The 57,671-nt window shown below is 68.5% G+C and carries 47 protein-coding genes and 1 riboswitch (2 of these 48 cut by a window edge); of the genes, 23 read left to right on the top strand and 24 right to left on the bottom strand.

The window, feature by feature from the left end:
- On the top strand, positions 1-132 hold the 3' portion of the coding sequence (locus HV701_RS02140; protein ID WP_175131488.1) for a Bug family tripartite tricarboxylate transporter substrate binding protein. 855 nt of this gene lie to the left of the window's left edge; the window shows 132 of its 987 coding nt (coding positions 856-987); its start codon lies off the left edge, out of view; the stop codon is at positions 130-132.
- 73 nt (positions 133-205) lie between these two features.
- On the opposite strand, the gene HV701_RS02145 is transcribed toward HV701_RS02140, so the two are convergent.
- The 3 genes from HV701_RS02145 to purL all read right to left on the bottom strand — a co-directional run bounded on the left by HV701_RS02145 (position 206) and on the right by purL (position 7,535).
- Complete coding sequence (locus HV701_RS02145; RefSeq protein ID WP_175131489.1) at positions 206-1,465, bottom strand: hypothetical protein; 1,260 nt, start codon at positions 1,463-1,465, stop codon at positions 206-208.
- A gap of 157 nt (positions 1,466-1,622) precedes the next feature.
- Positions 1,623-3,248: a methyl-accepting chemotaxis protein gene (locus HV701_RS02150; RefSeq protein WP_175131490.1), complete on the bottom strand. Its 1,626-nt coding sequence runs from the start codon at positions 3,246-3,248 to the stop codon at positions 1,623-1,625.
- Positions 3,249-3,485: 237 nt separating this feature from the next.
- Complete coding sequence (gene purL, locus HV701_RS02155) at positions 3,486-7,535, bottom strand: phosphoribosylformylglycinamidine synthase (RefSeq protein ID WP_175131491.1); 4,050 nt, start codon at positions 7,533-7,535, stop codon at positions 3,486-3,488.
- 364 nt (positions 7,536-7,899) lie between these two features.
- On the opposite strand from purL, the gene HV701_RS02160 reads away from it, so the two are divergent.
- From HV701_RS02160 to HV701_RS02170, 3 genes are all read left to right on the top strand, one after another.
- Positions 7,900-8,451, top strand: a complete 552-nt coding sequence (locus HV701_RS02160; RefSeq protein ID WP_175131492.1) for a TRAP transporter small permease — start codon at positions 7,900-7,902, stop codon at positions 8,449-8,451.
- Complete coding sequence (locus HV701_RS02165; protein ID WP_175131493.1) at positions 8,448-9,746, top strand: TRAP transporter large permease; 1,299 nt, start codon at positions 8,448-8,450, stop codon at positions 9,744-9,746. Before HV701_RS02160 ends, HV701_RS02165 begins: the two co-directional genes overlap by 4 nt.
- A 74-nt stretch (positions 9,747-9,820) precedes the next feature.
- Positions 9,821-10,852: a DctP family TRAP transporter solute-binding subunit gene (locus HV701_RS02170; RefSeq protein WP_175131494.1), complete on the top strand. Its 1,032-nt coding sequence runs from the start codon at positions 9,821-9,823 to the stop codon at positions 10,850-10,852.
- Between the two features lie 227 nt (positions 10,853-11,079).
- Here HV701_RS02170 and greB read toward each other — a convergent pair whose 3' ends face one another.
- The 3 genes from greB to HV701_RS02185 all read right to left on the bottom strand — a co-directional run bounded on the left by greB (position 11,080) and on the right by HV701_RS02185 (position 13,649).
- Positions 11,080-11,631, bottom strand: a complete 552-nt coding sequence (gene greB, locus HV701_RS02175; RefSeq protein ID WP_175131495.1) for a transcription elongation factor GreB — start codon at positions 11,629-11,631, stop codon at positions 11,080-11,082.
- Positions 11,632-11,720: 89 nt separating this feature from the next.
- Positions 11,721-12,566 carry a 3',5'-nucleoside bisphosphate phosphatase gene (locus tag HV701_RS02180; protein ID WP_175131496.1) on the bottom strand — a complete coding sequence of 282 codons (846 nt, stop codon included), beginning with the start codon at positions 12,564-12,566 and terminating at the stop codon, positions 11,721-11,723.
- Between the two features lie 147 nt (positions 12,567-12,713).
- Positions 12,714-13,649, bottom strand: coding sequence for an alpha/beta fold hydrolase (locus HV701_RS02185; RefSeq protein WP_175131497.1), 936 nt, complete (start codon positions 13,647-13,649; stop codon positions 12,714-12,716).
- A 373-nt stretch (positions 13,650-14,022) separates the two neighbouring features.
- Between HV701_RS02185 and cfa the strand changes: the two genes are divergently transcribed.
- Positions 14,023-15,201, top strand: a complete 1,179-nt coding sequence (gene cfa, locus HV701_RS02190; RefSeq protein ID WP_175131498.1) for a cyclopropane fatty acyl phospholipid synthase — start codon at positions 14,023-14,025, stop codon at positions 15,199-15,201.
- Positions 15,202-15,355: 154 nt separating this feature from the next.
- Here cfa and HV701_RS02195 read toward each other — a convergent pair whose 3' ends face one another.
- Positions 15,356-16,999 carry a GMC family oxidoreductase gene (locus HV701_RS02195; protein WP_175131499.1) on the bottom strand — a complete coding sequence of 548 codons (1,644 nt, stop codon included), beginning with the start codon at positions 16,997-16,999 and terminating at the stop codon, positions 15,356-15,358.
- Positions 17,000-17,132: 133 nt separating this feature from the next.
- On the opposite strand from HV701_RS02195, the gene HV701_RS02200 reads away from it, so the two are divergent.
- Positions 17,133-18,020 carry a LysR family transcriptional regulator gene (locus HV701_RS02200; protein WP_175131500.1) on the top strand — a complete coding sequence of 296 codons (888 nt, stop codon included), beginning with the start codon at positions 17,133-17,135 and terminating at the stop codon, positions 18,018-18,020.
- A 121-nt stretch (positions 18,021-18,141) separates the two neighbouring features.
- On the top strand, positions 18,142-19,053 hold the full coding sequence (locus HV701_RS02205; RefSeq protein WP_175131501.1) for an energy transducer TonB: 912 nt from the start codon (positions 18,142-18,144) through the stop codon (positions 19,051-19,053).
- A 24-nt stretch (positions 19,054-19,077) separates the two neighbouring features.
- Here the strand turns inward: HV701_RS02205 and HV701_RS02210 are convergent, their stop codons facing one another.
- Positions 19,078-20,055 (bottom strand): LysR family transcriptional regulator, encoded by a 978-nt coding sequence (locus tag HV701_RS02210; RefSeq protein WP_175131502.1) that lies wholly within the window; start codon positions 20,053-20,055, stop codon positions 19,078-19,080.
- A gap of 134 nt (positions 20,056-20,189) precedes the next feature.
- On the opposite strand from HV701_RS02210, the gene HV701_RS02215 reads away from it, so the two are divergent.
- On the top strand, positions 20,190-21,515 hold the full coding sequence (locus HV701_RS02215; protein WP_175131503.1) for an MFS transporter: 1,326 nt from the start codon (positions 20,190-20,192) through the stop codon (positions 21,513-21,515).
- 29 nt (positions 21,516-21,544) lie between these two features.
- Positions 21,545-22,858, top strand: coding sequence for an ArgE/DapE family deacylase (locus HV701_RS02220; protein WP_175131504.1), 1,314 nt, complete (start codon positions 21,545-21,547; stop codon positions 22,856-22,858).
- Between the two features lie 83 nt (positions 22,859-22,941).
- Here the strand turns inward: HV701_RS02220 and HV701_RS02225 are convergent, their stop codons facing one another.
- The 3 genes from HV701_RS02225 to trpB form a co-directional block, all read right to left on the bottom strand.
- Positions 22,942-25,359: a DNA internalization-related competence protein ComEC/Rec2 gene (locus HV701_RS02225; RefSeq protein WP_175131505.1), complete on the bottom strand. Its 2,418-nt coding sequence runs from the start codon at positions 25,357-25,359 to the stop codon at positions 22,942-22,944.
- A gap of 191 nt (positions 25,360-25,550) precedes the next feature.
- Positions 25,551-26,342 (bottom strand): tryptophan synthase subunit alpha, encoded by a 792-nt coding sequence (trpA, locus tag HV701_RS02230; RefSeq protein WP_175131506.1) that lies wholly within the window; start codon positions 26,340-26,342, stop codon positions 25,551-25,553.
- Positions 26,339-27,547 carry a tryptophan synthase subunit beta gene (gene trpB, locus HV701_RS02235; protein ID WP_175131507.1) on the bottom strand — a complete coding sequence of 403 codons (1,209 nt, stop codon included), beginning with the start codon at positions 27,545-27,547 and terminating at the stop codon, positions 26,339-26,341. The genes trpA and trpB overlap by 4 nt, the downstream gene beginning before the upstream one ends.
- Positions 27,548-27,652: 105 nt before the next feature.
- Here trpB and HV701_RS02240 point away from each other — a divergent pair, with 105 nt between their 5' ends.
- Together HV701_RS02240 and HV701_RS02245 are read left to right on the top strand one after the other, a co-directional pair.
- Entirely contained in the window at positions 27,653-28,528 is an 876-nt protein-coding gene (locus HV701_RS02240) for a LysR substrate-binding domain-containing protein (protein ID WP_236756359.1), read from the top strand.
- A gap of 169 nt (positions 28,529-28,697) precedes the next feature.
- Positions 28,698-30,242 carry a flagellin N-terminal helical domain-containing protein gene (locus HV701_RS02245; protein ID WP_175131508.1) on the top strand — a complete coding sequence of 515 codons (1,545 nt, stop codon included), beginning with the start codon at positions 28,698-28,700 and terminating at the stop codon, positions 30,240-30,242.
- Positions 30,243-30,545: 303 nt separating this feature from the next.
- Here the strand turns inward: HV701_RS02245 and HV701_RS02250 are convergent, their stop codons facing one another.
- Positions 30,546-31,730, bottom strand: coding sequence for a hypothetical protein (locus HV701_RS02250; RefSeq protein ID WP_254595092.1), 1,185 nt, complete (start codon positions 31,728-31,730; stop codon positions 30,546-30,548).
- 448 nt (positions 31,731-32,178) lie between these two features.
- Positions 32,179-32,313 carry a hypothetical protein gene (locus HV701_RS26940; RefSeq protein WP_276529795.1) on the bottom strand — a complete coding sequence of 45 codons (135 nt, stop codon included), beginning with the start codon at positions 32,311-32,313 and terminating at the stop codon, positions 32,179-32,181.
- Positions 32,314-32,393: 80 nt separating this feature from the next.
- On the opposite strand from HV701_RS26940, the gene HV701_RS02255 reads away from it, so the two are divergent.
- The 6 genes from HV701_RS02255 to HV701_RS02280 all read left to right on the top strand — a co-directional run bounded on the left by HV701_RS02255 (position 32,394) and on the right by HV701_RS02280 (position 38,401).
- Complete coding sequence (locus HV701_RS02255) at positions 32,394-33,014, top strand: diguanylate cyclase (protein WP_175131510.1); 621 nt, start codon at positions 32,394-32,396, stop codon at positions 33,012-33,014.
- Between the two features lie 158 nt (positions 33,015-33,172).
- Complete coding sequence (locus HV701_RS02260) at positions 33,173-33,490, top strand: co-chaperone GroES (protein WP_175131511.1); 318 nt, start codon at positions 33,173-33,175, stop codon at positions 33,488-33,490.
- A gap of 31 nt (positions 33,491-33,521) precedes the next feature.
- On the top strand, positions 33,522-35,144 hold the full coding sequence (groL, locus tag HV701_RS02265; protein WP_049073230.1) for a chaperonin GroEL: 1,623 nt from the start codon (positions 33,522-33,524) through the stop codon (positions 35,142-35,144).
- A 271-nt stretch (positions 35,145-35,415) separates the two neighbouring features.
- Entirely contained in the window at positions 35,416-35,859 is a 444-nt protein-coding gene (locus HV701_RS02270; protein ID WP_175131512.1) for an Hsp20/alpha crystallin family protein, read from the top strand.
- A gap of 34 nt (positions 35,860-35,893) precedes the next feature.
- Positions 35,894-36,280 (top strand): Hsp20/alpha crystallin family protein, encoded by a 387-nt coding sequence (locus HV701_RS02275; protein WP_063584965.1) that lies wholly within the window; start codon positions 35,894-35,896, stop codon positions 36,278-36,280.
- A 219-nt stretch (positions 36,281-36,499) separates the two neighbouring features.
- A complete protein-coding gene (locus HV701_RS02280) occupies positions 36,500-38,401 on the top strand; it encodes a tetratricopeptide repeat protein (protein WP_254595093.1) in 1,902 nt (633 codons plus the stop codon).
- A gap of 49 nt (positions 38,402-38,450) precedes the next feature.
- On the opposite strand, the gene HV701_RS02285 is transcribed toward HV701_RS02280, so the two are convergent.
- Positions 38,451-39,182: an SDR family NAD(P)-dependent oxidoreductase gene (locus HV701_RS02285; RefSeq protein ID WP_175131514.1), complete on the bottom strand. Its 732-nt coding sequence runs from the start codon at positions 39,180-39,182 to the stop codon at positions 38,451-38,453.
- Between the two features lie 257 nt (positions 39,183-39,439).
- Here HV701_RS02285 and HV701_RS02290 point away from each other — a divergent pair, with 257 nt between their 5' ends.
- The gene (locus tag HV701_RS02290) at positions 39,440-40,201 is read left to right on the top strand and encodes an SDR family oxidoreductase (RefSeq protein WP_175131515.1); all 762 of its coding nucleotides are present in this window, start codon (positions 39,440-39,442) and stop codon (positions 40,199-40,201) included.
- A 15-nt stretch (positions 40,202-40,216) separates the two neighbouring features.
- Here the strand turns inward: HV701_RS02290 and HV701_RS02295 are convergent, their stop codons facing one another.
- Positions 40,217-40,831, bottom strand: coding sequence for an ABC transporter ATP-binding protein (locus tag HV701_RS02295; RefSeq protein WP_175131516.1), 615 nt, complete (start codon positions 40,829-40,831; stop codon positions 40,217-40,219).
- A gap of 107 nt (positions 40,832-40,938) precedes the next feature.
- Positions 40,939-41,073: riboswitch (TPP riboswitch) on the top strand.
- Positions 41,074-41,146: 73 nt separating this feature from the next.
- Between HV701_RS02295 and thiM the strand changes: the two genes are divergently transcribed.
- The gene (thiM, locus tag HV701_RS02300; protein WP_175131517.1) at positions 41,147-41,971 is read left to right on the top strand and encodes a hydroxyethylthiazole kinase; all 825 of its coding nucleotides are present in this window, start codon (positions 41,147-41,149) and stop codon (positions 41,969-41,971) included.
- A gap of 46 nt (positions 41,972-42,017) precedes the next feature.
- Here thiM and HV701_RS02305 read toward each other — a convergent pair whose 3' ends face one another.
- From HV701_RS02305 to HV701_RS02330, 6 genes are all read right to left on the bottom strand, one after another.
- The gene (locus tag HV701_RS02305; protein ID WP_175131518.1) at positions 42,018-44,123 is read right to left on the bottom strand and encodes a TonB-dependent receptor; all 2,106 of its coding nucleotides are present in this window, start codon (positions 44,121-44,123) and stop codon (positions 42,018-42,020) included.
- 231 nt (positions 44,124-44,354) lie between these two features.
- A complete protein-coding gene (locus tag HV701_RS02310) occupies positions 44,355-45,113 on the bottom strand; it encodes an iron ABC transporter ATP-binding protein (protein ID WP_175131519.1) in 759 nt (252 codons plus the stop codon).
- Complete coding sequence (locus HV701_RS02315; protein ID WP_175131520.1) at positions 45,110-46,093, bottom strand: iron chelate uptake ABC transporter family permease subunit; 984 nt, start codon at positions 46,091-46,093, stop codon at positions 45,110-45,112. The genes HV701_RS02310 and HV701_RS02315 overlap by 4 nt, the downstream gene beginning before the upstream one ends.
- The gene (locus HV701_RS02320; protein ID WP_175131521.1) at positions 46,086-47,075 is read right to left on the bottom strand and encodes an ABC transporter permease; all 990 of its coding nucleotides are present in this window, start codon (positions 47,073-47,075) and stop codon (positions 46,086-46,088) included. The genes HV701_RS02315 and HV701_RS02320 overlap by 8 nt, the downstream gene beginning before the upstream one ends.
- Before the next feature lie 36 nt (positions 47,076-47,111).
- Positions 47,112-48,062: a siderophore ABC transporter substrate-binding protein gene (locus HV701_RS02325; protein WP_175131522.1), complete on the bottom strand. Its 951-nt coding sequence runs from the start codon at positions 48,060-48,062 to the stop codon at positions 47,112-47,114.
- A 65-nt stretch (positions 48,063-48,127) separates the two neighbouring features.
- Entirely contained in the window at positions 48,128-50,149 is a 2,022-nt protein-coding gene (locus HV701_RS02330) for a ligand-gated channel protein (RefSeq protein ID WP_175131523.1), read from the bottom strand.
- 204 nt (positions 50,150-50,353) lie between these two features.
- Here HV701_RS02330 and HV701_RS02335 point away from each other — a divergent pair, with 204 nt between their 5' ends.
- Together HV701_RS02335 and HV701_RS02340 are read left to right on the top strand one after the other, a co-directional pair.
- The gene (locus tag HV701_RS02335; RefSeq protein WP_175131524.1) at positions 50,354-51,067 is read left to right on the top strand and encodes a response regulator transcription factor; all 714 of its coding nucleotides are present in this window, start codon (positions 50,354-50,356) and stop codon (positions 51,065-51,067) included.
- A complete protein-coding gene (locus tag HV701_RS02340; protein ID WP_175131525.1) occupies positions 51,067-52,461 on the top strand; it encodes a sensor histidine kinase in 1,395 nt (464 codons plus the stop codon). The genes HV701_RS02335 and HV701_RS02340 overlap by 1 nt, the downstream gene beginning before the upstream one ends.
- 32 nt (positions 52,462-52,493) lie before the next feature.
- Here HV701_RS02340 and HV701_RS02345 read toward each other — a convergent pair whose 3' ends face one another.
- From HV701_RS02345 to HV701_RS02355, 3 genes are read right to left on the bottom strand one after another with little or no spacing between them, the layout of a single operon-like run.
- Complete coding sequence (locus HV701_RS02345) at positions 52,494-53,309, bottom strand: TatD family hydrolase (protein WP_175131526.1); 816 nt, start codon at positions 53,307-53,309, stop codon at positions 52,494-52,496.
- Positions 53,310-53,357: 48 nt separating this feature from the next.
- Positions 53,358-54,047 (bottom strand): ABC transporter ATP-binding protein, encoded by a 690-nt coding sequence (locus tag HV701_RS02350; RefSeq protein ID WP_175131527.1) that lies wholly within the window; start codon positions 54,045-54,047, stop codon positions 53,358-53,360.
- Complete coding sequence (locus HV701_RS02355; RefSeq protein ID WP_236757035.1) at positions 54,040-55,272, bottom strand: lipoprotein-releasing ABC transporter permease subunit; 1,233 nt, start codon at positions 55,270-55,272, stop codon at positions 54,040-54,042. Before HV701_RS02355 ends, HV701_RS02350 begins: the two co-directional genes overlap by 8 nt.
- 191 nt (positions 55,273-55,463) lie before the next feature.
- Between HV701_RS02355 and HV701_RS02360 the strand changes: the two genes are divergently transcribed.
- Together HV701_RS02360 and recJ are read left to right on the top strand one after the other, a co-directional pair.
- Positions 55,464-56,402: a hypothetical protein gene (locus HV701_RS02360; RefSeq protein ID WP_175131529.1), complete on the top strand. Its 939-nt coding sequence runs from the start codon at positions 55,464-55,466 to the stop codon at positions 56,400-56,402.
- Positions 56,384-57,671, top strand: partial view of a single-stranded-DNA-specific exonuclease RecJ gene (gene recJ, locus HV701_RS02365; RefSeq protein WP_175131530.1) — the 5' portion only. The gene runs 413 nt beyond the window's last position; only the first 1,288 of its 1,701 coding nucleotides appear in the window; the start codon lies at positions 56,384-56,386; the stop codon falls past the right edge of the window. Before HV701_RS02360 ends, recJ begins: the two co-directional genes overlap by 19 nt.

Raw genomic sequence — 57,671 nt, forward strand, 5'->3', positions numbered from 1 at the left:
AAGGCCAAGCTTGCCAGCCTCGGCGGCACGGTGGTGGCGGGCACCTCGGAGGCGTTCCAGAACGTGATCGCCAGCGACGTCAAGAAGTGGAAGAACGTGGCGGCCGACGCCAAGATCCAGCTGGACCAGTAAACGCGCTGTCCGTCCTTTGGCTCGCGCCCTCCCCGCCGCATCACGCGCGGCCGGAAGGGCGTGGTCCCTGCGCTTAATTGAACCGTGTCAGGTGAATCAGCATCGTGCGATCCGGATTGGCGCGCAGCAAGTCGGTCAGGCCCTGGCCATAGTCAGGCATGATCAGGTTCTGGAATACCGTCCTGCCGCCGCCGACGCACATTTCGAAATTGGCTGTCGTGTCGCCCACCTGCAAGGTCGGAATGCCCACATGGCCGCCCATGCGTTGCGGCACGATCGCGGCAATGATAGCGCCCTGGCCGACCGAGGCCACCGAGCATTCCGTGTTCACCGTCGGCTCGAACAGCAGACCGCCGAAGCCTTCCTGATCCTGTTGGCTGAGCTTCTTCGGATCGATGACGAGGATCGCGGTGTTGAACATGCGACCCGACAATACCTGGGCTGAGGGCGCGGTCAACTCCCCCTGCCGTTCCGCGGCGACGGAAAAACAGCCCCGGGCGGGATTGTGGGTGAGCAAGCGAACAATCCGCTCAAGGCGGACGGGATCCTCAAGATCCTGCGCCGAAACACGCACCAGGTTATTGCAGACGACGTGGCTGCTCGACTCGTCGGCACTGACGATGGCGCGCGGGCCCAACGCGCTGCCTGGCAGCAATCCCTCCGCGATGCGGCTGCTCAACGCCGATGCCGTGGGCACGGTGAACGTCGACGTCGACGCCGCCACGCCATCACTCCGGGGAACCTGGATATCCCCTTCCGCCCGCATGTTATCCAGGGCCTGCCGGGGATCCCGCACTGGCGGCGGCACGTTCGGCGCCTCGGCCTTCAACTGGCCGATCATGTCCATCAACGCGGCGTTGGCCTGGAGCACTATCTGGTGGCGGTCGGCCATGGCGGAAACGTCGTCGCTCACTTCCTGCAGATGGCTGCGCAGCCGGGTCGCATCCTCGACGGATGGCGTATGACCATGCCGGACCAGCGCCAAGGCGTCGCGCAGGCGATCGTTGACGCGATCGAGCCGTTCGCCGTGGGCTTGTTCGTCTTCGCTCAACGCGCCCACCAGGGACAGGCATTCATAGACCAAGCGCTGCTGCCGCAGGATCTCGTCGGCTCCCTTGGCGACTGCCTCGTCATTCCTGGCACCGGACTGGAACGCCGTAGGGTACTGCGCCTCCAGGTTGGTCCGGTGTGCCTGCTTGGAGGCCGCGATGCCATCCAGCAGCTGCGCCAGCCGAACGTAATTGGTGGCGGTCTTGGCATGGTCTTCCTGCAAATCAGTCACTTCGTGCTGCAAGTAATTCGCGCCTGACCGCAAGGCTGCAATGTCGTTCATGGAACCCCTCCGCGCATCGTTGACCACGGGCAGGAAGCTGCCCGCACCCCAGTAAGTAACGACGCAGCCGGCGCGGTTCCCTCGCCTGGCGCATTGCGCGCGGCGCCCGGCGCATGGACGCGGATGCCGGCGCCCACGCGTGTCAGGCGTCCCTATTTCAGCCGCCCAGCAGCGCCGGCTCGCCCGCGTGCCCCAGCGCCGGGGCTTGCGCCTCGATCACGCGGCCGCTCTGCAGCTTGAAGATCGCCACCGCTTCGCGCAGGCGCTGCGCCTGGGCTTCCAGCGAAGCCGCCGATGCCGCCGCCTGTTCGACCAGCGCGGCATTCTGCTGCGTCACGCTGTCCATCTGCGACACCGCCTGGTTGACCTGCTGGATGCCCTGCGACTGTTCTTCGGAGGCGCTGGAGATTTCGTTGATGATGTCGGTGACGCGGCGCACCGACGCCACGATTTCCTGCATGGTGGCGCCAGCCGCTTCGACCTGGTCGGAACCGATCGAAACCTTCTGCACCGAGTCGTCGATCAGGCCCTTGATCTCCTTGGCGGCCTGGCCGCTGCGCTGCGCCAGCGCGCGCACTTCGCTGGCCACCACCGCGAAGCCTTTGCCCTGCTCGCCGGCGCGGGCCGCTTCCACGGCGGCATTGAGCGCCAGGATATTGGTCTGGAAGGCAATGCCGTCGATCACGCCGACGATGTCGGCGATACGGTTGGAGCTGTCGGCGATGGCGCGCATGGTGCCGACCACATCGCCCACCGCCTGGCCGCCACGGGTGGCCACATCGGAGGCCGCCGTCGCCAATTGCGAGGCGCTGCGCGAACTGTCGGCATTGTTTTTCACGGTGGACGACAGCTCGTCCATGCTGGCGGCGGTTTCCTCCAGCGAAGCGGCCTGCTGCTCCGTGCGCGAAGACAGATCGATGTTGCCGGCCGCGATCTCGCGCGAGCCGGTGTGGATCTCTTCGACGCCCTGGCGCACGGCGGCCACGGTGCGCGCCAGGCTGTCCTGCATGCGCTTGACCGCCGCGTACAGTACGCCGATCTCATTGTTGCCGCGCTGCTCGATGCGGTTGGTCAGGTCGCCGCCGGCGATGCGGTCGAACAGGCGGCCGGCCTCGTGCAACGGCCGGAACACCGAGCGGGCAAACACCACGTACAGGCCCACCACCAGCACCGCGACCACGCCCATCAGGCCGACCAGGAAGGCAATGGCGCCGTTGATTCGGGTATTGGCGTCGTGCGCGACGCGCTGGCCGACCTGATCGGCGTAATCGACGTACTTCTGGATCGCCTGGGTGAAGGCAATCCCCAGCGGCGTGACCTTCTCCAGGTTCAGGCGGCTGGCATCCTGGGCCTTGCCGGCCCGGATCGCGGCGATCATCGGCACGATGGCATCGCGCTGGTAGACCTCATAGGCCGCCAACGCCTCATCGAACAAAGGCTTGCCGACCGCCGACTGCTCGGGATTCTGGCGCGCGGTCTGGATCAGGTCGGCGGCCTTCTTGGTGTATCCGTCCAGCCGCTGCATGCTGGCCAGGTTGGCGATGCTCTTGCCTTCCAGCAAGGTGGTCTGGGCGGCCAGCAGCACCAGACGCGCGCGCAGCAATTCGGCGCCGGCCGCGTCCACGGCGTTGGCGCGCACCAGGTTGGTGTCCAGCATCACCTCGATGGAACTGCGGTTGGAAGTCAATTGTTGGTACACGGCAATACCAGTGACCAGGAAAAGGACGAAGAAAATACAGAGCGCGGTCGTCAGGACGGCGCGGATACTCAGATTCTTGAACATGGGGAGGGGGAGCGACTCGGGGTTTGCGGAGGGCAGCCGTGGGCGACTGTCGAGGTGTTTACGGCTTCTTGCAATGAAAAGTTAAATATGTCATTGGGTTACACCCCGCTTCCCGCGCGCGATACGCACACGCTTGCGAACCCAGGAGACGAAAAAAAACCCCGTTGGTGCCCAACGGGGTTTTTCGCATCTTGCAGCAGGCGCCAGGCGCGCCGCCGCATGGCCTGCGCATCGTCTTTATTTCAGCCAGACACGCGCATTGCGGAAGATGCGCATCCACGGGCTGAACTGGCCGCCGCTGTCGGCGTTGCCCCACTTCTCGGGCGCCCACGACATCATGACGTTGCGGGTCACCCGTTCCGGGTGCGGCATCATCACGGTGAAGCGGCCGTCGGCGGTGGTGACGGAGGTCAGGCCGCCCGGGCTGCCGTTCGGGTTGAACGGATAGGCCTCGGTGGCGTTGCCACGGTTGTCGATATAGCGCGCCGCCGCCAGCACGCGGCCGGCATCGCCCTGCTGCGAGAAGTCGGCATAGCCTTCGCCGTGCGCCACCGCGACCGGAATGCGCGCGCCTTCCATGCCGGCAAAGAAGATCGACGGCGACTTGGCCAGCTCGACCATCGACAGGCGCGCCTCGTACTTCTCCGACAGGTTGCGGGTGAAGCGCGGCCAGTGCTCGGCGCCCGGGATCATCGGGGCCAGCGCGGCCATCATCTGGCAGCCGTTGCACACGCCCAGCGCGAAGGTGTCGGGACGGGCGAAGTACGCCGCGAACTGATCCGACAGCTTGCTGTTGAAGCGGATGGTGCGGGCCCAGCCCTCGCCGGCGCCCAGCACGTCGCCGTAGCTGAAGCCGCCCACGGCCACCAGGCCCTGCACCTGCGCCAGGTCCACACGGCCCGACAGCAGGTCGGTCATGTGCACGTCGACCGCGTCGAAGCCGGCGGTGTCGAAGGCCCAGCCCATTTCCACCTGGCTGTTGCAGCCCTGCTCGCGCAGGATCGCCACGCGCGGGCGCTTGCCGCTATTGATGAACGGCGCGGCCACGTCTTCCTGCGGATCGAAGGCCACGTTCGGGCTCATGCCCGGGTCCTGCGTGTCGTTCCAGACGTCCAGCTCGGCCTGGGCGCAGGCGGGGTTGTCGCGGCGCGCCATGATGCGGTAGGACACCTCGCTCCAGGCGCGGCCAAGCTCGGCGCGCGGCTGGCCCCAGACCTTCTTGCCGTCGCGGTAGAACTCGACCTCGTCGGCGCCGTTCAGGCCGCCGATGACGTGCGAGTGGGCCGACAGGCCGGCGCCGCGCAGCACCTGCATGACGGCGTCGCGCTGGGCGGCCGGCACCTGGATGACGGCGCCGGCTTCCTCGGCGAACAGCGCCTTGAGCGTCAGTTCGTCGCGCTGCACCGCCACCTGTTCGGGGCGGATCTTGTAGTCGCCCCAATCGGCCGATTGCGGGTCGAAGGTCAGCATGTCGAGGTTGACCGAAATGCCAGTGCGGCCGGCGAAGGCCATTTCGACCAGGGTGGCGAACAGGCCGCCGTCGGAGCGGTCATGGTAGGCCAGAATGGTGCCGGCCTCGGCCAGGGTGCGGATGGTGACGAAGAACGCGCGCAGCGCTTCCGGCGAATCGATGTCCGGCACGGTCTCGCCGACCTGGTTGTAGGTCTGCGCCAGGATCGAGCCGCCCATGCGGTGCAGACCACGGCCCAGGTCGATCAGGATCAGCACGCTGTCGCCGGCGTCGGTGCGCAACTGCGGCGTGAGGCTGGCGCGCACGTCGCCGACCGGCGCGAAGGCCGTGACGATCAGCGACACCGGCGCCACCACCTGGCGCTGCTCGCCGTCCTGTTCCCAGGAGGTCTTCATGGACAGCGAATCCTTGCCCACCGGGATCGACAGGCCGGCGGCCTGGCACAGCTCGCTGACGGCCGACACGGTGTCGTACAGCGCCGCGTCCTGGCCGTCCACGCCGCAGGCGGCCATCCAGTTGGCCGACAGCTTGATGTCTTCCAGGCGCGCCACGTCGGCGGCGGCCAGGTTGGTCAGGGCCTCGGCCACGGCCATGCGGCCGGAGGCCGGCGCGTTCAGCATGGCGATGGGGGTGCGCTCGCCCATGGCCATGGCTTCGCCGCGGAAGCCCTGGTAGTCGGCCAGGGTGACGGCGCAGTCGGCCACCGGCACCTGCCACGGGCCGACCATCTGGTCGCGGCTGGAGAGGCCGCCGACGGTGCGGTCGCCGATGGTGATGAGGAACGACTTGTTGGCCACGGTGGGGTGGCGCAGCACGCGGTAGGCGGCTTCCGTCAGGTCGATGCCGGCCAGGTCGAGCGGCTCGGACACGCCGGGCAGGCGGCGCACGTCGCGCGTCATGCGCGGCGGCTTGCCCAGGATGACGTCGATCGGCACGTCGACCGGACGCACTTCGGCCTCGCCTTGCGGACGGATCGTGTCCAGGCCGGGCAGCCCCTCGCCGTCGACCACGCGCAGTTGGCGTTCTTCGGTGGCCACGCCCACCACCGCGTAGGGGCAGCGTTCGCGGCGGGCGATGGCGTCGAAGCGTTCCAGGTCCTTGGGCAGGATCGACAGGACGTAACGTTCCTGCGATTCATTGCTCCAGATCTCGGCGGGCGACAGGCCGGATTCTTCCAGCGGCACGCGCTTCAGATCGAAGATAGCGCCGCGGCCGGCGTCGTTGACCAGTTCCGGGAAAGCATTGGACAGGCCGCCCGCGCCGACGTCGTGGATGGCGATGATGGGGTTGTTCTCGGCCTGCTGCCAGCAGCGATCGATCACTTCCTGGGCGCGGCGCTCCAGTTCGGGGTTGCCGCGCTGGACCGAATCGAAATCCAGTTCAGCCGAGTTGCTGCCCATGCTGATGCTGGAGGCCGCGCCGCCGCCCATGCCGATGCGGAAGCCCGGGCCGCCCAGCTGGATCAGCAGCGCGCCGGGGGGAATCACGTCCTTGTGGGTCAGGCCGGCGTCGATGCTGCCCAGGCCGCCCGCGATCATGATGGGCTTGTGGTAGCCCCAGCGCGTGCCGCCGGCGGTCTGCTCGAACGAGCGGAAATAGCCCAGCAGGTTGGGACGGCCGAATTCGTTGTTGAAGGCGGCGCCGCCGATGGGACCGTCGATCATGATGGACAGCGGCGAGGCGATGCGGTCGGGCAGGCCGTGGTGGTCGGCTTCCCAGGGCTGCGTGGCGTCGTCAAAGCGCAGGTGCGAGACGGTGAAGCCGGTCAGGCCGGCCTTGGGTTTGGAGCCGCGGCCGGTGGCGCCTTCGTCGCGGATTTCGCCGCCGGCGCCGGTCGAGGCGCCAGGGAACGGCGCGATCGCGGTCGGGTGGTTGTGCGTCTCGACCTTCATCAGAGTGTGCACGGTGGTGTCGCGGCGGATGTACTTGGCGCCCTCGACCCCTTCGCCCGTGACGCCCGGCACGCCGGCCTGGAAGCGCTGCGCCGGGCCGCCGGCCATGATGGCGGCGTTGTCCGAGTAGGCGACCACGGTGCCTTCGGGCTGGGCCTTGTGGGTGGCGCGGATCATGCCGAACAGCGTGTTGGGCTGCTCCTGGCCGTCGATCACCCACTGGGCGTTGAAGATCTTGTGGCGGCAGTGTTCGCTGTTGGCCTGCGCGAACATCATCAGTTCGACGTCGGTGGGATCGCGGCCCAGGTCGCTGAACGACTGGGCCAGGTATTCGATCTCGTCATCGGACAGGGCCAGGCCCAGGCTGGCGTTGGCCTCGACCAGCGCGGCGGCGCCGCGCGCCTGCACGTCGACGGTGCGCATCGGCTTGCCGGCCAGCGGCTGGAACAGCGCCTGGCCGTCGAAACTGGCGTCGACCACGGTTTCGGTCATGCGGTCGTGCAGGCAGTCGGCCGCGCGCGCCAGCATGTCGGCGTCGAACGACTTGGCGCCGAGCAGGCCGCGTTCGGGGGTGATGACGTAGCGCACGCCGCGTTCGATGCGGTGCACGGCCGACAGGCCACAGTTGTGGGCGATGTCGGTGGCCTTGCTGGCCCACGGCGAGATCGTGCCCAGGCGCGGGATCACCAGCAGCGCCAGGCTCTTGGCCGGCGCCTCGCCGCTGGCGGGGGTGCCGTAGTCCAGCAGTTGGCTCAGTTGCTGCTGCTGTTCGGCCGTCAGGGCGGCGTCGGTGCTGACGAAGTGCTCGTAGCGGGCGGAAATGTCGGCCACCGGCAGGCCGGCTTCCTTCAGTTGCGCCAGCAGGCGGTCACGACGAAAGGAGGACAGGACGGAGGAACCAGGCAGATGCTGAACAAGGGACACGATGCGGGCGCCGTATAAGGAGGGGAGCAAAAGCGGGATTTTACCTGTTTAAGGGGTTTTCCCGGAGCGTGGCGTGCCGTGGCCCCGCTGCGGCACGATTTCGTCCGGCTTCGGCTGTTGTTACAAAAGAATTCCGCGACGCAAGGCCCCGCCTGCTGCGAAGCAATATGACGTCCAACCCCAGCCAGCCTCTCGGTTTATCGCGCGTCGGCCGGCTGTTCGCGCACGCCCGCTATTGCGATGCACCATGTTGCGGCCATACCGCAGCGCGGGAAAACACGAACACCCCTGCCCTCGCCCCGACGGTAGGATGCAGCGACCCCATACCTGAAAAGCGCCCCCGCCGCGCTGGCCGTTGCCTCACATGTCACGCCCCGAAGCCCCCGCCGAGCCCGTCGAACCGATCATCCCCGCCGAAACAGACCCCGCCGTGAAAGTGCCGCTGGCCATCGAAGACTGGCTGGCCGTAATCCTGTTGGCGACGCTGGCCATCATCACCTTCCTGAACGTGCTGGTGCGCTACTTCACCGATCAGTCGTTCGCCTGGACCGAGGAAATTTCGGTGTTCCTGCTGATCGTGCTGACCATGGCCGGCGGCAGCGTGGCGTTTGTGCGCAACCATCACATCCGCATCGAGATCCTGGCCGACAATGGCTCGCCGCGGCGCCAGCGCATCCTGGCGCTGATCGCCAACGTCTTCGTGCTGGCGTTCTTCGTGCTGCTGACGGTGCTGTCGGTCAAGCTGGTTTCCGACGAATTCATCTACGAAGAGACCTCTCCCGCCATCGGCGTGCCGACCTGGTGGTATTCGATCTGGCTGCCGGTCATGGCCGCCGCCATCTCGCTGCGCACGCTGGGAACGCTGCGGCGCCTGTGGCGGGCGCCACAGGCCCGGACCGACCGGGGCCGGGCATGATCGCCGGTATCCTGTTCGCCGTGTTCGTCGCGCTGATGCTGATCGGCGTGCCGGTCGGCGTGGCGCTGGGCATCGGCGGCACCGTGGCCATCGTGCTGTCCAACCTGGACACGCCCTGGTATGGGCTGCTGGCCGTGCCGCAGAACTTCTACGCCGGCCTGGCCAAATACCCGCTGCTGGCGATTCCCATGTTCGTGCTGGTGGGTTCCATTTTCGACCGCTCCGGCGTGGCCAAGCGGCTGGTGGACTTCGCCATCGCCATCGTCGGCCGCGGCCCGGGCATGCTGCCGCTGGTGTCGATCGCGGTGGCCATGTTCCTGGGCGGCATCTCGGGCTCGGGACCGGCCTGCGCGGCGGCGGTCGGCGCGGTAATGATCACGGCAATGTCGCGCGCCGGCTACCCCGGCGCCTTCTCGGCCTCGGTGGTGGCCGCCGGCGCGGCCACCGACATCCTGATCCCGCCCTCGGTGGCCTTCATCATCTATTCGGTGCTGGTGCCCGAGGCCTCGGTGCCGGCCCTGTTCGCCGCCGGCATGGTGCCCGGCATCCTGGCCGGCCTGGCGCTGATCGTGCCGGCGGTGTGGCTGGCGCGCCGGCACAAGATGGGCATGCTGGAATCGCACCTGCCGCGCCCGCCCTTCTGGCAAAGCCTGCGCGAGGCCGCCTGGGGCCTGGCCGCGCCGGTGCTGATCCTGGGCGGCATGCGGCTGGGCTGGTTCACGCCCACCGAAGCGGCCGTGGTGGCCGTGTTCTACGGCCTGTTCGTGGGCATGTGCATCCACCGCACCATCAAGCTGCGCGACCTGTACGTGATCCTGCGCGAAGCCGCCGAACTGTCGGCCGTCATCATGCTGGTAGTGACGCTGGCCGGCATCTTCGCCTGGGCCTTGTCCACCCTCAGCGTGATCGACCCGATCACCCACGCCATCGTCAATTCCGGGCTGGGCGAATGGGGCGTGCTGGCGTTGCTGGTGCTGTTGCTGATGACGGTGGGCATGTTCCTGGACGGCATCTCGATCTTCCTGATCTTCGTGCCGCTGCTGACCCCCATCGCCAAAGCCTACGGCTGGGACCCGGTGTGGTTCGGCGTGATCCTGACGCTCAAGGTGGCGCTGGGCCAATTCACCCCGCCGCTGGCGGTCAACCTGATGGTGTCGTGCCGCATCGCGCGCGTGCCGATGGAGTCGACCGTGCGCTGGGTCGTGTGGCTGCTGGGCGCGATGTTCCTGGTGCTGGTGGCGGTGCTGGCGTTCCCGCAACTGGCGCTGTGGCTGCCGCACAAGCTCGGTTATTGAGGGAGCCGGACGACCCCGCCCGGCGTGACATTCACGACAACAACAGACAGACCCGCAAAGAGAGGAGACGCAACATGAATTTCCGCAAACTGATCGGCGCCACCCTGTGCGCCGCCGCCGTCGCCGCCATTCCCCTGGCCGCGCAGGCGCAGAACTACAAGTCCGAATACAAGCTCTCCATCGTCGTCGGCACCACCTTCCCATGGGGCCAGGGCGCCGAGATCTGGTCCAACCTGGTGCGCGAGCGCACCCAGGGCCGCATCAACATCAAGGTCTATCCGGGCACGTCGCTGGTGCAGGGCGACCAGACCCGCGAATTCACCGCCATCCGCCAGGGCGTGATCGACATGGCGGTGGGCTCGACCATCAACTGGTCGCCGCAGGTCAAGCAGCTCAACCTGTTCTCGCTGCCCTTCCTGATGCCCGACTACGCCGCCATCGACGCCCTGGTGCAGGGCGACGTGGGCAAGGAAATGTTCAAGCTGATCGAGAAGGCCGGCGTGGTGCCGCTGGCCTGGGGCGAGAACGGCTACCGCCAGCTCAGCAACTCCAAGCACGAGATCAAGCGGCCCGAGGACATGAAGGGCATGAAGCTGCGGGTGGTCGGCTCGCCGCTGTACATCGACACGTTCACCGCGCTGGGCGCCAACCCGACCCAGATGAGCTGGGCCGATGCCCAGCCGGCGCTGGCCAGCGGCGCGGTCGACGGCCAGGAGAACCCGCTGTCGATCTATACCGGCTCCAAGCTCTACACCGTGGGCCAGAAATACCTGACGCTGTGGAACTACGTGGCCGACCCGCTGATCTTCGTGGTCAACCGCGAGGTCTGGAATTCGTGGTCGGAAAAGGACCGCGAGATCGTGCGCCAGGCCGCGCTGGACGCCGGCAAGCAGCAGATCGTGATCGCGCGCAAGGGCGTCACGCCCGAAGACCCGTCGCTGCTCAAGGAAATCGAGGGCCATGGCGTCACCGTGACCACGCTGAGCCCGGCCGAACATGACGCCTTCGCCAAGATCACGCAGCCAGTCTACGACAAGTGGAAAAAGCAGATCGGCGTGGACCTGGTCAACCTGGCCGAGAAGTCCATCGCTGCGCGCAAGAAGTAACCCCACCGCGACCACGCACCGAACAAGCAGCAAGCCCCAGGGGAACGGCGGCGCAAGCCGCCAACCGAGGCAGGGACGTCAGATCCCGCCCACCAAAAGACGGGCGCCGGCCACAAGCCGGCGCCCGTCGCCTTTTGGTCCGCCTGTCGGGGTCCGGGAATCGCGCGCTGGCACGCAAGACAGGCCATCGCCCGGCAGCAGGCCCGCAAGCCGCCGCCTGGCGGCCCCTAGTCTGGATACCGCACTTCCAGGATGTCCAGTTCCTCGATCCCGCCCGGGGTGCGCAGCACCACCGTGTCCCCTTCCCGCGCCTTGATCAGCGCCCGCGCCACCGGCGAGATCCAGCTGATCTTGCCGGCCAGCGGCTCGGCCTCGTCGACCCCGACGATGGTGACGGTGTGCTCCTGGCCGGCCTTGTCGGAATACAGCACCGTGGCGCCGAAGAAAACCTGGTCGCGGTTGGGCTGGGCGGCGGGGTCGACCACCTCGGCGATATCCAGCCGTTTGGTCAGGAAACGCATGCGGCGATCGATCTCGCGCAGGCGCTTCTTGCCGTAGAGATAATCGCCGTTCTCGGAACGGTCGCCGTTGGACGCCGCCCACGACACCACCTGCACCACCGATGGCCGCTCCACGTTCATCAAGTGCGTCAGCTCGCCGCGCAGGCGTTCGTAGCCTTCCGGCGTCATGTAGTTCTTGGTGCCGGCCGGCAGGGCCTGGGCCAGCGGCAGATCGTCGTCGTCCTCGTTATCGGATTCTTTGACAAAGGCTTTGTTCATGGCGGCAGCGCCCTTGGCGCGCGATCAGTCAGTTCAAAGGATGGCACGGACACGCCATGCCGGGAGCCGGGCGGCCTCGCGCCGCCGCGCTAGAACCAGTCGTGCCAGACCGGCTTCAGGTCGGCCGGCAGCGGCGGCAGCCGGCCAAGGTCCATGCGGCTTTCCTTGGGGCTGTGGAAGTCGGAGCCGCGCGAGGCCAGGAAACCATAGCGGCGCGCCACTTCGGCATACTGGCGCGCCTCTTCGACGGTGTGGCTGCCCGTGGTGACCTCGATGCCCTCGCCGCCCAGTTGCAGGAATTCGTCGAACAGCGCGGCGAACTGCAGCGGCGTGTATTTGTAGCGCCCCGGATGCGCGATGACGGCGATGCCGCCGGCGCCGCGGATCCAGCCCACCGCCTCGGCCAGCGTGGCCCATTGCATGGGCACGTGGCCCGGGCGGTCGTCGCCCAGGTGCTTGGTGAAGACAGTCTGCACGTCGGGACAGTAGCCGGCCTCGACCAGATAGCGCGCGAAGTGCGTGCGGCTGATCAGCTCGGGATTGCCGGCGAACGGCAGCGCCCCTTCATAGGCGCCCGGCATGCCCATCTCGGCCAGGCGCTCGCCGATGCGGCGGGCGCGCTCGGCGCGGCCCGAGCGCGTCTTGCGCAGGCCTTCGACCAGCGCGGTGTTGGACGGATCGAACCGCAGGCCGACGATGTGCACCGTCAGGCCGGCCCAGGTCACCGAGATCTCGACACCCGTGGCAAAGCGCATGCCGAGTTCCCCCGCCATGGCCGCGGCCTCGGCCAGGCCGCTGACCTCGTCATGGTCCGTCAACGCCCAGACATCGACGCCGTTGGCGTGCGCGCGCTGCGCCACGTCGCGCGGCGCCAGGGCGCCATCGGACACGGTGGAATGGCAATGCAGATCGATATTGAGCGCGGGCGTAGTCATGCAACCTATTGTAGAGAAGCACCGCGCCCCTGGGTAGCGGCGCCGGCCGGCGGCGTCCCCAATATGGCGGAGGCGGTGGCGCGCCGGCCACCGCGAGCCGGCATCGAAGGGGGACGCGAGCGGCGCCGCGAACGCCGCGGGCGGCCGTCAGGCCAGCAGAAAGTCGGCCACCGCCGTGACCTGATCATCCGCCATCAACGTCGGCGCATGGCCGACGCCACGCACCTCGTAGACCTGTGCGCGCGGATTGCGCTGGCACATTTCCTCGACGGTGGCGCGGGTCAGCAGATCGGACTGCTCGCCCCGCACGATCAGGATCGGGCAATCGACCGCGTCATAGGAGCGCCACAGGATCTGCTCGCCGGCCGCCAGTTCGTCGCCGGTCTGCTGGGTCATCGGTTGGGCCAGCGCCAGGTCGTAGTGCTTGACCCATTGCCCGCCCTGCTCGGGATAGACGAAGCGCGCCAGCGCTTGCCATTGCGCGTCGCTATGCGGGCCGAAGGTCTCGGAATTGGCGCGCATGGCGGCCACCGCCTCGGGGAACGAGGCGAAGACGCCCGGCTCGCCCACATACTGCCCGATGCGCGCCAGGGCGACGGTCTCCAGCCTCGGGCCGACGTCATTGAGCACCAATCGCGACAGGCGGATGCCGTCTTGCGGCGGCAGCATCCCGGCATGCGGGCGCAATGGCAGCATGGCGCGCGCGAACGCGGCGGCGCCGGCCAGCCCCAGGCCGATCAGTCCCCCCATCGAGGTGCCGATCCAGGCCAGCGAGGCCGGTCGCAGCCGCGCGATCAGCGTCACCATGTCGGACACATACTGGGGCACGGTATAAAAAGCCGGATTGGCCAACCAGTCGGAGCGGCCGCGGCCGACCACATCCGGACAGACCACGCGGTACTGGCCGGCCAGGCGCCGCGCCAGGGTGTCGAAGTCGCGCCCGCTGCGGGTCAGGCCGTGGACACAGACCAGCACCCGATCGTTGGCCGGATCGCCCCATTCCCAATAAGCCATGCGGTGCAGGCCCGCCGGGCTGGCACAGGTGACGAATTCCAAACGGGGTTCCAGGCTCGCATCCAGCATCGTTATGCTCCAAAAGACCGGGGCGCGCCGCGATCGCGACGCCGCGCATGGGCGCTATCTTATCGGATGCGCCGCCCGCCCCATGTCCGGCTGTCCGATATCAACGACACCATTCCCGCCAGGGTCTTTGGCCACGCCGTGGCCCGGTTGGTGGCAGGATGCGCCTGGGCCTTGCGCAGCCGCATACGTTGGTTAAGATTGGCGGGTCCCGGTTCGGCGGCCGCGGTGTCACGGCGCTGACACCCCGCTGAAATTACGATTGCCTATCGAGTCGATTCAATCATTAAATTGGATTCCATCCGCCGGTCCGGGCGAGAGTTATGCGCTTCGAGCATTGCCAGATCAGTCAGTCCAGAATTGATATGGAGCCACTATGCACCAAAGCAGTCCGACTACTCAGCTGAGTCCCTCGCGTCCGGAGGCCGCCCCGCCTCCCGAACCGCCCAAGGTCCTGCAGGACGTGTTGAGCCGCGCCGACGTCCGGATCAACGGTTCGCGCCCCTGGGACATCCAGGTCCATGACAAGCACATGTACGAGCGCGTCTTCGCCAGCTGGTCGCTGGGGCTGGGCGAATCCTACATGGACGGCGAATGGGATTGCGAACAGCTCGACGAACTGTTCACCCGCCTGCTGCGCGCCGACATGGGCTCGGCAGCGCTGGGCCTGGCGCGCGTCAAGCTGATCGCCGAACACCTGCGCCACAAGCTGTTCAACCTGCAGTCCAAGAGCCGCGCGTTCGAGGTCGGCGAACAGCACTACGATGCCGGCAACGACGTGTTCGAAGCCATGCTCGACAGCCGCATGATCTATTCCTGCGCCTTCTGGGAACAGGCCGACACGCTCGAAGCCGCGCAGCAAGCCAAGCTCGACATGATCTGCCGCAAGCTGCAGCTCAAGCCCGGCGAGACGCTGCTGGACATCGGCTGCGGCTGGGGCGGGCTGGCCAAGTTCGCGGCCGAGCGCTATGGCGTCAAGGTCACCGGCGTCACCGTCTCCAAGGAGCAGCTGGCGCTGGCGCAGGAACGCGTGCGCGGCCTGCCGGTGGAGCTGCTGCTGCAGGACTACCGCGACCTGCAAGGCAGCTTCGACAAGGTGGTGTCGGTCGGCATGTTCGAGCACGTCGGCCCCAAGAACTACGACACCTACTTCACCAACGTGCAACGGCTGATGGCGCCTGGCGGCATCTTCCTGCTGCACACCATCGGCATCGCCTCGACCAGCCAGAGCACCGACCCCTGGATCGACCGCTACGTCTTCCCCAACGGCAAGCTGCCCTCGGCCCGCGAGATCAGCGCCGCGGTCGAAGGCCGCTTCATCATCGAGGACTGGCACAACTTCGGCGCCGACTACGACCGCACCCTGATGGCCTGGTGGGACAACTTCCAGCGCGCCTGGCCGCAGTTGCAGGAACGCTACGGCACGCGCTTTTACCGCATGTGGCAGTACTACCTGATGTGTTGCGCGGGCTTCTTCCGCTCGCGCGAAGGGCAACTGTGGCAGGTGATCCTGACGCATCCGCAGCGCCAGGAGATGTACCGCTCGCTGCGCTGAGACGGATTCCGGCAGCTGCGCCGTCCGGGGGGCCGCCTGCCGGACGGCGCCGGCTGGATATCGTCGCGCGGGCGCCGCGCCTGAAATGCCGAGCCTGCGTCCCTCCTCATCCAACGCGCCCCACCCGGATCACCATGGACGCGTCCCCTCCCGGTCACGTCACCCATTCGGCGGCCCGCAGCTCGACGCCGACGCCCACCGCGTCCTCCAGGATCATCTGCGCCGCCCGCTCCGCGATCATGATGGTCGGCGAATTGGTGTTGCCCGACGTGATCGTCGGCATGATCGACGCATCGGCCACGCGCAGGCCTTGCAAGCCGTGCACGCGCAGCCGCGCATCCACCACCGCGCCGTCATCGGCGCGCCGGCCCATGGCGCAGGTGCCGACCGGATGGAAGATGGTGGTGCCGATCTTGCCGGCCGCCTCGCGCAGCTCGGCCTCGCTCTGGTAGGCCGGGCCCGGCAGCCACTCCTCGGGCTGGTAACGCTGCAAGGCCGGCGCCGCGCTGATGCGCCGCACCAGGCGGATGGCGTCGGCCGCCACCTTCAGGTCCTGCGCTTCCTTCAGGTAGTTCGGCGTGATCACCGGCGGCAGCGCGCCGTCCGCGCCCTGCGCGTGCACGCTGCCGCGCGACACCGGCCGCAGGTTGCAGACGCTGGCGGTGAAGGCATCGAAACCGTGCAGCGGCTCGCCGAACGCGCCCAGCGACAAAGGTTGCACATGGAACTCCAGGTTGGCGCGCGCCTGGCCCGGATCGGACTTGGCGAACGCCCCCAATTGCGACGGCGCCATGCTCATCGGCCCGCTGCGGTTCAGCAGGTACTCCAGCCCGATGCCAGCCTTGCCCCACCAGGTCGAGGCAACACGGTTCAGCGTCTTGACGCCGCGCACCTTCAGGATGACGCGCAGTTGCAGGTGATCCTGCAGGTTCTCGCCCACGCCCGGCAAGGCATGATGCAGCGCAATGCCGCTTTCGCGCAGGCGCGCCGGCTCGCCGACCCCCGACAGCTCCAGTAACTGCGGCGTGTTGACGGCGCCCGCCGCCAGCACGACCTCACGCGCCGCGCGGACGCTGACGGACTGCCCCGCCCGCAACACCTGCACGCCAACACAGCGGGTGCCCTCGAACAGCAGGCGCTGTGCGTGCGCGCCCGTCATCACCTGCAGATTGGCCCGTTGGCGCACCGGCCGCAGGAACGCCTTGGCGGTGTTCCAGCGCCAGCCGCGGCGCTGGTTCACGTCGAAATAGCCGACGCCGAAATTGTCACCTCGGTTGAAGTCCTGTACCCGCGGAATGCCCTCCTGCCCCGCTGCCTCGGCGAAAGCATCCAGGATGTCCCAGCGCAGCCGCTGCGCCTCGACCCGCCATTCGCCGCCCGCGCCGTGAAATTCGTCGCCCCCGCGATAGTGGTCTTCGCTGCGCTTGAACACCGGCAGCACCTGGTCCCAGCGCCACGACGGATCGCCGGCGATCTCGGCCCATTCGTCATAATCCTGGCGCTGGCCCCGCATGTAGATCATGCCGTTGATCGACGAGCAGCCGCCCAGCACCCGGCCGCGCGGATAGATCAGCGAGCGCCCGCCCAACCCCGGCTCCGGACCCGTGCGGTACATCCAGTCGGTGCGCGGATTGCCAATGCAGTACAGGTAGCCCACCGGGATGTGGATCCAGTGGTAGTTGTCGCGGCCGCCCGCCTCCAGCAGCAGCACGCGCGTGGCCGGATCGCGGCTCAGGCGGTTGGCCAGCACGCAGCCAGCCGACCCCGCGCCCACGATGATGTAGTCGTATGTCTCCATTCGCGCTTCTTCTTTTTGAGTCTCAAGGGGCTGCGCCACTGTCGCGCAGCCGGCCGTCCCTGTCCAATGAATTGTTGAAAAGCGCTTTATAAGACTCTTTAATAATGGGTATCGCCCTGACAGGACCGGAGCCATGGACCTCAAGCACATCCGCACCTTCGCCGCCGTGGCGCGCGTCGGCAACCTGACGCGCGCGGCCGAACACCTGCACCTGACCCAGCCCGCGCTCAGCCTGCAACTCAAGAGCTTCCAGGAAGCCCTGGATCTGCCCCTGTTCACCCGCACCGCCCAGGGCCTGGCGCCCAATGCCGATGGCCGCGCCCTGCTGCCCTCGGCCCAGCGCGTGCTGGACGCGCTGGAGGATTTCGAGCGCGCCATCGGCGCGCTGCGCACCACGGTGCAGGGCGAACTGCGCCTGGGCACCATCCTCGACCCTGAATTCCTGCGGCTGGGCGCCACGCTGCAATACCTGGTGCAGCACTATCCCAAGATCCGCCCCACCCTGCGCCATGGCATGTCCGGCTCGGTCGGCCGCCAGGTGCGCGCAGGCGAGCTGGACGTCGGCTTCTTCCTCGGCCCGCGCGACATGGCCCGCGGCCAGCCGGCGCTGCACGCACTGCCGCTGGCGGGCTTTTCCTATTACGTGGTGGCGCCCAAGGGCTGGGGGCCACAACTGGCGGGGCGCGACTGGCGCGACATCGCCGCGCTGCCCTGGATCTGGACGCCGCCCGACTCGGTCCACCATCGCCTGCTCGCCGCGAAATTCGCCGAACTGGGCGTCACGCCCAACACCGTGGCCGAAGTCGACCAGGAGGCCTCGATGCTGGACCTGGTGCGCTCCGGCGTCGGCCTGACCCTGGCGCGCGACTCGATCGCGCTGCGCGAATCGCAGGCCCACGGCCTGGCGCTGGCGCCGGACCTGTCGATCCAGGCCGAGCTGGCCTTCATCACGCTGGCGGCGCGGCGCGAGGAGCCGTTGGTGATGGCGGCATTCGATGCGGTGCGGGCCGCGTTTGGCTAGGCTGGGCGGATGCGCGCCGGCCTCGCCCCCGCCGAGCGCGCCACGCGGGTATGCTCGCTTTCACATCCTGCCGGCCACGCCGGCGCCGCCCCTGACCGGAGACCTGCGTATGCGTTGGCGCATGCTTGCCTGTAGCCTAACCCTCACCTTGGCTTGCACCGGGTCGCCCGTGTTCGCGGCCGCGCCCGCCAACCAGGCCGAGTGGAGCCGGGCCGTGCAGCGGCACATGATCAGCAGCTTCATGTTCCCGCCCGAAGCCCGGCGGCTGGATGGCCCGATCAGCCTGTCGCTGAAGATCATCGTGCTGCGCGACGGCAGCATCGCCCATATCAGCGTCGATCGCTCGTCCGGCGACGACGCGGTCGACCTTGCCGCCACCCGGATGGTCAAGCGCGCCGGGCCGCTGCCCGCCTTTCCCGCCGACATGACCGGCGAAAAGACCACGCTGAGCCTGCCGCTGCGATTCCAGCAGGCGCAAGCCGAACCAGCGGGGGGCCGCGCGGAGGATCGGGGCCCGCCCGTCGACATCGTGCCGCGCCGCTACGCCGACGCCGCCAGCGGCCTGGCCGTCACCGTGCCGTCGCCCTTGCGGGCCGGCCCCGCGTCGGAACGCGGGCGCTTCGACGCCTTGATCGAAATCTCCGGCCCCAACGGCTTCCCACCGCGGGCGCAAGACGCCAAATACCTGTGCCGCGTCGGCTTCCTGGCCGCGCCCCCCTTGGCACGGGGCGCCAAGGCGCCCGCCGCGCCAACCTGGCAGGCACAGGTCAAGGCCGCCGAGCGCCGGCAGCGCCAGCGCCGCGCGAGCATCGAGCTGTACGACCACTACATGCTGGCCGGCCGCCAGGGCATCGACTACGTGGTCGCGCCCGGCGCCGGCCCCGGCCACGCCGACACACTGGAGTACTACGCCGAGCTGCCGTTGCCGCAGGGCCGCATCCGCATGGCCTGCGCCACCCAGCGCGACGCCATGCCGGCCGCCCTGGCGATGTTCAGGCAGGTACGCGACGGCATTGCGCTGGCGCCGCGCTGACACGCCGCCCGTCGGCCGCGCGCTTCAACGTGGCGGCACGTTGTCGGACGCCAGCCGCTCGGCCATGGTGAACCCATCGATGTAGTCGCGAAAGTGCGTCAGGAAGGCGGTTTCGGCGGGACTACGTGGCGCATCGCGATGCCACAGCAGGTGCAGGTCGACCGAGCAAACGCCTTCGCCGGGCGGCAGGCGCCACAGCCGGCCCTCGGCCAGATCGCGCCGCACGCTGTGCTCGGGCAGGCAACCGATGCCGAAGCCCGCGATGAGCAGGCGCTTGACTTCGTCATGCTGCGTCGACGTCGCCACCACCCGCCCTGAAAAGCCGCGCTGGTCACGAAAGATCGTCAACGGCGACAGGCTGTCGCCCAGCGCATCGCTGGCAAAGGACACGAAGTTCTCGCCCATCAGGTCTTCGATGCGCAGGTCCTGCCGTCCGAACAGCGCATGGTTGCGGCCGCAGAACAGCGCATAGCGCTGCTGCAGGAATACCTTGTTTTCCAGGCGCTTGGGCATCTGCCGGCACAGCGCGATGCCCGCCGTGGCCGCCCGCTGCTGCATCAGCGTGACGATCTCGCTGCTGGGCAGCACGTCCATCTGCACCTCGATGCGCGGATAGGCCTGGTGGAACCGCGCCCAGAAGTTGTCATAGACCTGCGAATGAATGCGGCTGGCCACCAGCAGGTGGATACGGCCGGTCGCCTCGACCTCCGTCTGCGACACATCGGTCAGCAACTGCGCCACGTTGCCGTAGATGGCCTCGGCCGCGCGGCACACTTCCTCGCCAGCGTTGGTGACGGTGAAGGCCTGGTTGTGCCGTTCCACCAGGCGCCGGCCCAGTTGTTCCTCCAGCCGCTTGAGCGCCTGGCTGACGGCCGACTGCGTCAGGTGCAGCTTGGCGGCCGCGCCGCTGATGCTGCGCTCCTGCACGATCACCAGGAAGGTGCGCAACAGATTCCAGTCCAGGCGGTCGCCGCCGCGGACGTCGGGGTGGGTGTTCTTCATCGGAGCCTTGCGCTGAAATTGCCAAAACATCAATTCTACTTAAGTGAAAAATTAAAAATCATAAATTGACGTTATATCTAGGCGGGAGCGATAAACACGCCTTCGAACAACGAAAACACCCCAAGAGGAAAACCATGACCGCTTCCGCCCCTGCATCGGCGGCGCGCCAGCCCGTGCGCGCCGCGACAGCCGCCTTCGTCGGCACCACCATCGAGTGGTATGACTTCTACATTTACGCCACCGCCGCCGCGCTGGTGTTCGGCAAGGTGTTCTTCCCCACCGCCGACCCGTTCGTCAGCACCATGGCTTCTTTCGGCACCTTCGCGGCCGGCTTCCTGGCGCGTCCGCTTGGCGGTGTCGTCTTCGGCCACCTGGGCGACCGGGTCGGCCGCAAGACGGCGCTGATGGCCACCCTGGTCATCATGGGCCTGGCCACGGTCGGCATCGGCCTGCTGCCCAGCTACGCCAGTGCCGGCTTGTGGGCGCCCGCCCTGTTGCTGTTGCTACGCCTGGCGCAAGGCCTGGCGGTCGGCGGCGAATGGGGCGGCGCGGTGCTGATGGCGGGCGAACACGCCTCGCAACGCCGCCGCACCTTCGCGGCCTCGTTCGCGCAACTGGGCAGCCCGGCCGGCCTGATCCTGTCGCTGCTGGCCTTCCGCCTGCTGACCGCGCTGGACGAGGCCGACTTCGTCAGCTGGGGCTGGCGCGTGCCGTTCCTGATCAGCGCGCTCCTGCTGCTGGTCGGCTACTTCATCCGCATCGGCGTCAACGAATCGCCCGACTTCGCCCAAGTGCTGGAACGCCAGGAACGCGCGGAGATCCCGGCCAAAGAAGTGCTGCGCACGGCCTGGCGCACCGTGTTGCTGTGTATGGGCGTGTGCACCGTGGCGATCGGCGGCATCTACTTCACCAACACCTTCATGCTGTCGTACACCACCCAGACGATGGGCCTGGACCGCAAGCTGATCCTGGACTGCCTGTTCGTGGTCGCCATCATCCAGTTCTTCGTGCAACCGCTGGCGGCCTGGCTGGCCGACATCCTGGGCCCAACCCGCGTGCTCATCACCGCGGCGGTCTGCTCGGTGCTGGCGCCCTACCCCATGTTCATGCTGGTCACGCAAGGCACGTCCTACAGCATCGTTGCCGGCATCGCCATCGTGCTGGTCTTCATGGCCGCGATCTACTCGGCCATGGCCGGCTACATCAGCGCGGCGTTCCCGGTGCACGTGCGCTATTCCGGCATTTCGCTGTCGTACCAGCTGTGCGGCGCGGTCGCCGGCGGCATGACGCCGCTGATCGGCACCTGGCTCACCTATCACTATCCCGGCCAGCGGCTGCCGCTGGCGATCTTCTATTCGACGCTGTCGGCCATCACGCTGGTCTCCATCTGGGCACTGGCGGGCCACAAGCGCCGCCTGGCACTGGACACGCCGCGCGCCGCGCACGCGCCGGCCGCTTGATTCCGCATTCGACCACTCAAGGAAACACGATGACGCAAGCCACCTCCACCACCCCGCCGGCGCTTTCCGAGGAGCAGACCTGCCGCATCCTGCAGGCGGTCGACGCGCAATTCGATGCGCAACTGGCCTTCACCCAGGAACTGGTGCGGTTTCCATCGCTGCGCGAACAGGAGCATACCGCGCAGGACTTTCTGTTCGAGGCGATGCGCGGGCGCGGCTTTGCCATGGACCGCTGGAAAATCGACGTCCGCGACATCGAATCGCATCCCGGCTTCGGTCCGGTGACCGTGTCGTACGAAAACGCCTTCAACGTCGTGGGCACATATCGTCCCGAGCGGCAGACCGGTCGCTCGCTCATCCTGAACGGACACATCGACGTGGTGCCGACCGGACCGGCCGACATGTGGAGCCGCTCGCCCTGGGACCCGGCCATCATCGACGGCTGGATGTACGGCCGCGGCGCGGCCGACATGAAGGCCGGGCTGGTCGCCAACCTGTATGCCTACGATGCCGTGCGCGCGGCCGGCTATGCGCCCGGCGCCCCGATCTATTTCCAGTCGGTGGTCGAAGAGGAATGCACCGGCAACGGCGCCCTGGCGGCGCTGCTGCGCGGCTACCGCGCCGATGCCGTGATCATTCCGGAACCCGAGGAGAACATGCTGGTGCGCGCCAACGTGGGCGTGCTGTGGTTCAAGGTCCGCGTGCAGGGCCATCCTACCCACACCCGCGAAATGGCCAACGGCTTCAATGCCATCGATGCCGCCTACGCGGCCATCGAAGCGCTGCGCCGCATCGAGGCCAAGTGGAACGCCGAACATCACTGCCACCGCCATTTCGAGCACCTGGATCATCCGATCAACTTCAACATCGGCAAGATCGAGGGCGGCGACTGGCCGTCGACGGTGCCGCCCTGGTGCGAGTTCGATGTGCGCGCCGCGATCTATCCCGGCACCACCGCAGACGAGGCCCGCGCGCAGATCGACGCCTGCCTGCGCGACGCGGTCGCCGATCCGCGCCTGGGCGGCACGCCGCCGCAAGTCACGTACACCGGCTTCTACGCCGAAGGCTACGTGCTGGAAGAAGGCAGCGCCGCCGAGAACACCCTGCGCGCCTGCCACCAACAGGCTTTCAAGAGCGACCTGCAGAGCTTCACCACGCCTGGCTATCTGGATGCCCGCGTGTTCGTGATCTACGGCGACATGCCGACGCTGGTGTACGGCCCGAAGTCACTCGATATCCATGGATTCGACGAACGCGTGCACCTGGAGTCGCTGCGCCTGATCACCAAGACCATCGCGCTATTCATTGCGCAGTGGTGCGGCGTGAGCGAAGCGGCTGTCTGAGGCGCTTGCGGGGCGTCGAGCGCGGTGACACCGACGATGCGCCGCGCCCTGCCCGGGCGCCAGCCCGCCTCCCCCCGGCCCATTCAGCGCCCGTGCCAATAACGCCGCTCGCGCTCGCGCTGGGCCCACACCTGCAGCCCGTCCGCGCGCGACTCGGCCATCACCGCGCCGTCGCGGTCACTGCGCCAGAACGCGGCGCCGGCACGCAGCCAGCGCCGCTGCACCGCCGGCGCCGGATGGCCGAAGCGGTTGAGGTAGCCGCATTGCGCGATCGCGTGACCGGCCCGCGATGCCATCACCAGCTCGCGGCCTGAGGACCCGCCCGATCCGTGGTGCGGCGCCAGCACGATGTCGGTCGGGGGCAGTCCCAGCGCCGCCAGCTCGCGCTCCTGCGCCACGCCGATGTCGCCGGTCAGCAACAGCGAATGGCCGGCTCCTTCCACCCGCAGCACGCAACTGCTGGCGTTACGATCGCCGCCCGGATCGGCGGCACCCGCCGCTGGATGCAGGAACGTGAAGGTCACGCCATCGATGCGCCAGCCATCGCCACGTTCGCAGCGCAGCATCTGCGCAGGCGGCACATCGCGCACGGCGGAGGGCCACAGCCGGGCATCGCGGCGCAGCCATGCCGCCAGATCGAACGACGCATAGCTGCGCGCCACCGGCAGCGCCGCCAGCACCGAGCGGGTGCCGCCCACATGATCCAAGTCCGCGTGCGACAGCACCAGCACGTCGAGCCGTCCGATGCCGCGCGCCAGCAACTGCGGCCCGATCACGCGTTCGCCCGCGTCGCCCCCACCGAAATGACGCGGCCCCGCATCGAACAACAGCGACTGGCTGGCGGTTTCCACCAGAATCGCGCTGCCCTGGCCGATATCCATCGCGCTCATGCGCCAGTAGCCCGGCTCGGGCCGCTCCGGCCGCCAGCACAGCAGTGGCAACATGCACAGCCACCCCAACCGGCGCAGCGGCCAACCCGGCGCTTGCAAGGCCCAAGTCATGCCCGCGACCGCCCACGCCAACCACGGCCACGGCGCCGCCGCCACCGTGAAACTCGCCCAATCGGCGTGGGCCACGCGCGCCACCACCACCATGGCCGCGCCGAACACGCCCGCCCCCGCCTGGCCAGCCAGCGCGGCCACCGCCGCCATGCCCGGCGTCGCTGACAACAGCGCGCACAACAGCGCCAAGGGCGTGACCAGGAAGGTCACCGCGGGAATCGCCACGGCGTTGGCCAATGGCGACCCCAGCGACACCTGGTGCACCAGGAACGCCAGCAGCGGCGTCAGCCCCAGCGTGACGGTCAGCTGCAGGCGCGCGGCCTGCGCCAACGCCGCGGCCCAGCGCTGGCGCCAGCCGGCCTGCGCATCGCGCGGCGCCTGCGCCACGCGCAACAGGATCGCCACGGCGCCGAACGACAGCCAGAAACCCGCCGCCAGCGGCGCCCAGGGATCCAGCAGCACCACTGCCGCGGCCGCGAACGCCAGCACCCGTCCCGCCGAGACTCGCAAGCGCGACCCCAGGGCCGCCAGCACCAGCAGCAACATGAAGAAGGTGCGCCGCGACGGCACGCCCCAACCTGCCAGCAGGCAATACGCCAACCCGACCACGGCCGCCGCGGCGCCGCCCGCGACGCGGGCCGGCACGAACTCGGCCAAGCCCATGCCGCGCCAGCGCGCGCGCCGCCACCAGGCCGCCAGCAGCCAGGCCGCCAGGCCGGCGATCGAGGTCACGTGCATGCCGCTGATCGACACCAGATGGGTGATGCCGGCGCGATTGAAAACGACCCAGTCTTCGCGCGCCACGCCCGCCTGGTCGCCGATCGCCAGGGCGATCAGCACCGGCGCGTAACGGTGGCCATCCAGCGCGCGCCGCATGCCCTCGCGCACCCGGTGGCGAGCCCGTTCGATGGCAATGCCGGCCGACGCCCATGGCCGGTCGTCCAGCAGACGGGGTTGCCCGCGCACCGTGCCGGTGGCCCGCAGGCCGCGCGCGAACAGGCGCGCCTCGCCATCCGGGGCGTCCGGGTTGAGCGGCGCGTGCGGCCGGCGCAGCACCAGCGCCATGCGCCATATCTGCCCGGGAATCACGCGCGGCGCGCCCGGCGTTACCCGCGCGGGCAGGCTTTGCGGTCCGCCCGGCCGCCCGCCCACCGGCGCGCCTTGCGGCGCCAGCCACGAGACCAGAATGCGTCGGGGAATTCCCGGCTGCGCCGGCCCCACCTGCTCGGCGGTGAAGCGCACGCCGCGCTCGTCGTCGTCGGGCAGTTCTACGACGCGCAGCGCCAGCCGCGCCACGGCATTCTGGTGCACGTCGGCCAGCGCGTCATCCAGCCGCCGCTGCGCCTGCCACGCGGCATCGAACGCGCCGAGCAGCAGGCCCAGCCCCAGCGCCGCCGCCACCCCTGACACCCGCCCTGGCCAGCGGCGCGCGGCCAGCGGCAACAGCGTGCCGGCCACGCCCGCCGCAATGTAGAACCCCACGCCCGGCAGGGCCGCCAAGCCCTGCACCGCCCCCGCGCCCGCCACCACGGCCAGACAGAATATGCGCCCTTTGATGTCCGCCTCCTGCAATACGGACCAGCATAGGGTCGCGGCGCACGCGACGGATCAGTCAGTGAACGGCTTTATCCACCCCGGCCGGCCGCAAGCGCGCGCCGCGCCGCCGCCGCGCGGGACGTCATCGCCACGCTTCAACGCGCTGTCCGCGCCGCGCCAGCCAAGGTCCGCACTTCCGCCAGCGCTGCGCCCACCCCGCCGGCCGCCAGGGTTTCGACCAGCCGCGTGCCCACGGCGACCAGGTCCGCATGGCGGCCCACCGCCCGCGCCTGCTCCGCGGTACGCACGCCGAAACCGGCCGCGATGGGCAATGGCGTGCGGGCCCTGACGCGCGCCAACGCGTCCGCAATGGTGGCATCGGCCGGCAGCGCGGCGCCCGTCGTCCCCGCCAGCATGACGTGGTAAATGAACCCGCTGGCGCCGGCCAGCACGCGCTCCAGGCGTTCGTCCGGCGTGGTCGGCGCGGTCATCCTGATGACGGCGATGCCGTGCCGCCGCGCCAGCCGTTCGATGCCGGCGGCGTGCTCGGGCGACAGGTCCACCAGGATCAGGCCATCGACGCCGGCCCAGGCGGCGTCGGCCATGAAGCTGGCCGCTTCGTAGCGCATCAATGGATTCATGTAGCCCATCAGCACGACCGGCGTGTGCGCGTCGTCCTCGCGGAAGGCGGCGACCAGTTCGAGCGTGCGCCGCAACGTCTGCCCCGCCTTCAGCGCGCGCGCGTTGGCCCGCTGCAGCACCGGCCCGTCGGCGATCGGATCGCTGAACGGCATGCCCAGCTCGATCACGTCCGCGCCCGCCGCGGGCAGTCCTTTCAACAAGGCCAGGCAGTCGTCATAGCAAGGATCGCCCGCCGTGAAATAGGCGGCCAGGCCCGCCCGGCCGGCGCTGCGCAGGCTGGTCAAGGTTCGTTCAAGACGGTTCATCGCGCTTCCCCTGTGAATTGCAGCACCGAGTCCATGTCCTTGTCGCCGCGTCCGCTCAGGCAGACCACCAGCGACTGGTCGCGCGCCATGTGTGGCGCGAGTTTGCGGGCGTAGGCCAGGGCATGCGCGCTTTCCAGCGCGGGAATGATGCCCTGGCGCCGTGTCAACCAAAGAAATGCATCGACCGCCTCGGCGTCGGTGACCGACTCGTAAACCACCCTGCCCGTGTCGTGCAGCAAGGCGTGCTCGGGCCCGACGCCCGGGTAATCCAGGCCCGCCGAGATCGAATGCGCGTTCTGGATCTGGCCATCCGCATCCTGCAGGAAATAGCTGCGGCAGCCATGCAGGACGCCCGGAGATCCCTCGCCAATGCTGGCTGCGTGCTCGGCGGTATGGGTGCCGCGTCCGCCCGCCTCGACGCCGAACAACCGCACGCCGGCGTCGTTCAGAAAGGGATGGAAGAAGCCGATGGCGTTCGAGCCGCCGCCCACGCAGGCCACCATCGCGTCCGGTAGCCGCCCTGTCTTCTGGACGATCTGCGCCCGGGTCTCCTCGCCGATCACCTTCTGCAATTCACGCACCAGCCAGGGATAGGGGTGCGGACCGGCGCCGGTGCCCAGCAGGTAGTAGGTATCGTCCGGATGCGCGATCCAGTCGCGGATGGCGGCATTCATCGCGTCCTTCAAGGTGGCGCTGCCATCGCGCACCGGCCGCACTTCGGCACCCAGCGTCTTGATGCGCGCCACATTGGAAGCCTGGCGCGCCACGTCGACGGCGCCCATGTAGACCACGCATTCCAGGCCATACAGCGCGCACACCGTGGCCGTGGCGACCCCGTGCTGGCCCGCGCCGGTCTCGGCGATGATGCGGCGCTTGCCCATGCGCCGGGCCAGCAGTGCCTGGCCCAGGCAATTGTTGATCTTGTGGGCGCCGGTGTGGTTCAGGTCTTCGCGCTTGAGAAACAGGCGCGCGCCGCCCAACTCATCGCTGATCGCCCCGGCATACAGCAGCGGGCTGGGGCGCCCCACGTAGTCGGCCAGCATGGCGCGGTACTCGGCCCAGAATCCGGGGTCTTCCCGGGCGGCGCGATAAGTGCGTTCCAGCGCGTCCAGCGCCGGGGCCAGGGTCTCGGGCATGTAACGGCCGCCGTAGCCGCCGAACTGCCCCGACGCATCGGGAAATTCTGGATGTGAAGTAAAAGACATGGTTTCAGCCCTTCGAGAACGTGGCAACCATGTTATCCAGGGAAAACTGCGAAATAAATCATAGATTTCTTGCGCATTAATGTTAGATTTTCTAATATCAATCGCATGCGAAACCTGCCCTCGATGAACGCCCTGCGCTTTTTCGACAGCGCCTCCCGCCACCTCAATCTTTCGCTCGCCGCGCAAGCGCTTGGCGTGTCGCACAGCGCGGTCAGCCAACAGATCCGCCAGCTCGAGCGCTGGCTGGGCAGCAAACTGTTCGAGCGTCATTCGGAAGGCGTGCGGCTCACCACCGCCGGGCAGGACCTGCAACGCGCGTGCCTGCCGGCGTTCGACATGCTCGAACAGCGGCTGGCCGAACTGCGTGGCCGCCCGGCATTGCCCCATGTGGTGGTGGGCGCGCCGGCCAGCCTGCTGTCGAACTGGATCATCCCCAGGCTGGAGCATTTCGAGCGCGACCATCCTGGCATCCAGGTGCGGCTGCAGACCGCCACCGATATTGCCCTGCTGGAGCGGCGCGTCGTCGATGTGCTGATCGTGGCCGACACCCACCAGTCGCCCGCCATCGAGGCGCTGCCGCTGTTCCTGGAAGCCATCGGGCCGGTCTGCACGCCGGACCTTGCGCGGCGCATCCGCGAACCGGCCAATGTGCTGGAGGCGCCGCTGCTGCATACCGCCTCGCGTCCCGCTGCCTGGGACCACTGGGCGCAGGCCTGCGGCGTAACGCTGGACCCGCTCCAGCCGGGGCGCCGGTTCGATCAGCTGGGCCACATGCTCGAAGCCGCGGCGGCGGGCCTGGGCATCGGCATCGCGCCCCGCGAGCTCGTACAGGCGGACATCCGCGCGGGCCGGCTGGCCGCGCCGCTGGGATTCCGGGAAACGGGCGGCCGGTTCAGCCTCTATGCCCGGGCCGACGCCCCCGATCGCGTGAACGACCTGCGGCGCTGGTTCAAAGCGCAAGCGGTGTCCGGCGCGGCCTGACGCGCGGCGCGGACCCGTCTGACCGAAACGGCGCGGGACGCGGCGCCGCAACGCCGGCCCGCTTCCCAGGGCCATGCGAGGCGCCCTCGGATCAATCCGGGATTCAGGCGTTAACCGAGACGGCCGGCCAGTCCATGACTAGCATTTCCGTCTTGCATTGGAGTCGCGCATGCCCTCGATCAGAACCCAGACCCTGTCATTGCGGGCACGAAGCCAACTGGCCAAATCGGAATCGGCGCAGGGCGTGGCGCTGGAACGCCTGTCCTCCGGGCTGCGCATCAATCACGCAGCCGACGATGCCGCCGGCAACGCCGTCGCCAGCCACTTCACCGCCCACATTCGCGGACAGCACCAGGCGGCGCGCAACGCCAATGACGGCATCTCGCTGGCGCAAACCATCGAAGGCGCGCTGGGCGAAATGGGCCATAGCCCGCAACGCATCCGCGAACTCGCCGTACAGGCGCAGAATGGCAGCAATTCCCCCGGCGATCTGCAGGCCATCCAGGCCGAGATCGACCAGCAACTGGGCGAGATCGAACGCATTTCCCACCAGACCCGGTTCAACCAGCTGGAGGCCCTGTCCCAGGACGCCGACCTGACGATCCAGACGGGTGCGCATGACGGCGACACCATCGACATCAAGACCCGGCGCATCGACACCCAGACCCTGAACCTGGACCGGCTCGACGTGGTGCACGATCCCCGCCTGGGCGCCAGCACCGACAAGACAGTCATCAGCGCCCACGCCGAGCCCGCGCCGCCCGTCGCCGCGCCGCCGCCCGCGGGCGCCTTGCCGCCCGTGGCGGCGCCCCCGGCGACCACCACCGCCACGCTGCACATCCGGATCGGCGCCACCGTCTTGACCGGGCTCAACGCGCACGTGTTCCGCTACGATTTCAATGGCGCGCCGCGCTATATCGTGCAAGAGCATGGCGCCATCGCGCCCCTCAGCGTCACCAACTACCGTCTGGACCCGCTGCCCTTGCCCACCGGCGGCGTGCTCGATATCGACCTCGCCGCGCTGCCCGCCATCGATCTCGCGAAACTGAGTCCGGCCGAACAGGCGGCGCTGGCCACCGCAACGGCCCATTTTGCCGGCACGGCCATCACGGTTCCGGCCGCGCCGGCGGCACCGCCCGCGCCGCCGGCGGCGCCGCCTCCCGCCCTTGCGCCCACGGCCGATGTCGTCCAGAAAGACACGCCCATCCGGCTGTTGGATTTCCGGCGCAGCCTCGCGCCCGTCCCCACCGCCGAAGACGGCCGCCCCCTGTTCGACGCCGACACCAAGGTCCACTACCTGATGAACGCCAGCGGCCAGGCGAATGGCGAATATGTCATCAGCGGCAGCGACGGCAACTTCTACGACATCAGCATTGCGCCCAGCGGCGAGGTGTCCTTCAAGCCCAAGGACGCGCCCCCGACCGTCAACGTCAAGGTCGCCCCCATGAAGCGCGTGGCCCACGCGCTGGCACAGGTGGACAGCCTGCGTGGCGAGCTGGGCGCGGTGCAGAACCGCCTGGGCTCGGTCATCACCAACCTGACCCACACCGCCGATATCCTCATCCAGGCGCGTGGCCGCATCGAAGACGCGGACTTCGCCGTCGAAACGTCCAACCTGACGCGGCAGCAAATCCTGCAACAGGCCAGCAAGGTGGCGCTGACGCAGGCCAACCAGCTGGCGCAGAACGTGTTGGCGCTGCTGCAGGAGGATTGAGGCGTCATTGGCGCGGACCCGAACGCGCGGCGAAGAAAAGCCGGCGCCCCACCCCATTGCCGCACCGGCACATCGGCGCCGCTTTGCAAATGGCTGATGCAGGCCATCCAGGCCAAGGGTTCCCCTTTCACCGCATGCCGCTTATAGCAGGGCATGCTCATATCCTGCGGTCTGCTCGCCATATCCAGAACGGCAAGGACTCATCCTGTGCGCCGGGCATCGGACCGTCAACGATGACACGCCGTTAATCCGTTTGAGCCCCCGTGCGTGCAAGCCGCGCCACCGCAGCGACGCCGCGCCCGCTCAGTCAATCGCCAGATACGCCTGGCCACCCGGCTTGAGGTACGGCCGCAACGCCTGGAACGGCACGCGGCCGTGCGTGCCCAGGCAGGCGCCCGAGGCGTGGCCCACGCCGGACACCGACAGGCTCAACGCGCCCGGCGAGGTGGCGCCCAGAGCCAGGTATTGCGGCCAGAGGTCGGCGCAATCGTCGAGGCTGGGATGCTGCTCGGCCTGGCTCCCTGATGGACCGGCCTTGACCACCTGCTCCACCAACCTCGACAGCGCGGCGCTGGGTTCACGGCCGAAGGTTTGTTTGCCCGGTGCGTAGGCGTCGAACACGCGGTTCCAGTCCAGGTATTCGCCACGCAGCAGGTCGAAGGTATACGGTTCGAAATGATTGAACGGATGTGCCCCGCCGCAATCCAGACTGCCTGCTTCGGTCACGGTCATCAGCGCGCGCGACAGCCACGTGACGTTGATGTCTTCCTCGTCGAAGCCGCCCAGGGTGCCCGCGCCGGGATTCGCGCTGGTATAGGCGGACGCCATGCATTCCAGCGCGCCCAGGCTCTTGCGCCAGTGGCGCTGTTCCAGCAGGTCATTGACGCGCCGCATGACCTGTGCATCGGGATGACGGCTGAGCCGCGGGTAGGCGAACCGGGTGCGCGGATCCACCCACATGTGGTAGGCCACCGCGCCCGCGCCGACATCCTTGCCCACGGGCTTGGCGTGACCGGCCAGCTTCAGCGTTTCATAGGGCGCGCGGGTGGCGTCGATGCCGGCCTTGAGGTCGATGTCGCCCAGATCGGTCTGCGCGGCGCGCGCCTGGGCGCGGTCGCGTTCGAGTTGATCGGTGTCGTAAGCAGCCACTCGTTGCAGGTCGAAGCGGCGTTGCTTGCCGGTGCGCGTGTCGGTCCACTGACCGCGATAGCCCTTGGCATCGCGCGCGCCCTGCCAGCTTGCCGCGCGGTCGGCCGCGTCGATCGTGGCCTGGTCCGAGGCGGGCGGCCGCGCCGGACGGGGCTTGGGCTCGTACAGAAGATCGCCCGTGCCGCGCAAGGGAATGTCGACGCCGCTCCGGGGATAGAAGTAGCGACCGCTCACGACCCCGTCGGCGCCAGCTGTGTCGTCCAGTTCCAGCACCACTTCGCCGGCGCCTTGCAACGTGCCCTTGTAGACGGTGCGCTGGGCGGCATGGACGTCCAGCATGGCAATTGAAAGGACGGCCAGGGCCAGTACGGCAGGGCGGAAACGACGAAGACAAGGGGCAGGCAAGCGCATCGGGATTATCAGCCGCAAGAGTCGAATCTGCGCACTATACCGGAGCGCCGGCGAGCCTCTGAGCGCTCCCGTCCGCGCCACCGCCCTGGCGCCACACCGTGGCACTGATGGCCTGGCGCAGCGCGGCCAGGTCCAGCGATGCCGCGCCCGCGGGGCCTGCGCGATGTGGTCGCTGATGCTGCCGCCCACATGCCGCGTGATGTCCAGCGCGGCCAGGCCAGCCAATTGCAGCGGCGCCAGCGCGGCCTTCAGACGCCGGCGATCCATGACGACAGCGGCCATGAAAGGCACGCCGGTCTCGGGACCGCCCATCCTGCCGCTCAAAGTTACGTCCATGGGACCTTTCTTTCGGTTTGTCGAATCCGCATGGCGCGCCTCATTTCATCGACACGACATTCAGCGCCCTTAGGCGCCTGGGCAGAGCCATGCGGGCCGCCGCGCCCTTGTCGCTGAGCGTGCCGGTACTGTCGCCGCCGCCGTATCGACGCGGCGCGGCCGCGATCTTGAGCATCGCCACGCGAAGCGATAAATTTGCTCCAGCGAAATCGTTACCGTGGCCTGCCGGGCAGGCCCGTCGTTGGAGTCGCACGCATGGATATCATCGAAACGATCGCTTCGCACACCGCGGCCCTGCGAATGCCGCTATACGCCGTGACGGCCAGCGCCATCCGCAAGGCCGACACGCCGCTGATTCTCACGCTTCACTGGCATGGCTTTCACCGTGATGGCATGGCCGAAGGCGGACTGCGCGCCGTCGCCGGTTCGGCGGTGCAGCTCAACCTGCGCTGGCACGAGTTTGCCGTGCTCGACCGCGCGATCATCGACGCCGGATGGGCGCTCGGCGCCTGGGACGTCGAGCGCGTGGCACGCCCCCCCTGGTGGCGCCTGAACGCGCCGGTCGCGGAAGCCGTGGCCGGCCACCGCGCCTTCGCCGACTATTCCGACCTGCCGCCTGCGGACGACCCGGTCGTGGTGGAAGCCCCCGACCAACGGGACCTGATCGCACTGGCCGCGCGCAAGGGCTACGTGCGTTGGCTGTTCAGGCCGCGCAAGGGGGGACTGTGGCGCCAGCTGGACGGCGACGACAGCACGCTGGACGCCGACGGCGGACGCACCCTGCCCTGCCCGGTTCCGCTGCAACCGGACGGCCGCGAACTGCGCCGCAAGGTGCTTTACCGGCTCGGGCGCGGGAATGGATTTTTGATTCTTTAAGTTGCATTTTGAATCATTTTTGGCTCTTGAAGCGCTTTTGGCGCGCCCATAGATTTTTTGCGCATCCCGATCGCGGATGCCCGGCGCATGACGGCGCGATGTCGTGGCGATGCGCCGGCGTTCACTTTTTGATGATCAAGACTTCAGGAGATAGAGTCATGAAGATCCGTCCCCTCTACGACCGGATTGTCGTCAAGCGAATCGAACAACAACGCCAGACGGCGTCCGGGATCGTCATTCCCGATTCGGCCGCCGAAAAGCCCGAGCAAGGCGAAGTCCTGGCCGTCGGGCAAGGCAAGCGCAACGCCGACGGCTCCCTGCGCGAGCCCGAACTCAAGGTGGGCGACCGCATCCTTTTCGGCAAGTACGCCGGCCAGACCGTGAAGGTTGACGGCGAAGAACTGCTGGTCATGCGCGAAGACGATGTCTTCGCCGTGCTCGCGCCGCAGGACAAGCAACTGAAGAAGGCCGCCTGAGGCCCGGCCATCGCGAACTGAGGAGCAAGACATGAGTGCCAAAGACGTCAAATTCCACGATAACGCCCGCACCCGCGTGGTCAAGGGCGTCAACATCCTGGCCGACGCCGTCAAGGTGACGCTCGGCCCCAAGGGCCGCAACGTGCTGCTCGAACGCAGCTTCGGCGCGCCCGTCATCACCAAGGACGGCGTCTCGGTCGCCAAGGAAATCGAACTGAAGGACAAGTTCGAGAACATGGGCGCGCAGATCGTCAAGCAGGTGGCCTCGAAGACGGCCGACGTGGCCGGCGACGGCACCACCACCGCCACCGTGCTGGCGCAGGCCATCGTGCAGGAAGGCATGAAGTACGTGGCTTCCGGCATGAATCCGATGGACCTGAAGCGCGGCATCGACCAGGCCGTGTCCGGCGTGGTCGAGGCGCTGCGCAAGCTGTCCAAGCCGATCTCCACCAGCAAGGAAACGGCGCAGGTGGCGGCGCTGTCGGCCAACGCGGACGAGGCGATCGGCAAGATCATCGCCGACGCGATGGACAAGGTCGGGCGCGAAGGCGTGATCACCGTCGAGGACGGCAAGTCGCTGGACAACGAGCTGGATATCGTCGAGGGCATGCAATTCGATCGCGGCTACCTGAGCCCCTACTTCATCACCGATCCCGAGAAGCAGGTGGCGCAGCTCGACGACCCGCTGGTGCTGCTGTACGACAAGAAGATCTCCAACGTGCGTGAGCTGCTGCCGGTGCTGGAAAGCGCCGCCAAGGCCGGCAAGCCGCTGCTGATCGTGGCCGAGGATGTCGAAGGCGAGGCGCTCGCCACGCTGGTGGTCAACGCCATGCGCGGCGTGCTCAAGGTCACCGCGGTCAAGGCGCCGGGCTTCGGCGACCGCCGCAAGGCCATGCTGGAGGACATCGCCATCCTCACGGGCGCCACCGTCATCTCCGAAGAGACCGGCAAGCAGCTCGACAAGGCCACGCTGCAAGACCTGGGCAGCGCCAAGCGCATCGAGGTGCGCAAGGAAGACACCATCATCATCGACGGCGCCGGCAAGCAGGAAGCCATCGACGCGCGCGTCAAGACGCTGCGCAAGCAGATCGAGGACGCCACCAGCGACTACGACCGCGAGAAGCTGCAGGAACGCGTGGCCAAGCTGGCGGGCGGCGTGGCCGTCATCAAGGTGGGCGCCGCCACCGAAGTCGAGATGAAGGAAAAGAAGGACCGCGTCGACGATGCGCTGCACGCGACCCGCGCGGCGGTCGAAGAAGGCATCGTGCCCGGCGGCGGCGTGGCGCTGCTGCGCGCCCGCGCGTCCATACAGGACCTCAAGGGCGCCAACGCCGACCAGGATGCCGGCATCCGCATCGTGCGGCGCGCGCTGGAGGCGCCGCTGCGCGCCATCGTGGCCAATGCCGGCGAAGAACCGTCGGTGGTGGTGGCCAAGGTGGCGGACGCCAAGGGCAATTTTGGCTATAACGCGGCCACCGGCGAGTACGGCGATCTGGTGGAGATCGGCGTGGTCGACCCGACCAAGGTCACCCGCACCGCGCTGCAAAATGCGGCGTCGATCGCCGGCTTGATCCTGACGACGGACGCCACCGTCGCCCAGGCTGCCGAAGAGACCAAACCGCAAGCGGCGCCGGCCGAAGCCATGGACTTCTGATCCGGCTCGGACCGGGCAGCGTGAAGGCATCGCGCCACGGGCGCGGTGCCTTTTTTTTGCGTCGCGGCGCGAACGACCGCCGCCGCCGCGTCCTAGCGGGCCGATCTTCGACGCCGTCTATGCATTCGCGCCAACCGATTTCACGAATCAAAAACGCGGGGTCTTGAATCCGCGCGGACCGCACTTATATCTCCGTTGAAGCGGTCGAGCGGCTGGCGATTGCAACGCATGAAGCGGCCCCGATCCTGTCCAACCATCTTGGGAGGTAATCATGGCGAACTACCCATTCACCGATACCGGTGTCGAGTCCTTCTTCGACGCGGTCCAGGAACAGATGGACCGCATCCTGCGCGGCGCGGGCCTGCCCGCCAACCTGCGCGCCCTGCCGCGCGGACATTTTCCGCCGGTCAATATCGGCGTGTCGGATGACGCCGCGGTCGTGGTGGCATTCATTCCCGGCATCGACCCGGACACCCTGAAAGTGTCCATCGAGAAGGGCCTGCTGACGATCAGCGGCACGCGCGAAGCGCAAGCACTGCCCGAGAATGCGCGCTATTACGCGCGTGAACGCGCCGACGGTTCATTCACGCGCGCCATCGAACTGCCGGCCGACGTCGACGCCGACAACGTGCAGGCGCGCTATGTCGATGGCTGCCTGCTGGTCTCCATCAAGAAGAAGGAGTCCTCCAAGCCGCGCCTCATCCCGGTGCAGTAACGCCCGCCCGTCGCATTGTTCAGGAGATACCATCATGAATACGCGTAACGAACTCGTTGTCGAACAAGAAGGCCGCGCCGCGCAGCGGCGCCCCGCCACCCTGCCCGCCGTGGACATTTTCGAGGACACCGCCGGCGTCACGGTGCTGGCCGACCTGCCCGGCGTCACCAAGGAGCGCCTGAACATCAAGGTCGAATCCGACGTGCTGGTCATCGAAGGCGAAGCCGCCGTGCCGGTGCCGCGCGAACTGCGCCTGATCCACAGCGAACTGCGCGAGCCGCTGTTTCGCCGTTCGTTCCGGTTGGGACCGGAATTCGACAAGGAGGCGATCAGCGCCAACCTCAAGCAAGGTGTCCTGACGCTGCGCGTGCCGCGCGTCCGCGAGGCCCAGCCGCGCCAGATTCCGGTGACGGTGGCATAAGCGCCATGCCGCGCCGCGGGGCCGCAAGGCCATCGCGGCGCGGCATGGCCGCCGCGGACCGCCGCCAGCGGCCGTCCGCGACCGCGCGCCTGGTCTCGGGCGCGGCCGAAATGCGCAATGACTGGCCAATTGCCGCCCGATGGCTGGCCAATCCTCCGGCGACGCGGGGATAATGACCGTTTCCGCCAACGCCATTGCCCTTTGCAGGGAGCGCACTTCTTGGGCCCCACCCCCGATCCCGCCGCCCGCCCGCTCACCGTCGGCGAAGCCATCAATCTGGCCCATGCGCACTGGAACGCCGGCCAGGCGGCGCAGGCCGAGCACGTCTGCCTGCGGGTGCTGGACGCGGCGCCGGACCAACCCGACGCGCGACATCTGCTGGGCCTGATCGCCCACGCATACGGCCACCCCGATCTGGCGCTGGCGCATCTGCGCGCGGCCTGCCTGCCCGCCACCGCGCCGGCCGCCTATTGCAGCAATCTGGCCGAAATCTGCCGCCAGCAGGGCCGGCTCGAAGAAGCCGAAGCCGCGGCGCGACGCGCGGTCGCGGCGGACCCGGCGCTGGCCGACGGCTGGAACAACCTGGGCATCATCCTGCAGGAAGCGGGCCAGCTCAGCGCCAGTCTCGAATGCCTGCGGCGCGTCGCCGCGCTGCGTCCCGACAACCCGCAGACCCACAACAACCTTGGCAATACCTGCACGCGCCTCGGCGACAACCCGCAGGCGCTGGCCCATTACCGTCGCGCGCTGGAACTCGACCCGGACTATGCGCCGGCGCTGAGCAACCTGGCCGTGGCGCTGGGCGAAGACGGCCAGCATGAGGCTGCCCTGGCCGCGATCCGGCGCGCCATCGAGATCGACCCGCTGGTGCCGCAGGCCGTTCGGATCCTCGCCGCGCTGGAGCGCGCCAGGGCGCGCCACGCCCCAGCCCACGACGGCGCCGCACACCCGGGGCCAGCCCCGGCCGCCGACGACGAGCGCACGCAGACCGAGACCGAGGCATTGCTGCGCGCCGGCCAATACGTCGCCGCCGAAACGCTGTTGCGCCAGGCGCTGGCGCGCGGCGCGCGGCACGTGGCGCTGTCGCGGCTGCTCGCATTCGCCTTGCAGCGACAGGGGAAACTGGGCGAAGCGCGCGCCCTGCTGGAACAGGCGCTGCGCGCCCATCCCGGCGACGCCGCCTCGCGCTTCGACCTGGCCGAGATCCTGCTGGCGCAAGGCGATTTCGCGGCTGGCTGGCGCGAATACCGCTACCGCTATCGCCTGGCGCACACGGCGCTGCGGGCGCGTCACGTGCAGCGGCCGCGCTGGGACGGCCGTCCCATTCCCGGCCAGACGCTGCTGATCCACGATGAACAGGGCTACGGCGACACCTTCCAGTTCCTGCACCTGCTGGCGCTGGCCCGCGTGCGCAGCGGCGCGCGCGTTATTCTGGAAGTCAAGCAAGCCTGCCACGCCCTGGCGCGCCGCGCCGGCGGCTTCGACGAGATCGTCGTGGCCGGCTCGGCGCCGCCCGCATTCGACTGCCATTGTGAACTGCTGAGCCTGCCGCAGGCGCTGGGACTGCGGCTGGCGGACCTGCCCGTGCGCACGGCCTATCTGCAGGCCGATCCGGGCCGCGTGGCGCACTGGCGCAGCCGGTTGGCGGCGTTGCCGCGCCCGCTGGTGGGGCTGGTGTGGGCGGGCAGCCCAAGCCATCCGCGCGATGCGCAGCGCTCGCTGGCGCTGGCCGACCTGGCGCCGCTGGCCCAAACCGGCGTCACGTTCGTCGGCCTGCAGCAGGGAGACGCGGCGGCCCAGGCCGATACGCCCGTGCCGGGCCTGGCCATGGTGTCCCTGAGCCGCGAGATCCGCGACTTCGACGACACCGCGGCGATCCTGACGCTGCTTGACGTGCTGATCTCGGTGGATTCGGCGCCGGCACACCTGGCCGGCGCGCTGGGCCGCCCCGCCTGGGTCCTGCTGCCTTTCGTGCCGGATTGGCGCTGGCTGCTGGAACGCGCGGACACACCGTGGTATCCGTCGCTGCGCCTGTTCCGCCAACCCGCGGCGCAGACATGGCGCCCGGTGTTGGACGAGGTGGCCGGCGCGTTGCGGGCCTTGCGCGCCGACACGCGCTGACCACACACCGCCGCCAGGCCTGCCCCGGGCCAGCGGCGACGCTGCCGCGTCAGCGCAGCGCCACCCCTGTGGCGCCGTGCAAGGCGTCCAGCAGCCGCGCCTGGAAGGCCTCGTCATGCGCCGCCGGATGCGGTTCGCGCCGTTGTTGATGATGCCAATAACCGCCGCTGCGCAGGGCCGCGGGATCATCGGTCGTCGCCAGCCAGGCCTGGGTGACATGCCCCAGGCTCAGGTCGTCCGGCGCGTCCGGCCCGCCCATCCGGGTGGGCACCCAGCCTGGATCGACCGCGTGGCTGATCACGTCCGGCCACCGGTGCGCCACCGCCGCCGACAGCGCCGTCACGAACAGCTTGCTATCGGAATACGAGCCGCTCTCGCGGCTGCCGTCCCAGGCCATGCCGCCCAGGTCCGGCCGGCCGTCGTAGTGCATTTCGCTGCTCAGATAGACCAGCCGGCGCGGCCGCTCCATCAATGCCGTCAACACATACGGCGCGATGACATTGACCGGCAGAATGGCCGCGCCGGTGAACACGCCGGCATTATGGATGACCGCGTCCATCCGGCCCAGCGCATTCACTTGGTCCGCCAGATCCCGCGCCTGGGCCAGGTCGGCAAGGTCGCCCACCACGGCCAGCGCCCCCTGCGACAGCAGCTCGCGCGCGGCGCCAAGACGCGCGCGGTTACGGCCGTGGACCACCACCATGTGTCCGTCCGCCAGCAGCGCGCGCGCGGCGGCCAGGCCAAGGCCGTCAACCGAGCCGGTAATGAAAATGCGTGCCATGAATCCACTCCTAGAAAACCGGGCGCGGGCCAGCCCTATCTTGCCTGAGCGCCAGCGGCGCGGCGCTGTGCAGAGGCGTGCGCAAGTGTATCGGCATCCCGCGCCGCGCGCCGCCTAGACCCGCCTGCGCGCCGGGGAATTGCGGCAGCGCGCCAGTGGGTGTCCGGGCAGGCAAGGCCCGGCGGGAAGTATAGTGACGGCCACGGCTCATGCCCCTCGCCGCATCATCCCAAACCTCACAGCAGGAGACTTCCGCAATGGCCACCGATTCCCCCGCCCCCGTTATCCTGATCACCGGCGGCAGCCGCGGCGTCGGCGCCGCGACCGCGCGGCTGGCCGCCGCGCACGGCTATGACGTGGCCATCAGCTATGTCTCGAACGAGGCAGCGGCCCAGGCGGTGGTGGCCGACGTGCAGGCGCAGGGGCGGCGCGCCCTGGCGGTGCTTGCCGACAGCGCCGACCCGGAACAGGTCGCCGGCCTGTTCGCCGCCATCGACCGCGAATTCGGCCGCCTGGACGTGCTGGTCAACAACGCCGCGATCATTGCGCGCCAGTCACGCCTGGAAGACCTGAGCCACGAGCGCATGCAGCGCATTTTCGCGGTCAATTCCATCGGGCCGATGCTTTGCGCGCAGCAGGCGGCCCGGCGCATGTCGCAGCGCCACGGCGGCCGCGGCGGCGCCATCGTCAACATATCATCGGGCGCGGCGCGGCTGGGCAGCCCCAACGAATACGTGGACTATGCCGCCTCGAAGGGCGCGCTGGAGAGTTTCACCATCGGTTTTTCCAAGGAAGTGGCGCGCGAGGGCATCCGCGTGAATTGCGTGCGTCCCGGCCATATCTACACCGAGATGCACGCCAGCGGCGGCGAGCCGGGCCGGGTGGACCGCATCAAGGACACCGTGCCCATGGGCCGGGGCGGCCAACCCGATGAGGTGGCACGGGCCATCCTGTGGCTGGCGGGCGCCGAGGCCTCGTATGTCACCGGGACGTTCATCGACGTCACGGGCGGCAAGTAGCCCCGCGACGGCGCGCTAGCGCAGCGCGGCGATCTCCATGGCCGTCGCCCCGCAAGCCTGCACCAGTTCGGGATCGTGGCTGGCGAACAGCACCACCCGGTCGCGGCCCCAGGCCATGAACAACTCGGCCAGCGCGCGCCGCGCCGGCGTATCGAGCCCGTTGCTGGGGCCGTCGGCCACGATCACGGCCGGATCGCCCAGGGCGGCCGCGGTCAGGTAGACCTTGCGGCGCGTGCCGGTGGACATCTGCTCGAAACGCTTGTCCAGGTGCGGTTCCAGCCCCAGCCGGGCGGCCAGCTCTAGCACCGCGTCATCGACCGCCACCCGCTTTTCCGCCGCGACCCGTTCGAGCAGCGCGCGCCCGGTCTGTTCCGGCGACGCCAGGCAGTTGTCGGGCACATAGGCCAGGCGGGCCTTGGCCTGAACCGGCGCCCGGGCCAGGGAGTGGCCGTCGATCGAAACCTCGCCGCCATCCGGCGCGATCACGCCCGCAATGATGCCGAGCAGGCTGGATTTGCCGGTGCTTTCTTCTTCGCACAGCGCCACGCAGCCGGGCCCGAAGGTGTGCGTCAGCCCCTGGAATACGAGATGGTCGCCGTAGCGTTTAGTGAGATGGTCGATGCGTAGCATGGCGCCAGTTTACGCAGGAAAACCCTGCCCGGCCAGGGTCCGGCGGGCCGCAGCAACGATCATCCGCGCCGCCGCTTGACAAGCGTTCGCGCCCCTCCGAACATAGCTCCATCCACCCGGGGAGCTTTGGCAAGAAGCTGAGATTCCGATGGCGGCCGCGCCCCTGCGCGGTCCGCGGCGCGCGAGACCCGTCGAACCTGATCCAGGCAATGCTGGCGTAGGGAAGGTGCGGGGCCGCCGGCGGATGCGCGATTGCGCGCCGGCAAGGCGCCCTGCCCCGCCCGGCCCGTTGCCTTCGCCCAAGGACCCGCTGGCATGGCCTCCATCTCCGATTCCTCCCTTTCCGCCCTGGCGCTCGCCTCGCGCGACCTGTATGCGGCGGTGCGCCGCGACGCGCCGCTGGTGCAGTGCCTGACCAACTTCGTGTCGATGAATACCGCGGCCAACACACTGCTCGCGATCGGCGCCTCGCCGGCGATGGTGCACGCGGCCGAGGAAGCGCCGGAATTCGCCGCCATCAGCGGCGCCGTGGTGATCAATATCGGCACCCTCTCGACGCCATGGCTGGACAGCATGCTGCTGACCGCGGCGGCCGCGGCCCGCGCCGGCAGACCCTGGGTGTTGGACCCCGTGGCCCATCATGCCACCGCCTTCCGGCGCGACGCGGTGCGGCGCCTGCTGGACTTGCGGCCCGCCGTGATCCGCGGCAACGCCTCCGAGATCATTGCCCTGGCCGGCGGCCGCAGCGCCAGCCGGGGCGTGGATGCGCGCGATCCGGTGCAACTGGCCGAACAGGCGGCGCGCGAATTGGCGCAGACCCGCGGCACGGTGGTGGCGGTCACGGGAGAAGTGGATTTCGTGACGGACGGCCAGCGCGAGGTGCGCGTGACCGGCGGTTCGCCATTGATGCCGCGGGTCACCGCCACGGGATGCGCGCTGACGGCGACGGTGGGCGCTTTCGCCGCGGTGGCCGGCGATGACGCCTACGCGGCCGCGGTGGCGGCACTGTCGTGCTTCGGCATCGCCGGCCAGCGCGCCGGCGCGCTGGCCGACGGGCCCGGCTCTTTCGCCTGGCGATTCCTGGACGCGCTGGCGGCGCTCGAAAGCGACAGCCTGATCCAGGCCTCGCCGCTGCGCTGAAAGCCGCGGCGGCCGCTGGCGCCCGCCGTGGACGCCAGCGCCCCTGCTACATGCGGTACTGCAGGCTCAGCATCGCATTGCGCGGCGCCCCCGGCATGTTCAGGTTGGCGTTGCTGCCATGGGCCGACACGATGTAGCCGGCGTCGAACAGGTTGTAGACGTTCAACTGCACGGAGTACGGTCCCTGCCGCCACCAGGCGGCGGCGTCGGCCGTGACGTAGCCTGGCAGCTTGACGGTATTGCCCGGGTTGGCGAAGCGCGCGCCCACCAGGTTCAGGCCGGCGCCAACGCCGAAACCCTCGCCCAGGTCCTTGGTGATCCAGACATTGCCGGCATGGCGCGGCGTCAGCGTGGCGCGCTTGCCCTGCACATCCTGGCCGGCATCGCGGGCCACCGACTGGGTCACGCGCGCGTCCAGGTACGCATATCCCAGCATCGCGCGCCAGCCGTTGGACAGGTCGCCCGACAAGGTCCACTCGGCACCATCGGTGCGCTGAGTGCCCACCGGCACCAGGGTGTTGGTGACCGGGTTGTTGACCTTGATATCGGTGCGCTCCAGGCGGAACACCGACACCGTGGTCGAGAGTTTGCCATCGAGGAAATCGTACTTGGCGCCGACTTCGTAGTTGGTGGTCTTTTCCGGCGCCAGATCGGCGTTGTTGGCGGCCACCGAGAACACTTCCCCCGAAGGCTGGTAAGAACGGCTCCACGACACGTAGTACGACTGCACGCTGTCGGGCTGGAACACCAGGCCCAGGCGCGGGCTGAAGTTGGAATCGGTGCGCGACAGGTTCCGCCCGGTGCGCCGGTCCTCGGTCCGCTGTTCGAAACGATCGTGGCGCACCCCGCCCAGCACCTTCCAGTGCTCGCCCAGCGACACCAGGTCCTGCACATACAGGCCGAGCGTATTGAAACGGCCCAGGTTGTCGGAACCCGGCGCCGCCGTGATCTGGCGCTGCAGCGTCGGCAATTGCGGATCGAACAGATTGACCACCGCGACGTTCGCGGCCGACCGGTTCACCAGGTCCTTGTTCTGCTGCCCCACTTCGACGCCATACAGGATGTCATGGCGCACCGCGCCCCACTGCGCGCGCTGCATCAGCTCGGTCTGGTTGGTCCAGCCGTGTTCGTCGCGCAGCACATTGCCATGCGTCAGCGACACGGTCTGCGCGGCTTCGTTGACCGAACCCGGCAGAGTGTTGTTGCGGTTGAGGGTGTAGTGATAGTAGCGGGTGGCATTGCGCAGCGACCAGTTGTCGTTGAAGCGATGCGTCAACGTGCCGGCGTAGGACTGGACCCGGGTCTGGGTGTAGTCGGTGTCACGCGCGTTCTCGGCGCCGTAGTAGGTGGACGGGTCCACATCGACCGGACGGCCGTGGTAGGCCGGAATGCCGAAATCGGTCAGGCGGCGGTCTTCCAGGAATTCGGTCTGCAGCAGGAAGGTGGTGTTGTCGCCCAGCTTGAACTGGGCCGACGGCGCGAACGCCTTGCGGTCGATGAACTGCTTGTCGCGATAGCTGTCGCCCTTTTCGACGGCGCCGGTCAGGCGCCAGGCCATGCTGCCGCTTTCATTGGCGCGGCCGACATCCAGGTCGAGCCGCCGATCGTTCCACGAACCGTAGCTCAGGCCGATCTGCGAAATGTCCTCGCCCGGCTTCTTGGTGACGCGGTTGATCAGGCCGCCCGACGAGCCGCGGCCATACAGCACCGCCGCCGGGCCCTTGATGACATCGATGCGCTCGACGTTGGACAGGTCGCGGAAGTACAGCGCATCGTCGCGGAAGCCATCGACGAACTGGTCGGCGATAGCCGTGAAGCCGCGAATCGACACCTGGTCGCGCTGGCCATCGCCGGTGGAAAAGCTGACGCCGGGCACGTTCTTGAGCGCGTCCTGCACCGACAGGGCATGCTGGTCGCGCAGCACCTGCGCCGGCACCACATTCACGGTTTGCGGGATGTCACGCAGCGGCGCGTCGATCTTGGTGGCGCTGGTGGACGCGGGCGGGTTGTAGCTTTGCGCCGGGTCATCGCCGCCGACCACGCTGATGGCGGGCAAGGTGGCGGTGGGCGCGGCGCTCTGACCGTGGACGGCCACGGGCGTGAGCGGACCGAGGATGAGCAAGGCGGCGGAAAGGGGGCGGAGGACGTGCATGGCCGACAGATCTTTCGAAGTCGTTTGAAATGGAAGGAGTCGCCATTCTATTGACAACGAGAATCAGTCGCAATGCTTTTCTCGTTACGTTGCCTGACGGCCACGATAAATGAGACGCCCGTCCAATTCAGATGTTTTTAAGCCTGTCTGTGCAAGTCGCGCGAGGCGGAACCGCCCTGGCCCACCCTGCGGGTGGACGTCCAACGCCGCCCTGGCGGCGGCTCGCGCGCATCAACGGTAGTACACGCAGATGCGTCTGCCGTTGATTTCATGCACATCAATCGGCAATTCGTACAAGGGTCCCAACACCTCAGGGCGGATCAGCGTCGCTGGCGTGCCGCAATGCGCCACCCTGCCCGCCTTCATCGCCACGATGCGATCGGCATAGCAGGAAGCGAAGTTGATGTCGTGCAACACCAGCACCACCGTCTTGCCCAATTCGTCGGCGGCGCGCCGCAGCGTGCCCATCATGGCCACGGCATGCTTCATGTCGAGGCTGTTGAGCGGTTCGTCCAGCAATACATAGCGCGTGTCCTGGCACAGCACCATGGCGACGAACGCGCGCTGGCGCTGGCCACCGGACATTTCATCCAGATAGCGGTCGGCCAGGGAAGTCAGGTCCAGGTAGGCAATGGCGCGTTCGATATGCGCCTTGTCCGCCAGCGTCAAGCGCCCATCGCTGTGTGGAAACCGCCCGAACGCCACCAGGTCGCGCACGGTCAGCCGCAGCGGCAGGTGGTTGTCTTGCCGCAGGATAGCCAGGCGCCGCGCCAGTTCACGGCTGTCACAGCGGGCCACATCCAGGCCATCGACCTGGATGTGGCCCGCCGAAGGAGGCAGCAGGCGGCTGACCATCGACAACAGGGTCGACTTGCCGGCGCCGTTGGGGCCGATGATGGCGGTCACGCCGCCCGCCGGCAACGCCAGCGTCACTTGCTCGACGACCAGACTGTCGCCGTATTGCTTGCTCACTTGCTGGATATCGATCATTGGCGTCCCCTGCGCATGATCAGGGCCAGGAACATCGCTCCGCCCACGAATTCGATGACCACGCTGACCGTGGTGCCCAGTTGCAGCACCCGCTCCAGCAGGGTCTGCCCGCCTACCAGGAAGATCACCGCGAGCAGTACCGCGGCCGGCACGGTATGGCGATGCCGGTCGGCGCCCATCAACTGGTAGGCAAGATTGCTGACCAGCAGGCCGAAAAAGGTCACCGGTCCGACCAGCGCGGTGGATACCGACACCAGCACGGCAATGGCGGCCAGCGTCAGCAACAAAGTGCGGCGGTAGTTCACCCCCAGGTTCAGCGCGATCTCGCGGCCCAGCGCCAGCACGTCGTAGCAGCGTCGCATGCGACACACCAGCAGCGTGGCCGCGGCCACCGCCGCCACGGCGATCGGCAGCAGGTCGGTGCGCACCGAATTGAAATTGGCGAACAGACGGTCCTGCAGGACCAGGAACTCATTCGGGTCGATCAGGCGCACCACGAAACTGGACAGGCTACGAAACAGCAAGCCGAAAACAATCCCCACCAGCATCATCAGGTGCAGGCTGCGCACGGCATCGGTGAACAGCCAGCGGAACAGCAGGCAGGCGAACGCCGTCATGGCGAGCACCTCCAGCGCGAACGCAACCACCGGGTGGTTCACCACACCCGCCGATTGGCCAAAGCCGAACACCACCACCGACTGGATCAGCAGGTATAGCGCATCGAACCCCATCACGGAGGGCGTCAGGATACGATTGTGCGTAACGGTTTGGAACAGCACCGACGACAGCGCCACCGCGTATGCCACCAGCAGCATCGCGGCCAGCTTGCCGCCACGAAACGGCAACACGAAAGCCCATTGGCCATTGGCGCCCAGCGCCATGAAGCCGACCACGCACAACAGCGCCGCCACGGCCAGCAGCGCCAGGCGACGCGCCTGGGGCGTGTGCAGGCGACCGGCACGCACGAGGGACTCAGCCACGGCGCGCTCCCCGGCTGCGCAGCAGGCACAGGAACAGGAGGCTGCCGACCACGCCCACCACCGTGCCCAGCGGCACTTCGTAGGGGTGAATCACCAGCCGGCCGATGATGTCGCAAACCAGTACGAACACGCCGCCCAGCACGGCCACCCAGGGGATCGCGCGGCGCATGTTGTCCCCCAGCATCAGGCTGACGGCATTGGGCACGATCAGGCCCAGGAACGGGATGCCACCGGCCGTGACCACCACCACAGCCGAAATCGCCGAGACGATCAGCAGGCCCGCAAGTGTCAGGCGCGCGTGGTTCAAACCGAGATTGGCCGCGAACTCGCGGCCCATGCCGGCCACGGTGTAGCGGTCGGCCGCGAAATAAGCGGCCGCCGCCAGGCCGAAGCCGATCCACAACAGCTCATAGCGGCCGCGCAGCACGCCGGAAAAGTCGCCGGTGGTCCACGCGTGCAGCGATTGCAGCAGGTCGTAGCGGTAGGCGACGAAGGTGGTGACGGCATGGATCACGCCGCCCAGGATCAGGCCGATCAGCGGCACGATGAATGGCGTGCGTAGCGGCACGCGCCGCAACAGCGCCAGGAACAGCAGCGTGCCGGCCAGCGCGAAGCCGGTGGCGGTCAGCATCTTGCCGATCACCGGTGTATCGGGCGCCAGCAGCGTCACCACCAGAATGCCGAGCGTGGCCGACTCGATGGTGCCGGCCGTGGTCGGCTCGACATAGCGGTTGCGCACCAGCATCTGCATGATCAGCCCGGCCACCGCCAGCGCCATGCCGGCCAACAGCAGCGCCAGCGTGCGCGGCACGCGGCTGACCAGCAGCAGGCGCCAGGCGCGTTCGGCGTCCGGCCCGCCGGCCAGCGCGGCGAACGAAAACGACCCCGCGCCCAGGCCGATGCTGGCCGCGCACAACAGCAGCAGCAACAACAGCAGCACCGCCAGCCCTGCCCAACCCGTGATTGCCGCGCGTGCCCTCACCAGCCCGACTCCAACGCCTTCATGTCAACCTTGCGCTCACTTGGCCGCGGCCAGCGCGCGCGCGATATCGTCCACGTTCTGCTGCATGGCGGTCAGGCCGGCACTGCCCAGCAGGTACCAGTTGTAGCCGTTCAGGTAGACCACGCGCTGCTGCTTCCAGGCCTTGGTCGGGCGGATCAGGTCGTTGTCCAGCATGCGCTGGGCCGAGGAGCCCTCGCGGCCGATGGCGGCATCGCGGTCGATCACGAACAGCCAGTCCGGATCGGTCTGGGCGATGAACTCGAACGAGATCGCCTGGCCATGGTTCGACACGTTCAGATCCTTGGCCGCCGGCGCGAAGCCGAAGGCGTCGTGGATCACGCCGAAGCGCGAGCCGGGGCCGTAGGCGCTCATCTTGCCGCCGGTGGTCAGCACGATCAGCGCGGTGCCGGCCTTGCCGGCCTGACCGTGCAACGCCGCGATCGAGGCGCGCAGCGCGTCCAGCTTTTGCTTGGCCTGGGCCTGCTTGCCGTAGAGGGCGGCCAGCGTTTCCGTGTTGCGGGTGACGCTGCCGACCAGATCCTTGGCATCGACCGTCAGGTCGACCGTAGGTGCCAGCTTGGCCAGCTCTTCGTACTTGGGCGCCGAGCGGCCGGCCACGAAGATGACCTGCGGCTGGGCCGCATGGATCACCTCGTAGTTGGGCTCGAACATGCTGCCGACCTTGAGGTAGCGCTTGTCGGCGTACTGGGCAAGCTGCGGCGGCAGCTTGGCGGCGCTGGGCACGCCGGTCACATCGACACCCAGCGCGTGCAGCGTGTCGAGCACGGCCAGGTCCAGCACCACGGTCTTGGCCGGATTCTGCGGCACGGCGGTCTCGCCGCGCGCGTGCTTGACGGGCACGGTCTGGGCCACGCTCAGCGAGCTGGCGGCGCTCAGAACCAGGGCGGTGGCGGTATAAGCCAGCCAACGGCCGGCACGGCCCGTCAAGGTTTGCTTCATCGTCATGCTTGTCTCTCCAGGTTGCGGGAACGCCGCCTGACGGCGGCGCATCCCCGGTGTTGCACGCGGGTTCAGAACTTCACGCCCACGCCCAGCCAATAGCGGCGTCCGTCTTCGACGTAGCCGTAGTCGTCGTAGCCGACCCGCTTGTCGAACAGGTTGTAGATGCCGGCGTACACCGACACCTTCTTGTTGACGGCGTAGGAGCCGCCCAGGTCGACGAAGGTGTACGACGGCGCTACCAGCGACGTCGAGGATGGGCCGGTGATCGGCTGGCTTTCCTTGCCGCGGTAGTTGACGCGGGCCCAGGCTTCGAGTGCATCGGAGGCCTGCCAGTTGACCGTGGTGGTGAACAGGTGCTTGGGCAGCTGGTTCAACGGCTGGCCCTGGTACTGGCCGGACTTCTGTTCCGACTTGGTGAAGGTGTAGCTGCTGGTCAGCGACCAGTCACGGCCCAGTGGCAGCTTCAGGTTGGCCTCGACGCCGCGCGACACCGCCTTGTCCACGTTCATGTAGGTGGTGGGGTTGGCGCCGAACTGGTTGGGGCCGTCGGTGCACTGCGACAGCGGGCACGCAACGCGGGTGATCTTGTCCTTGAAGTTGTTATTGAATAGGGTCAAGCCGGCATTGAAGCCTTCGCCGTCGTCATACAGCAGGCCGAGTTCCTGGGTTACCGACTTCTCGGGCGTCAGGTCGGGGTTGCCATACATGTTGCCCCCCCGGCTGACCTGGCCCCAGCCCGCGACGGTCTGGCGCAGGTCGGGGGCGCGGAACCCGGTGGACACGCCACCCTTCAGGGTCCAGCGCTCGGCCACGTGCCACACACCATACAGGCGGGGGCTGAAATGGCTGCCGAAGTTCTCGTCCTGGTCCATGCGCAGGCCGCCGGTCAGGGCGAAGCTCTCGGCCAAGCGCCATTCGTCCTCGGCGAACAGCGCCCACTGGTAGCGATCCACCTTGCTGGGCCCGCCGGCCAGTTGGTTGCCGGTCTGGTCAGTCAGGCGCTGCGTCAGGTAGGTGCCGCCCAGCGTCAGCATGTGTGCCCCCAGCGGCAGCGTCCAACTGGTCTGCAGGTCCAGGTTCTTGATCTTCATCTGGCGCGAGCGATTGTCGAACTCTTCCTGCTGCACGTAGCTATCGGACACCGCCCAGCCCCAGCGGCCCGTATGGGACAAGGCCCACTTGTTGCTGCGGTAGTCGGTTTCCGACGAGGCCGGGCAGCCGGTGCGCGGGCACGCCACGCCAGGAGCCAGCGGCGCCACGGTCTTGCCCAGCGTGTTCTCGTACTTCTGGCGGCTGGAGGTGGCTTCCAGCACGATGTCGTGACCGCGGTTGGGCGTGAGCGCCAGCTTGGCAGTGATGTTGGTGGCGTTGCGCTTGCGGTAGCCGTCAATGATGTCGTCTTCGTCGCGCTGCGTCGCCTGGCCGTATATCTGCAGACCCAGCAGGTCGTTCTTGATCGGACCTGCCAGGTAGAAGTTGCCCTGGTAGATGTCACCGGACTTGCTGCTTTCCTGGATGGTAGTGTCCATGCGGATTTCGCCGCCCCACTCGTTGGGCACCTTGCGGGTGATGATGTTGATCACCCCACCCATGGCGTCGGAACCATACAACGACGACATCGGCCCGCGCACCACCTCGATGCGCTCGATCGCCGAGATCGGCGGCGTCCAGCCGCCTTCGACGCCGCCGGAATCGGAGTTGGTGCGGGTTTCGCGCGAATTCTGGCGCTTGCCATCGATCAGGATCAGCGTGTACTTCGGCCCCATGCCGCGCAGGCTGATGTCCTGGCGGTCGCCACCGCCGGTGACGACCACGCCCGGCACTTCGACCAGGGCGTCGGTGACATCGCGGTAGAACTTCTTTTCGAGATCCTGGCGCGTAATCACGCTGATCGAGGCCGGCGCGTCCTGGATCTGCTGCTCGTAGCCGCTGGCCGTCACCACCACGGTATCGAGCGTCCTGGCATCGGCCGGCGCGGCCGCCTGCGCCCAGGCCGCCGGGCTCATGCCTAAGCCGGCGGCGCACAGGGCGACAGCCAGGCGGGTCTGCGGTCCGAAGGCGCGGCGCGCGGCCAGATCGTTGTTGCTCATGTTCAGACTCTCCCGTCCCGGAAGCGACCGCGCCCCACGCACAACCGCTTCCGCTTCAATTTTTAATGAAAACTATTCTCATATTAGAATTGAGGCCTTCCGAGGACTGCAACACGCTTTCCGCAACTTTTACTTTCTTCGCACTTCTTGACACTCCAGCCGCCGGCGAGCCGCTATGCTGCCGGGGCAACAGCACCCAAGCGCATGTCGATTCCCCCCTCCTTGCCCACGCGCCGTATCCTGCTGATCGATGATGACGTCGATCTGGCACAGATGCTGCGCGAGTATCTCGAACCCGGCCGCATTGTGTTGACGCTGGCGCACGACAGCGCGCAGGGTCTGCCGTTGGCAATGCAGGGTTGCTTCGACCTGATCCTGCTCGACCTGATGCTGCCCGACGGCAACGGCCTCGACCTGCTGCGCCACCTGCGCCGCCATTCGCGCCGTCCCGTCATCATGTTCACCGCCCATGGCGGCGAAACCGACCGGGTGCTGGGGCTCGAACTGGGCGCGGATGACTACCTGGCCAAACCCTTCAGCCCGCGAGAACTCAAGGCCCGCATCGGCGCAGTACTGCGCCGCTTCGAGGAAAAGCCCGAACCGGCGCAGCAGGAGCTGAGCGTGGGCGCGCTATCTCTGGACGCCGCCAGCGGCCGCGCCCGGCTGGGCGCACAAGAGGTGCTGCTGACTGGCGCCGAGCAACGCGTCCTCGAAATCCTGATGCGCGCCCCGGGCCAAGTGGTGGCGCGCGAACAGATAAGCCTGTACGCGCTGGGCCGCGCCGCCGACCGCTACGACCGCAGTATCGACACCCACATCAGCAGCCTGCGCAAGAAGCTGCGGCTCGACCACGCCGCCGACGCCCCCGCCATCCGCAACCTGCGCGGTCTGGGCTATGTCCTGGCCGGCACGGCCTGATGCACTGGCTGCCGATCCGCTCTCTCTTCTGGCGCGCCTTCCTGACTTTCTGGGGCGCGATGGCCGTCATCCTGGTCTGCGGCATGATGCTGACCGCGACCGTGGCCTGGTACCGCGTCGATTCACTCGACGGCCTGAACCCCGGCAACCTGACACGCGATGCCGCCCAGATCGCGCGCAGCGAAGGCACCAACGGGCTGCGCCGCTGGTTGCAAGCCATGGACGCCCGCTATTCCGCGCTCAAGATCTACATCGTCGACGCGCGCGACCACGACATCCTCGGCCGCCAGTTGCCAACCCGGCTTAACGACTGGCTGGCCGCATTCCGCGCCGCGCCGGACCCCGGCCAGGTCGCCGCCATCGACTTACCCGCCGATCCGGCCGCGCTGCGCGTGTCCTGGTGGGATCCGCAGTGGCTGGTACTGCCGGATCACAGCGAATTGCTGATGCTGTTCCTGCCGTTCGACTCATCGCACTGGGAGGTCCTGGGCCTGACGCCGGTCGCGCTGGGCTTGCTGCTGTTCGCCCTGGCGATCACGGCGCCATTTTGCTGGGCCCTGACGCGCCAGGTGGCTGCGCCGCTGGACCAGCTACGCCGCGCCGCGCGCGCCCTGGCCGCCGGCCGGCTCGATACCCGCACGCCCGACGCGCTATCACTGCGCAAGGATGAGCTCGGCCTGCTGGCGCGCGATTTCGACGCCATGGCCAGCCGCCTGCAGGCATTGGTCGACACCCGCGAACAACTGCTGCGCAACATTGCCCACGAACTGCGTTCGCCGCTCGCGCGGTTGCGCCTGGGCGTCGAACTGGCGCGCCGCAAGGACGAACGCCAGGATGTGCAGTTGGACCGCATGGAACGCGAATGCGAGCGGCTGGACACGCTGGTCGGCAGCACCCTGCGGCTGGCGCGCATGGGCGCGCTGCCCCATCCCACCGAAGCGCTGGATCTGACGGACGTGGTTGAGGACGTGGTGCAGGATGCGCGCTTCGAGGCAGGCGAACGCCATATCGCGATCCACTGGAACCGCCCGGCGCCGCTACGCGTCGCCGCCGACCGCGATGGCCTGGCCAGTGCCATTGAAAACGTGCTGCGCAATGCCCTGCGCTTCGCGCCCGCGGGCGGCACCATCCAGGTACGTCTGCTGGCGGATGCCGACGAGGCCTGCCTGGAGATCGAAGACAACGGGCCCGGCGTGGCGGAAAAAGAGCTGGCGTACCTGTTCGAACCGTTCTACCAGGGCACCTCGGCCAGCGGTGCCCGCGCGGGCGGCGCCGGCCTGGGCCTGAGTATCGCCCGCGCCGCGGTGGCGGCGCACCGCGGCCGAATCTCGGCGCGTAACGGCACCCCCCACGGCCTGAGCGTACGCATCGAACTGCCGCGCGCGGCCGATTGAGGCCCCGCCGTCCACCACAGCCGGCACGCGCCTCACTCGTCAGCCAGGATTGCGGCCGCCAGCCGCGGCAATACGCGCAAGGCATTGGCCGTGGTGGCCTGCGCCACCTGCGCCGGGGAAATGCCGCGCAACGCCGCCAGCGCCTGGGCGATACGCGCCAGTTCACCCGGCCGGTTGCGCCGCTGCGGCGGATGCAGCCAGGCCGGCGGAATGTCCGGCGCGTCGGTCTCCAGCACCAGATGGCGCAGGTCGATGTCGGTGGCATGGCGGCGGATCTGCAAGGCCCGCTCGTAGGTCATGGCCCCGCCCAGACCCAGCGCGAAACCCTGCTCGACAAAGGCCTGGGCCTGCTGCGCGCTGCCATTGAATGCATGCGCGATGCCGCCGATGCGGCCATGGCGCCGCAGGTACTTCAACAGGATGTCCTGCGATTTGCGCACATGCAGCAACACCGGCAGGCCGAACTCGTCGGCCAGCGCCAATTGCGCGGCATAGAAACGTTCCTGCCGCGCGCGCGGCTCGCCCGCGGCGATCTCGGGCACGAAGAAATCCAGGCCGATCTCGCCGATGGCCACGAAACGCGGGTCGCCCAGCGACGCGCGCACGGCCACGCGCAGCGCGTCCAGATCGGCATCGTCGGCGCGCGACACATAGAGCGGGTGGATGCCCAGGGCATAGGCGCCGCCGGCCACCTGCGCGGCCAGGTCGCGCACCGCGGCGAAGTTGGCGCGTTCCACCGCGGGAATGACAATGGCCTGCACGCCGGCCTCGAGCGCATGTTCCGCCACCTGGACGCGGTCGGCGTCGAACTCGGCGGCATCGAGGTGGCAATGGGTGTCGATCAGCATGGGCGCGGCCTCCTTGCCCGATTATCGCGCCCGCCAGCGGGGCAGGCCTCAGCCCGAGACCAGCCGGCCGCTTTCCATCAGCAACTGGCGGTCGGCGCGTGCCGCCAGCTCCGGGTCGTGGGTGACGATGGCGAATGCCGTGCCCGACTCGCGGTTGACCCGGGTCAGCAGCTCGAACATGTTGTGGGCGGTGTGGCGGTCGAGGTTGCCGGTGGGTTCATCGGCCAGCACGCACACCGGCCGCGTCACGAGCGCACGCGCCAGCGCCACGCGCTGGCGTTCGCCGCCCGACAACTGGCCCGGGAAATGATCCTCGCGCGCCGCCAGGCCCACCAGGCCCAGCACCTCGCGCGCCGCCGCGCGAGCCTGGTCGCGGTTTTCGCGGCGCACGATCAGCGGCATGGCCACGTTGTCCAGCGCCGAGAATTCCGGCAACAGGTGGTGGAACTGGTAGACGAAGCCCAGGCTGCGGTTGCGCACCTGGCTTTTCTTCGCCTCGGACAGTCCCACGGCCAATTGGCCGTCGACCGAGACCGAACCGCTGGTGGGCACGTCCAGCAGGCCCAGGATGTGCAGCAGCGTGCTCTTGCCGGAGCCGGACGCGCCGACGATGGCGACCATCTCGCCGCGCGCCACCGTCAGGCTGACATTGTTCAGCACCTCGATGCGGGTCGGTCCCTCGTCGTAGATCTTGACCAGCTTGTCGGCCTGCAGTGCGGGCGTCAGGGTATCAGTCATGGCGCAGCACCTGTGCGGGTTGCAGGCGCGAAGCACGCCAGCTGGGATACAAGGTCGCCAGCAGCGACAGCACCAGGGAAGTCACGCCGATGGTCACGATGTCGCCCACCTGCGGGTCGGACGGCAACGCGCTGATGAAGTAGATCTCGCGCGGCAGGAAATGCACGCCCAGCAGGCGCTCGATGAACGGCACGATGACATCGACGTTGTAGGCGATGAGGATGCCGCCGGCCACGCCCAGCAGCGTGCCGATGACGCCGATCAGCGCGCCCTGCACCAGGAAGATGCGCGCCACTTCGCCCGGCCCGGCGCCCAGCGTGCGCAGGATGGCGATGTCCGATTGCTTGTCCTTGACCGCCATCACCAGCGAGGACAGCAGGTTGAAGGCGGCCACGGCGACGATCAGCGCCAGGATCAGGAACATCATGCGCTTTTCGGTCTGCACGGCGGCGAACCAGGTGCGGTTGTTGCGCGACCAGTCGCTGGCCATGACATACGGCGGCAGCACCTTGCGCAGCTCGGCCGCCACCTCGGGCGCCTTCTGCATGTCGGCGATGCGCAGACGCACGCCGGCGGTGCCACTGTCGCGGAACACCTTGGCGGCATCTTCGTTATCGACGAAGGCCAGCGAGGAATCGTATTCGTAATGGCCCGACGAGAACACGCCGACCACGGTGAACTGGCGCATGCGCGGCGCGAAACCGGCCGGGCTGATGGAGCCCTGCGGCGCCAGCATCAGCAGCGTGTCGCCCACCTTGACGCCCATGCCGTCGGCCAGCTCGTTGCCCAGCACCACGCCAAAGCCGCCCGGCTTCAGGTCGGTCAGCTTGCCCGACACCATCTGCCGCGGCAGGTCCGAGACATTGCCCTCGGTGACCGGGTCGATGCCGCGCACCTGCACCCCGCGCAAGGCCTGGCCGCGCACCAGCATGCCCTGCGCCGCCACGAACGGCGCGCCGGCCTTGACCTCGGGGTTGCGCTTGGCGGCGTCGGCGAACTGCTGCCACTGCGCCAGCACGCGCTCGGGCGCGGCGCCGGGAATGTAGAGCTCGATGTGCGGCAGCACCGACAGCATCCGGTCGCGGACCTCTTTCTGGAAGCCGTTCATGACCGACAGCACCACGATCAGGGCGGCAACGCCCAGCGCGATGCCGGCCATGGAACTGGCGGCGATGAAAGAGATGAAGCGATCGCGGCGGCCGCGTCGCTGGCGGATCCGGGCCAACCCGGCATAGCGGGCGCCGATCCAGAGTTCGTAGGGTATTTTCAGCACGAGCGCATTATGGCATTAACCGGCCGCATCACCGTCCCCGGAATGCGGGAAGGAAAGACAAGCCGTGACAAGCTATGGCAATCCGGGCCGGGCTTAGTTCCCGCATTGGTTGGCTCCCCCCGCCAGCGACTACAATCCCGGCCATGCTGATCGTCATCCCGGGCGCCTTGCCCGCCCTTCCCGTCGCCGCGGAACTGGCCAAACTGCTGCCCCGGCACGCCCCTACCCTGCACCGCTGGCTGCAAGCCGGCGCCGCCCGGGTCCAGGCCCACGATATCCGCGCCCAGGGCTGTACCGCGTTCGAAGCCTGGCAATTGCGCCGCGCCGGCTACACCCCGGAGCCCGGCCTGCTCCCCGGCGCCGGATTGGGCCCCTTGCTGGCCGGCGGCCAGCACAACGGCGCGCCCGTCTGGCTGGCCGAACTGGTGCATCTGGCTCTGGGCACCGATCAGGCCACCCTGCTCGATCCCGCCCAAATGGACCTGCGCGAGGCCGAAACGGCCGCGCTGCTGGACACTGCCCGTCCGCTGTTCGACGACAGCGGCTTCGCCGTCGAGCCGCTGTCGGCCACCCGCTGGCGCCTGCGCCTACCGGACGACATGCGGCCCCAGACCGCCAGCCCCCTGGCGGTGGCCGGCAAACGCCTGAACGAGTGGTGGCGCCAGGACACCGCAACCCGCCCGTGGCGCCGGCTGCTCAACGAAATCCAGATGGCGTGGCATGAGCATCCGGTCAACGAGGCCCGCGCCGCGCGCGGCCTGCCGCCCGTCAATGCCCTGTGGCTGTATGGCGGCGGCACCCCTTGGACCGTGGCGCCGGCCGGCCCGGCGCAGATCATCACCGATCTGGATGCCCCGCACCGCGCCGGCGACTGGGCCGCCTGGCTCGACGCCCTGCCCGGGCTCGAGGCGCGGCTGCAGCCGCTGGCCGGCCCCAAGGGCCTGCCGCAAGCGCCTGCCGACCTGCTGCTGCTGGGCGACGATCGCAGCGCCACCCTCACCCTGAAACCGCGCGGGGGCCTGCTCGGCTTGCTGCCCGCGCCCAAGAAAAACTGGAGCGCCTGGTGGTCTCACCCCGCTTAACCATCCGCCGCGCCGACCTCGCCGCCTGCCATGCCCTGGAAGCCTCGGGCATCCACCCGCTGCTGGCGCGCCTGTGGGCCGCGCGCGGCGTCACCCATCCCGACCAGACCAAGCTGGCCTGGCCCGCGATGCTGCCGCCAGCCGGCCTGACGCATTCCGCCCACGCCGCCGGCGTGCTGGCCGATGCCATCCAGGCCGGCAAGAAGCTGCTGATCGTGGCCGACTACGACTGCGACGGCGCCACCGCCTGCGCGGTCGGCCTGCGCGCCCTGTCGGCCATGGGCGCCAACGTCGACTTCCTGGTGCCGAACCGCTTCGAAACCGGCTACGGCCTGTCGCCGGCGGTGGTCGAACTGGCCTGCCGCCATCGCGCCGGCAAGCCCGACATCATCATCACCGTGGACAACGGCATCGCCAGCGTCGACGGCGTGGCCGCGGCCAACGCCGCCGGCATCGGCGTGGTCATCACCGACCACCACCTGCCGGGCGACACGCTGCCCGATGCCCTGGCCATCGTCAACCCGAACCAGCCGGGCTGCGGTTTCCCGTCCAAGAACCTGGCGGGCGTCGGCGTCATCTTCTACATGATGCTGGCGCTGCGCGCCGAACTGCGCCGCCGCGGCGTCTATGCGCCGGACGGCGGGCCGCGCCTGGACGCGCTGTCCGATCTGGTGGCGCTGGGCACCGTGGCCGACGTGGTCAAGCTGGACGCCAACAATCGCCTGCTGGTCACGCAAGGCCTGCAACGCATGCGCAGCGGCCGCCTGCAACCCGGCCTGCGCGCCCTGTTCGCCGTGGCCGGCCGCGAGCCGCGCGCCGCCAACGGCTTCGACCTGGGCTTTGCGCTGGGCCCGCGCATCAATGCCGCCGGCCGCCTGGCCGACATGAGCCTGGGCATCGCCTGCCTGACTACCGACGACGAGGCCCAGGCGCTGGAAATGGCGCGCGAACTGGACAACATCAACCGCGAGCGCCGCACCATCGAGGCCGAGATGCGGGAGCAGGCCATGGCCGCCATGGAAGCGCCGGATGCCGCGCCCGGCGCCACGGTCTGCGTGTTCGACCCGGGCTGGCACCAGGGCGTGGTCGGCCTGGTGGCCTCGCGCCTGAAGGAAAAGTTCTGGCGTCCCACCCTGGCCTTCGCGCCTGCCGGCGATGACGAAATCCGCGGCTCGGGCCGCTCGATTCCCGACGTACACCTGCGCGACGTGCTGGACCTGGTGTCCAAGCGCCATCCCAACCTGATCCGCAAATTCGGCGGCCACGCCA

Source organism: Achromobacter pulmonis (genome assembly GCF_902859765.1).
In the GTDB taxonomy this organism is placed as follows: Bacteria; Pseudomonadota; Gammaproteobacteria; order Burkholderiales; family Burkholderiaceae_B; genus Achromobacter; species Achromobacter pulmonis.

Bases quoted from the DNA above. Each gene is read 5' to 3' on its own strand.
- HV701_RS02290 (WP_175131515.1), top strand. From the start codon at position 39,440: ATGGCCACCGATTCCCCCGCCCCCGTTATCCTGATCACCGGCGGCAGC.
- HV701_RS02245 (WP_175131508.1), top strand. From the start codon at position 28,698: ATGCCCTCGATCAGAACCCAGACCCTGTCATTGCGGGCACGAAGCCAA.
- HV701_RS02325 (WP_175131522.1), bottom strand. From the start codon at position 48,062: ATGACGATGAAGCAAACCTTGACGGGCCGTGCCGGCCGTTGGCTGGCT.
- HV701_RS02360 (WP_175131529.1), top strand. From the start codon at position 55,464: ATGCTGATCGTCATCCCGGGCGCCTTGCCCGCCCTTCCCGTCGCCGCG.
- HV701_RS02310 (WP_175131519.1), bottom strand. From the start codon at position 45,113: ATGATCGATATCCAGCAAGTGAGCAAGCAATACGGCGACAGTCTGGTC.
- HV701_RS02255 (WP_175131510.1), top strand. From the start codon at position 32,394: ATGGATATCATCGAAACGATCGCTTCGCACACCGCGGCCCTGCGAATG.
- trpA (WP_175131506.1), bottom strand. From the start codon at position 26,342: ATGAACCGTCTTGAACGAACCTTGACCAGCCTGCGCAGCGCCGGCCGG.
- HV701_RS02215 (WP_175131503.1), top strand. From the start codon at position 20,190: ATGACCGCTTCCGCCCCTGCATCGGCGGCGCGCCAGCCCGTGCGCGCC.
- thiM (WP_175131517.1), top strand. From the start codon at position 41,147: ATGGCCTCCATCTCCGATTCCTCCCTTTCCGCCCTGGCGCTCGCCTCG.
- HV701_RS02165 (WP_175131493.1), top strand. From the start codon at position 8,448: ATGATCGCCGGTATCCTGTTCGCCGTGTTCGTCGCGCTGATGCTGATC.
- HV701_RS02275 (WP_063584965.1), top strand. From the start codon at position 35,894: ATGAATACGCGTAACGAACTCGTTGTCGAACAAGAAGGCCGCGCCGCG.
- HV701_RS02350 (WP_175131527.1), bottom strand. From the start codon at position 54,047: ATGACTGATACCCTGACGCCCGCACTGCAGGCCGACAAGCTGGTCAAG.
- HV701_RS02260 (WP_175131511.1), top strand. From the start codon at position 33,173: ATGAAGATCCGTCCCCTCTACGACCGGATTGTCGTCAAGCGAATCGAA.
- HV701_RS02330 (WP_175131523.1), bottom strand. From the start codon at position 50,149: ATGAGCAACAACGATCTGGCCGCGCGCCGCGCCTTCGGACCGCAGACC.
- HV701_RS02270 (WP_175131512.1), top strand. From the start codon at position 35,416: ATGGCGAACTACCCATTCACCGATACCGGTGTCGAGTCCTTCTTCGAC.
- HV701_RS02185 (WP_175131497.1), bottom strand. From the start codon at position 13,649: ATGCTGGATGCGAGCCTGGAACCCCGTTTGGAATTCGTCACCTGTGCC.
- HV701_RS02305 (WP_175131518.1), bottom strand. From the start codon at position 44,123: ATGCACGTCCTCCGCCCCCTTTCCGCCGCCTTGCTCATCCTCGGTCCG.
- trpB (WP_175131507.1), bottom strand. From the start codon at position 27,547: ATGTCTTTTACTTCACATCCAGAATTTCCCGATGCGTCGGGGCAGTTC.
- HV701_RS02210 (WP_175131502.1), bottom strand. From the start codon at position 20,055: ATGAAGAACACCCACCCCGACGTCCGCGGCGGCGACCGCCTGGACTGG.
- HV701_RS02295 (WP_175131516.1), bottom strand. From the start codon at position 40,831: ATGCTACGCATCGACCATCTCACTAAACGCTACGGCGACCATCTCGTA.
- HV701_RS02150 (WP_175131490.1), bottom strand. From the start codon at position 3,248: ATGTTCAAGAATCTGAGTATCCGCGCCGTCCTGACGACCGCGCTCTGT.
- HV701_RS02285 (WP_175131514.1), bottom strand. From the start codon at position 39,182: ATGGCACGCATTTTCATTACCGGCTCGGTTGACGGCCTTGGCCTGGCC.
- HV701_RS02200 (WP_175131500.1), top strand. From the start codon at position 17,133: ATGGACCTCAAGCACATCCGCACCTTCGCCGCCGTGGCGCGCGTCGGC.
- HV701_RS02195 (WP_175131499.1), bottom strand. From the start codon at position 16,999: ATGGAGACATACGACTACATCATCGTGGGCGCGGGGTCGGCTGGCTGC.
- HV701_RS02335 (WP_175131524.1), top strand. From the start codon at position 50,354: ATGTCGATTCCCCCCTCCTTGCCCACGCGCCGTATCCTGCTGATCGAT.
- cfa (WP_175131498.1), top strand. From the start codon at position 14,023: ATGCACCAAAGCAGTCCGACTACTCAGCTGAGTCCCTCGCGTCCGGAG.
- HV701_RS02145 (WP_175131489.1), bottom strand. From the start codon at position 1,465: ATGAACGACATTGCAGCCTTGCGGTCAGGCGCGAATTACTTGCAGCAC.
- HV701_RS26940 (WP_276529795.1), bottom strand. From the start codon at position 32,313: ATGCTCAAGATCGCGGCCGCGCCGCGTCGATACGGCGGCGGCGACAGT.
- HV701_RS02240 (WP_236756359.1), top strand. From the start codon at position 27,653: ATGCGAAACCTGCCCTCGATGAACGCCCTGCGCTTTTTCGACAGCGCC.
- HV701_RS02250 (WP_254595092.1), bottom strand. From the start codon at position 31,730: ATGCTGGACGTCCATGCCGCCCAGCGCACCGTCTACAAGGGCACGTTG.
- HV701_RS02220 (WP_175131504.1), top strand. From the start codon at position 21,545: ATGACGCAAGCCACCTCCACCACCCCGCCGGCGCTTTCCGAGGAGCAG.
- HV701_RS02345 (WP_175131526.1), bottom strand. From the start codon at position 53,309: ATGCTGATCGACACCCATTGCCACCTCGATGCCGCCGAGTTCGACGCC.
- HV701_RS02340 (WP_175131525.1), top strand. From the start codon at position 51,067: ATGCACTGGCTGCCGATCCGCTCTCTCTTCTGGCGCGCCTTCCTGACT.
- HV701_RS02205 (WP_175131501.1), top strand. From the start codon at position 18,142: ATGCTTGCCTGTAGCCTAACCCTCACCTTGGCTTGCACCGGGTCGCCC.
- HV701_RS02170 (WP_175131494.1), top strand. From the start codon at position 9,821: ATGAATTTCCGCAAACTGATCGGCGCCACCCTGTGCGCCGCCGCCGTC.
- HV701_RS02180 (WP_175131496.1), bottom strand. From the start codon at position 12,566: ATGACTACGCCCGCGCTCAATATCGATCTGCATTGCCATTCCACCGTG.
- greB (WP_175131495.1), bottom strand. From the start codon at position 11,631: ATGAACAAAGCCTTTGTCAAAGAATCCGATAACGAGGACGACGACGAT.
- groL (WP_049073230.1), top strand. From the start codon at position 33,522: ATGAGTGCCAAAGACGTCAAATTCCACGATAACGCCCGCACCCGCGTG.
- HV701_RS02160 (WP_175131492.1), top strand. From the start codon at position 7,900: ATGTCACGCCCCGAAGCCCCCGCCGAGCCCGTCGAACCGATCATCCCC.